The organism is Pseudomonas nitroreducens (genome assembly GCF_014204515.1).
GTDB lineage: Bacteria > Pseudomonadota > Gammaproteobacteria > Pseudomonadales > Pseudomonadaceae > Pseudomonas > Pseudomonas nitritireducens_A.
Map to the genome: position 1 here is coordinate 2,549 of NZ_JACHLI010000044.1, position 45,999 is coordinate 48,547.

Annotated in this window: 23 protein-coding genes and 9 pseudogenes; 14 read left to right on the forward strand and 18 right to left on the reverse strand. The window is 61.2% G+C overall.

Annotated features, from left to right (window positions below; genetic code table 11):
• The first annotated feature begins 47 nt into the window (after nt 1-47).
• The 6 genes and pseudogenes from HNP46_RS32325 to HNP46_RS32350 form a co-directional block, all read left to right on the forward strand.
• Entirely contained in the window at nt 48-11,423 is an 11,376-nt protein-coding gene (locus HNP46_RS32325; protein WP_221455197.1) for an Ig-like domain-containing protein, read from the forward strand.
• 1,431 nt (nt 11,424-12,854) lie between these two features.
• The gene (locus HNP46_RS32330; protein ID WP_260403326.1) at nt 12,855-14,441 is read left to right on the forward strand and encodes a TolC family outer membrane protein; all 1,587 of its coding nucleotides are present in this window, start codon (nt 12,855-12,857) and stop codon (nt 14,439-14,441) included.
• A gap of 2 nt (nt 14,442-14,443) precedes the next feature.
• The gene (locus HNP46_RS32335) at nt 14,444-16,672 is read left to right on the forward strand and encodes a type I secretion system permease/ATPase (RefSeq protein ID WP_184597365.1); all 2,229 of its coding nucleotides are present in this window, start codon (nt 14,444-14,446) and stop codon (nt 16,670-16,672) included.
• Between the two features lie 147 nt (nt 16,673-16,819).
• On the forward strand, nt 16,820-18,040 hold the full coding sequence (locus HNP46_RS32340) for an HlyD family efflux transporter periplasmic adaptor subunit (protein WP_184597367.1): 1,221 nt from the start codon (nt 16,820-16,822) through the stop codon (nt 18,038-18,040).
• Between the two features lie 9 nt (nt 18,041-18,049).
• Nucleotides 18,050-19,297: a tetratricopeptide repeat protein gene (locus tag HNP46_RS32345; RefSeq protein ID WP_184597369.1), complete on the forward strand. Its 1,248-nt coding sequence runs from the start codon at nt 18,050-18,052 to the stop codon at nt 19,295-19,297.
• A gap of 61 nt (nt 19,298-19,358) precedes the next feature.
• A pseudogene (locus HNP46_RS32350) lies at nt 19,359-20,237 on the forward strand (IS5 family transposase); the annotation flags it as partial.
• A gap of 196 nt (nt 20,238-20,433) precedes the next feature.
• Here the strand turns inward: HNP46_RS32350 and HNP46_RS32355 are convergent.
• The 5 genes and pseudogenes from HNP46_RS32355 to HNP46_RS36285 form a co-directional block, all read right to left on the reverse strand.
• A complete protein-coding gene (locus tag HNP46_RS32355) occupies nt 20,434-20,655 on the reverse strand; it encodes a hypothetical protein (protein ID WP_184597371.1) in 222 nt (73 codons plus the stop codon).
• 146 nt (nt 20,656-20,801) lie between these two features.
• Nucleotides 20,802-20,981, reverse strand: coding sequence for a hypothetical protein (locus HNP46_RS32360; protein WP_184597373.1), 180 nt, complete (start codon nt 20,979-20,981; stop codon nt 20,802-20,804).
• A 438-nt stretch (nt 20,982-21,419) separates the two neighbouring features.
• On the reverse strand, nt 21,420-22,010 hold the full coding sequence (locus tag HNP46_RS32365; protein WP_184597375.1) for a helix-turn-helix domain-containing protein: 591 nt from the start codon (nt 22,008-22,010) through the stop codon (nt 21,420-21,422).
• Between the two features lie 353 nt (nt 22,011-22,363).
• Nucleotides 22,364-22,861 (reverse strand): annotated as a pseudogene (locus HNP46_RS32370) (IS66 family transposase); the annotation flags it as partial.
• A 26-nt stretch (nt 22,862-22,887) separates the two neighbouring features.
• Nucleotides 22,888-23,115, reverse strand: coding sequence for an ATP-binding protein (locus HNP46_RS36285; protein WP_409372481.1), 228 nt, complete (start codon nt 23,113-23,115; stop codon nt 22,888-22,890).
• On the opposite strand from HNP46_RS36285, the gene HNP46_RS36340 reads away from it, so the two are divergent.
• The gene (locus tag HNP46_RS36340; protein WP_311771859.1) at nt 23,063-23,377 is read left to right on the forward strand and encodes a hypothetical protein; all 315 of its coding nucleotides are present in this window, start codon (nt 23,063-23,065) and stop codon (nt 23,375-23,377) included. The two genes, HNP46_RS36285 and HNP46_RS36340, sit on opposite strands and share 53 nt — an antisense overlap.
• 404 nt (nt 23,378-23,781) lie before the next feature.
• Here the strand turns inward: HNP46_RS36340 and HNP46_RS36295 are convergent, their stop codons facing one another.
• Complete coding sequence (locus HNP46_RS36295; RefSeq protein ID WP_184597377.1) at nt 23,782-23,910, reverse strand: transposase; 129 nt, start codon at nt 23,908-23,910, stop codon at nt 23,782-23,784.
• Between the two features lie 265 nt (nt 23,911-24,175).
• The gene (locus HNP46_RS32385) at nt 24,176-24,733 is read right to left on the reverse strand and encodes a DnaB-like helicase N-terminal domain-containing protein (protein WP_184597379.1); all 558 of its coding nucleotides are present in this window, start codon (nt 24,731-24,733) and stop codon (nt 24,176-24,178) included.
• Nucleotides 24,734-25,169: 436 nt separating this feature from the next.
• Here HNP46_RS32385 and HNP46_RS35705 point away from each other — a divergent pair, with 436 nt between their 5' ends.
• Nucleotides 25,170-25,385 carry a hypothetical protein gene (locus HNP46_RS35705; RefSeq protein WP_221455198.1) on the forward strand — a complete coding sequence of 72 codons (216 nt, stop codon included), beginning with the start codon at nt 25,170-25,172 and terminating at the stop codon, nt 25,383-25,385.
• A 50-nt stretch (nt 25,386-25,435) separates the two neighbouring features.
• Here HNP46_RS35705 and HNP46_RS32390 read toward each other — a convergent pair whose 3' ends face one another.
• Nucleotides 25,436-25,720 carry a hypothetical protein gene (locus tag HNP46_RS32390; RefSeq protein ID WP_184597381.1) on the reverse strand — a complete coding sequence of 95 codons (285 nt, stop codon included), beginning with the start codon at nt 25,718-25,720 and terminating at the stop codon, nt 25,436-25,438.
• A 225-nt stretch (nt 25,721-25,945) separates the two neighbouring features.
• Between HNP46_RS32390 and HNP46_RS32395 the strand changes: the two genes are divergently transcribed.
• Entirely contained in the window at nt 25,946-26,122 is a 177-nt protein-coding gene (locus tag HNP46_RS32395; protein WP_184597383.1) for a hypothetical protein, read from the forward strand.
• Nucleotides 26,115-27,015, forward strand: a pseudogene (istA, locus tag HNP46_RS32400) (IS21 family transposase); the annotation flags it as partial. The gene HNP46_RS32395 and the pseudogene istA, both read left to right, overlap by 8 nt.
• A 51-nt stretch (nt 27,016-27,066) precedes the next feature.
• Here the strand turns inward: istA and HNP46_RS32405 are convergent.
• From HNP46_RS32405 to HNP46_RS32440, 8 genes and pseudogenes are all read right to left on the reverse strand, one after another.
• Nucleotides 27,067-28,219 (reverse strand): annotated as a pseudogene (locus HNP46_RS32405) (IS3 family transposase).
• Nucleotides 28,216-30,291, reverse strand: a complete 2,076-nt coding sequence (locus HNP46_RS32410) for an SWIM zinc finger family protein (RefSeq protein WP_184597385.1) — start codon at nt 30,289-30,291, stop codon at nt 28,216-28,218. Before HNP46_RS32410 ends, HNP46_RS32405 begins: the two are co-directional and overlap by 4 nt.
• A complete protein-coding gene (locus tag HNP46_RS32415; protein ID WP_184597387.1) occupies nt 30,288-31,412 on the reverse strand; it encodes a VWA domain-containing protein in 1,125 nt (374 codons plus the stop codon). Before HNP46_RS32415 ends, HNP46_RS32410 begins: the two co-directional genes overlap by 4 nt.
• The gene (locus HNP46_RS32420; protein WP_184597389.1) at nt 31,405-33,855 is read right to left on the reverse strand and encodes a DUF5682 family protein; all 2,451 of its coding nucleotides are present in this window, start codon (nt 33,853-33,855) and stop codon (nt 31,405-31,407) included. Before HNP46_RS32420 ends, HNP46_RS32415 begins: the two co-directional genes overlap by 8 nt.
• Nucleotides 33,852-34,949 carry an ATP-binding protein gene (locus tag HNP46_RS32425; RefSeq protein WP_184597391.1) on the reverse strand — a complete coding sequence of 366 codons (1,098 nt, stop codon included), beginning with the start codon at nt 34,947-34,949 and terminating at the stop codon, nt 33,852-33,854. The genes HNP46_RS32420 and HNP46_RS32425 overlap by 4 nt, the downstream gene beginning before the upstream one ends.
• Complete coding sequence (locus HNP46_RS32430; protein ID WP_184597393.1) at nt 34,943-38,644, reverse strand: DUF4132 domain-containing protein; 3,702 nt, start codon at nt 38,642-38,644, stop codon at nt 34,943-34,945. Before HNP46_RS32430 ends, HNP46_RS32425 begins: the two co-directional genes overlap by 7 nt.
• A 272-nt stretch (nt 38,645-38,916) precedes the next feature.
• Nucleotides 38,917-39,897, reverse strand: a complete 981-nt coding sequence (locus HNP46_RS32435; RefSeq protein WP_184597395.1) for an IS5 family transposase — start codon at nt 39,895-39,897, stop codon at nt 38,917-38,919.
• 294 nt (nt 39,898-40,191) lie between these two features.
• The gene (locus HNP46_RS32440) at nt 40,192-41,931 is read right to left on the reverse strand and encodes a M10 family metallopeptidase C-terminal domain-containing protein (protein ID WP_184597397.1); all 1,740 of its coding nucleotides are present in this window, start codon (nt 41,929-41,931) and stop codon (nt 40,192-40,194) included.
• A gap of 158 nt (nt 41,932-42,089) precedes the next feature.
• Between HNP46_RS32440 and HNP46_RS36300 the strand changes: the two are divergent.
• The 3 pseudogenes from HNP46_RS36300 to HNP46_RS36310 form a co-directional block, all read left to right on the forward strand.
• Nucleotides 42,090-42,206: pseudogene (locus HNP46_RS36300) on the forward strand (hypothetical protein); the annotation flags it as partial.
• Between the two features lie 117 nt (nt 42,207-42,323).
• Nucleotides 42,324-42,515 (forward strand): annotated as a pseudogene (locus HNP46_RS36305) (ATP-binding protein); the annotation flags it as partial.
• A 97-nt stretch (nt 42,516-42,612) separates the two neighbouring features.
• A pseudogene (locus tag HNP46_RS36310) lies at nt 42,613-42,693 on the forward strand (hypothetical protein); the annotation flags it as partial.
• 19 nt (nt 42,694-42,712) lie between these two features.
• Here the strand turns inward: HNP46_RS36310 and HNP46_RS32455 are convergent.
• On the reverse strand, nt 42,713-43,099 hold the full coding sequence (locus HNP46_RS32455; protein WP_260403327.1) for a DUF2388 domain-containing protein: 387 nt from the start codon (nt 43,097-43,099) through the stop codon (nt 42,713-42,715).
• Nucleotides 43,100-43,850: 751 nt separating this feature from the next.
• On the opposite strand from HNP46_RS32455, the pseudogene HNP46_RS32460 reads away from it, so the two are divergent.
• A pseudogene (locus HNP46_RS32460) lies at nt 43,851-44,927 on the forward strand (IS5 family transposase).
• 370 nt (nt 44,928-45,297) lie between these two features.
• On the opposite strand, the pseudogene HNP46_RS32465 reads toward HNP46_RS32460, so the two are convergent.
• A pseudogene (locus HNP46_RS32465) lies at nt 45,298-45,661 on the reverse strand (IS5/IS1182 family transposase); the annotation flags it as partial.
• Nucleotides 45,662-45,999: the final 338 nt, after the last annotated feature.

The following is a 45,999-nucleotide window of genomic DNA, read 5'->3' on the forward strand; positions in this document are numbered from 1 at the left end:
CGTCGCAACCGCTGCTGTCCGGCTCGCACAACTTCCAGGCCGCGGCGGTGGATGGCGCTGGCAACGAAAGCGCCAAGACCGATGGCTGGGACTTCACCGTCGACGTTCAGGCACCGACCGTGCCGGTCGATCCGCAGAACTCCGATTCGCTGCAACTGCTCGATGACGTTGGCGCCATCACTGGTCCGATCGCCAAGGGCGGTGTGACCGACGACGCGCGTCCTGAATTCAAGGGCGAACTGGCCGATGTCGGCGATGTGAAGTCGATCAACATCTATGACAACAGCGTACTGATCGGCTCGGCTGCCGTGGACGCCAACGGCAAGTGGTCCTTCACCCCGTCGCAACCGCTGCTGTCCGGCTCGCACAACTTCCAGGCCGCGGCGGTGGATGGCGCTGGCAACGAAAGCGCCAAGACCGATGGCTGGGACTTCAGCCTCAAGCTGAGCGCCCCACAGGCGCCGTCGCTGAACCACGTGAGCGATGACTTCGGTCTGATCACTAGCGGCCACCTGCAACCGGGCGCAGTCACCGACGACAAGACACCAACCGTCTCCGGCACCGCCGAGCCGGGCACCGTGGTGCATCTGTATGTCAACGGAAGCGAAGTCGGCAGCGTTGCTACCGACGCCGAAGGCGGCTGGAGCATCATTGCCAGCGACCTGGGCGTCGACGGCGAGAAAACCATCACCGCCAAGGCAGTCGATGCCGCTGGCCAGTCCAGCCCGGAAACCGGAGGCTTCAGCATCGTCCTTGACACTACCGTGCCGGGCAAGCCAAGCGTGCCGGGTGGCGAAGACAACGTCGGCGCCATTACCGGCCCAATCACTGACGGCGTAACCGACGACACCACCCCGACCTTCAGCGGCAGCAGCGAGCCGGGCGCCATCGTCACCATCAAGGATGGCGACAAGGTGCTGGGCACTGCTACCGTTGGCGAAGACGGTACCTGGACCTTTACCCCGTCCGAACCGCTGGTCGAAGGCGAGCACAGCATCACCATCCAGGTCACAGACCCGGCCGGCAACGTCAGCGAGTCGAGCAATGTCCTGGAACTGGTGGTCAACACCCAGGTGGTCAGCGTCAGCGTGACCAAGGCGCTGGACAACGCCGGCGACAAGACCGGTGACCTGGCCAACAATGCCGCCACTGACGACAGCAAGCCGACCCTGGTGGGCACCGCCACCGCCGGTGCGCTGGTCACCGTCAAGGAAGGCGCCACCGTGCTAGGCAGCGTCATCGCCGACGTTAGCGGCAACTGGACCCTGGAACTGCCGCAGCAGGCCGAGGGCGCGCACAGCTACAGCATCGTCGCCAGCAATGGCGCCAACAGCGCCAACGCTAGCTTCGCGCTGACCGTCGACACCCGCGCGCCGAGCAAGCCGGGCTCAATCACCGCCATCGACGACCAGGGCGACGTCACCGGCGCTATCAGCAGCGGCGTGACCGACGACGCTACCCCGACCTTCGGTGGCAGCGCCGAGCCGGGCAGCGTCATCACCATCAGGGACGGCGAGACCGTTCTGGGTAGCACCTCCGTCGGTGAAGACGGCACTTGGTCGTTTACCCCGTCGGCGCTGGAGGATGGCGAACACGCCATCAGTGTCACCGCCACCGATAAGGCCGGCAACGTCAGCGAACTCAGCGACGTACTGCCGATCAAGGTTGACACCAGCGAGGTTAAGGTCAGCATCACCCAGGTGGTAGACAACGTCGGCAGCATTACCGGCGAGATCGCCAAGGGCGGCGTGACTGACGACCGCACCCCGAGCCTGCACGGCAAGGGCGTGGCCGGTGATACCGTGCGTATCAGCCTGAAGGGCGGCACCGAAATCGGAAGCGCGCTGGTCGACGCCCAGGGTAACTGGACGTTCGAGTTGCCGGCCCAGGTCGACGGCGCGCACACCTACGTCGCTAGCATCGACAACGGCGCCAACAGCGCCAGTGCCGAGTTCAGCCTGGTGATCGACACCGTCGCCCCGTCCAAGCCGGAAGGTATCGGCGCCGTCGACGCCCAGGGCAAGGTCACCGGCAGCATCGAGGCCGGCGGTACCACCGACGACAACCAGCCGACCCTCGGCGGCAAGGCCGAGCCGGGCAGCGTCATCACCATTAAGGACGGCGACACTGTGCTGGGCACCACCACCGTCGACGGCCAGGGCAACTGGAGCTTTACCCCATCGGCACCGCTGGGCGAGGGCGAGCACAGCATCACCGCCGAAGCCACTGACGCCGCGGGCAACACCAGCAAGCCCAGCGACGCGCTGGCGTTCATCGTCGATACCGCCGCGATCACCGTCAGCGTCACCAAGGCCGTCGACAACGTCGGCAGCAAGACCGGCGACCTGAGCGACAAGTCTATCACCGACGACACCCGTCCGACCCTGATCGGCACCGCCAGCGCCGGTGCCGTAGTCAGCATCCTGCTGGGCGCCACCGTGCTCGGCTCGGTGGTTGCCGACGAATCCGGCAAGTGGAGTTTCGAACTGCCGGAGCACACCGACGGCACTTACAGTTACGGCATCGTGGCCAAGGGCGCCAACGGCAACGAGGCCAGTACCGGCTTCGAGCTGACCATCGATACTCAGGCTCCGCCTGCGCCAACCGGCGTGACCGTGGCCGACAAGGTCGGCGAGCACCAGGGGCAACTGCAGCCGGGCGGCGTCACCGACGACAACGCGCCGGTAATTGGCGGCAGCGGCGCCAAGCCGGGTGAAGTCATCACCGTCTATGACAACGGTAGCAAGCTCGGCACTACGATCGTCGACGCCGGCGGCAACTGGCAGTACAAGCCGGAAACCCCGTTGGCCGAAGGCGCGCACCAGATCTGCGCGTCCTCCACCGACGCCGCCGGCAACGAAAGCGCCCAGGGCCCGTCGCTGAGCTTCAGCGTCGACACCACCCCGCCGGGCGTCAGCAGCGACCTGGACCTGTACGATGACGTCGGTCTGAAGACTGGCACCATCGGGCGGGGCAGCCCCACCGACGACGCGCGTCCGCAGTTCAGCGGGCGCCTGGCCGCCGGCGAAGCCAGCTACGTCAACGTCTACGACGGCACCAAGCTGTTGGGTACCGCCACTGTTGACGCGGATGGTAGCTGGAGCTTCCAGTCGCCGCTGCTGGAAGCCGGCAATCATGACTTCCGCGCGGAAGCCGTGGACGCCGCTGGCAACATCGGTGTGAAGACCCCAGACTGGAGCTTCACCGTCGAAGGCGACAGCAACCGGCCCAGCCAGCCCTCGTTCAGCACCGTGCTGGATGACCAGGGCAGCCTCACCGGCCCGCTGCAGAAGGGCGACAGCACCGACGACAAGAGTCTGACCGTGCAGGGCACCGCCGACGCCAACACCGTCGTGCACCTGTATGTAGACGGCAACGAAGTCGGCAGCGCCAGCGTCGGCGCCGATGGCAAGTGGAGCATCGAAACCGGCGACCTGGGTGCCGATGGCGTGAAGAACATCACCGCCAAGGCCGTCAACGACGTGGGCCAGGTAAGCTCCGTTGCCGGTCCGTACGACATCGTCCTCGACACCCTCGCGCCGGCTAAGCCGGGCATGGTAGTGGCCGCCGACGATATCGGCGAGCTCACCGGTGCCATCAACCCCTCCACCGTCACCGACGACAACCTGCCGACATTCACCGGCAGTGGCGCGGAAATTGGCGCCACCGTCACCGTCAAGGATGGCGACACCGTCCTGGGCACCGCCATCGTCGATGCAAGCGGCAACTGGAGCCTCACCCCGTCCGAACCGCTGGGCGAGGGTGAGCACAGCATCAGCGCCAGCGTCACCGACAAGGCCGGCAACACCAGCAAAGCCAGCGACCCGCTGAACTTCACCGTGGACACCAGCACCGTCGTGGTCAGCATCCTGCGCGCCAAGGACGACGTCGGCAGCATCCAGACCGACATCGGTGCCAACGGCGTCACCGACGACGCCACGCCACGCCTGGAGGGTACCGCCACCGCCAACGCCGTGGTGACCATCAAGGAAGGCGCGACCACCATTGGCAGCACAATCGCCAATGCCGCGGGCAACTGGCACTTCGACCTGCCGCAGCAGAGCGAAGGCGCGCACAACTACACTGCCGTGGCCAAGAACCAGGCCGGCACCGAAGGCAGTGCCAGCTTCGCCCTGACCATCGACACCAGCGCACCGGACGCTCCGGCGATCGGCAAGGTGGTCGACGACGTCGGCAGCAAGACCGGCGAACTGGCCAGCGGTGGCTTCACCGATGACCAGAGCCCGACCCTGTACGGTACCAGCGGCGCCGAAGGCGACCTGATCAAAATCTACGACAACGGCGAACTGCTCGGCAGTGTGGTGGCCGGCCCGGGCGGCGCCTGGAACTGGAACCCCACCGGCGACACCGAGAAGCTCGCCGAGGGCCAGCACGAGCTGACCGTCACCGCGACCGACAAGGCCGGTAACGAAAGCGCACATAGCCTGGTCTTCGAGGTCAACGTGGACACCACCGCGCCGGGCGCCATCAGCGACCTGGACCTGTACGACGACGCTGGCGCCTTCACCGGCACCATTGTCTCCAACGGGCCCGAGGCGACCGACGACTCCACCCCAACCTACAGCGGTCACGTCGACCCGGCTTCCGGCCCGCAGTACGTGAACATCTACAGCAACGGTGAGCTTTTCGGCACCGCCACGGTGAATGCCGAAGGCGACTGGGCGTTCACGCCCGAGCCCCTGGCCAATGGCTCGTACAGTTTCTCGGCCGCCGCGGTGGACGCCGCCGGCAACGAGGGCCCGCGCACCGACGACTGGAACTTCACTATCCGCGTCGGTGGTCCAGAGGAACCGGTCATCACCAACGTCACCGACGACTTCGGCCCTGAGCAAGGTTACCTGCAGAAGGAAGACTTCACCGACGACACCACCCTGACCCTGACCGGCAGCGGCCAGGCCGGCGCCACGCTGTACCTGTACGCGCGCCTTAGCGAAGACGGCCCGGGCACCCTGGTGGGCTCGGCGCTGATCGACGCCCAGGGCGAGTGGGAAATCACCACCTCCGACCTGTCCCTGCTGGGCGGCGACGGCATGAAGTACCTCTATGCCCAGGCCCAGGACGGCACCGGCCAGTGGAGCACCACCACCGGTAACTTCCCGATCGAGCTGTACACCGGCGAGCCCGAGGTGCCTGAACTGCTGTCGTTCGTCACCAAGGACTTCACCACCCAGGTGTCCGGCAACCTGACCAGCGACACCACGCCGAGCATTTCCGGCAAGGGCGAGCCGGGCTCCCTGGTGACCATCTCCGACAACGGCAAGGTCATGGGCAGCACGGTCGTCGGCGAAGACGGCACCTGGAGCTACATGCCGGAAAACCCGCTGGCCGATGGCGAGCACGCGTTCACCGCGGTGATCACCGACAAGGTCGGCAACACCACCGAGCCGAGCGAGCCGTGGCTGTTCGTGGTCGATACCCTGCCGCCGAACGTCGGCCTGGATATCAACACCGCCGAGCAACTGGCCGGGCAGACCGAGCCGGGCGCGATCGTCACCGTGGTCGACAAGGCGGGTGCCAGCCACACCGTCACCGCCGACCAGGACGGCCGCTGGAGCATCCAGCCCAACCCGCTGGGCCTGGGCCAGGACGGCAGCATCAGCGTCATCGATGCCGCTGGCAACCAGTCCGAGCCCATCGCCATCCAGGGCGATGTGCTGGCCAGCTACGACCTGACCCGCTACACCGACAAGGTGAACACCACCGAATCGGGCGACCAGGCCAACCCGAGCGTGACCACGCTGAAGGACGGCAAGATCGTCGTCGTCTGGCAGGGCGGCAGCTCGAGCGACTACGAAACCTACATGCAGCTCTTCGAAGCCGACGGCGTGACCCGCATCGGTGGCGAGCAGCAGGTCAACCAGCGCAACTACAGCAACCAGGACAGCCCGCAGGTCATCGCGCTGGCCGACGGCGGCTACCTGGTGGTCTGGGAGTCTTACCAGGCCGGCCCGGACACCAACGCCGACGGCATCATGGCGCGCCGCTACGCGGCCGACGGCAGCCCGGTGGGCGACGAGTTCGCGGTCAACCAGAACACCGCTGGCGGCCAGAAGTCGCCGGTGGTGGTGGCGCACGCCGACGGCGGCTACACCATCAGCTGGATGAGCGACCCGGATGGCAGCAACACCGACCTGATCGTGCAGCGCACCTTCGACGCCCATGACCAGCCGGTTACCGGCGATGTCACCGTGGGCAGCGGCGACCGCTACGGCCTGTACGGCGCACCGGCGATGGACGCGTTCACCGACACGGCGCACAACGGCATGTACGTGACCGTGTGGAACGGCTACAACGGCCCGTCCGACAAGGCCAGCACCGGCATCATCGGCCAGCTGTACAAGGCCGACGGCACCCCGCTGGGCAACAACTTCCAGGTCAACAGCACCACTGGCAATAGCCAGGACTACCCGGACGTGATCACCCTGAAGGACGGTTCCTTCATTGTGGTCTGGGAGGGCAACCCCCCGGGCAGCACCGGCTACGACGTCTACATGGCGCACTACAGCGTGAACCCGTCCACCGGTGCCGTGCAACTGATCGGCATGGGCGACGAGCGCGTCAACACCAGCCTCGCCGGCGACCAGTACAAGCCCACCGCGGTGGCGCTGAACGACGGCGGCTACATGATCCTCTGGGGTTCGGCTGGCGGCGACGGCAGCGGTTCGGCGGTCTTCGCCCAGCGCTACAGCGCCAGCGGCGAGAAGCTCGGCCGCGAGTTCATCGTCAACCCGACCACCGAGGGCAACCAGGGCTGGGCCGGCGAAAGCCCCGACCTGAAGAACCTGCTCGACGCCACCGTGATGGAAGACGGCAACGTCTACGTCACCTGGCAGAGCGACAAGGCCGACAGCGGCGGCTGGGGCATCGAGAGCACCGTCGTCGACATCGACGCCGGCTACTACTCGGAGTTCCGTGTCAACAGCACCACCAGTGGCGACCAGGACAACTCGGCCACCGCGCGCCTGCCCAACGGCGGCTTCGTGGTGGTCTGGGAATCGGCCAACGTCGACGGTTCCAACGATGGCGTCGTGGCGCAACTGTTCGACGCCAAGGGCATGCCGGTGGGCGGCGAGTTCGTGGTCAACAGCACCACCGCCAACTTCCAGGGCAAACCCGCGGTGGAAGTGCTCAAGGACGGCAGCTTCGTGGTCAGCTGGACCAGCTACGCCGGCGGCAACGAGGCCATCATGCAGCAGAAGTACGGCTACACCTACGACCTCGACGGCCACATCAGAGGCGCGGTCCGTGAGGGCAGCGAGTACATGGTCAACGTCAACGACGCAGGCAGCCAGCGCTACTCCAGCATCACCGCGCTGGAAGACGGTGGCTACATGGTGACCTGGAAGTCCTCCGTAGGCGGCGAATGGCACATCTACACCCGCCAGTACAAGGCCGATGGCTCCCCGATGGGTAGCGAGCAGATGGTCAGCGACACCAACATGGCCGACACCGTCGACACCCGCGCAACCGGCATCAGCACCCTGGAAGACGGCCGCGTGGTCTTCGCCTACACCCGCAACAGTGGCGGCGGCGCCGGCTACGATGCCTACTTCCGCATCTACGACCCGGTCACCAAGACCTTCGGCGCGGAAATCGTGGCGAACCAGACCACCGCCAACAACCAGGCGTCGCCGAGCGTGACCCACCTGGCCAACGGCAACTTCGTGGTCACCTGGGACTCCAACGACCACAGCGGCCCGGACGCATACGGCTACGGCACCTGGGGGCGGATCTTCAACGCCGCCGGCCAACCGGTGAGCGGCGAGTTCCTCGCCACCGGCAGCACCCTGGGCGACCAGTCCTTGCCGATAGTTGTGGCCCGCGAGGGTGGCGGCTTCGTGGTCATCTACCAGTCGCAGACCGACGCGGCGCCGGGCGCGGGTACCTATGGTATCTACGCCCAGTACTTCGACGATGCCGGCCACAAGGTGGGTCAGACCCTGCACATCAACCAGTTGGTGACCGGCGATCAGACGCAGATCTCCGCGACCTTCCTGGACAGCGGCAAGCTGTACGTGAGCTGGACCGACGCCGGCGTCAGCGACGGCAGCGGCAGCGCGGTCAAGGGCCGCCTGGTGGACCTGGACGAATCCTTCGGCCTGACCCCGCCGCCGCCCAAGGGCGAAGGCGTCACCGGTATCGACTACGAGCCGGCCAACCCGCCGGAAGTCAGCGTGCTCAGCGTAGGCCTGGACCACAACAGCGCCGACCAGCTCGGTGGCCGCACCGAGCCGGGTGCCATCGTCACCGTGGTCGACGGCAAGGGCGTAAGCCACTCCGTGACCGCCGACGAACACGGCCGCTGGGCGATGTACCCCAACCCGCTGGCGCAAGGCGAACAGGGCACCCTGTCGGCCCGCGATGCCAACGGCCACGAGGCACTGCCGGTGGACATCCAGGGCGCGGCCCTGGCCGACTACCAGCTGGACCGCCACACCGTGGGGGTGAACACCACCGAGTCCGGCCCGCAGGCGAACCCGAGCAGCGCCACGCTGGCCGACGGCAAGATCATCGTCGTCTGGCAGAGCGGTGACACCTCCACCGACAACGCCGATGTGTATATGCAGCTGTTCGCGGCTGACGGCGTGACCAAGATCGGCACCGAGCAACTGATCAACCAGCGCAACGCCAACAACCAGGACAGCCCGCAGGTCATCGCGCTGGCCGACGGCGGCTACCTGGTGGTCTGGGAGTCTTACCAGGCCGGCCCGGACACCAACGCCGACGGCGTCATGGCGCGCCGCTACGGCGCCGATGGCACGCCGCTGACCGACGAGTTCCTGGTCAACGTCAACACCGCTGGCGGCCAGAAGGGCGCATCGGCGGTGGCCCATGCCGATGGCAGCTACACCATCAGTTGGTCGAGCAACCCCGATGGCAGCAACACCGACCTGATCGTGCAGCGCACTTTCGACGCGGACAACAAGCCGTTGACCGGTGACGTGACCGTGGGCAGTGGCAACCGCTACGGTGCATGGGGCGCGCCGGAGATGGCAGCCTTCGGCGACGCGGCGCACAAGGGCATGTACGTGACCGTGTGGAGCGGTTACAGCGGCCCGGGCGACAAGTCGAGCACCGGCGTCATCGGCCAGATCTTCAAGGCCGACGGTACCCCGCTGGGCGTCAACTTCCAGGTCAACAGCACCACCGGCAACAGCCAGGACTACCCGGACGTGATCACCTTGAAGGATGGAACCTTCGTGGTTATTTGGGAGGGCAACCCGCCGGGCAGCACCGGCTTCGACATCTATATGGCGCATTACAGCGTGGACCCGTCCACCGGTGCTGTGCAGCAGATCGGCATGGGCGACGTGCGCGTCAACAGCAACCTCTCGGGCGACCAGTTCAAGCCCACCGCGGTGGCGCTGAACGATGGCGGCTACCTGGTGGTTTGGGGCTCTGAAGGCGGCGACGGCAGCGGTTCGGCGGTCTTCGCCCAGCGCTACAGCGCCAGCGGCGAGAAGCTCGGCCGCGAGTTCCTGGTGAACCCGACTACCGATGGCAACCAGGGCGCGGTCAGCTCCAGCTCCGACCTGACCAACGTGCTCGACGCCACCCTGCTGCAGGATGGCAATGTCTACGTGACCTGGCAGAGCGACAAGGCCGACAGCAACAGCTGGGGCATCCAGGGCACCGTCATCGACATCGATGCCGGCAACTACTCGGAGTTCCGCGTCAACAGCACCACCAGCGGCGCCCAGGACAACTCGGCCACCGCGCGCCTGCCCAACGGCGGCTTCGTGGTGGTCTGGGAGTCGGCCAGCGGCGACGGTTCCAACGACTGTGTGATGGCGCAGCTGTACGACGCCAAGGGCATGCCGGTGGGCGGCGAGTTCGTGGTCAACAGCACCACCGCCAACTTCCAGGGCAAACCCGCGGTGGAAGTGCTCAAGGACGGCAGCTTCGTGGTCAGCTGGACCAGCTACGCCGGCGGCAACGACGCCATCATGCAGCAGAAGTACGGCTACACCTACGACCTGCAGGGCCACATCAATGGTGCGGTCGCCAAGGGCGGCGAGTACATGGTGAACATCAACGATGTTGGCAACCAGCGTTACTCCAACATCACCGCACTGGACGACGGCGGCTACATCATCAGCTGGAGCTCGAACACCACCGGCACGAGCGGCAAGTGGGCCATGTTCATGCGCCAGTACTCGGCCGATGGTACGCCGGTCACCGGTGATGTGCAGGTGGGCGATGCCACCTACTACATCTCGGCAGGCCCGGACGCGGCGTCGCTGGCGACCCTGAAGGATGGCACCGTGGTGATCGCCTACAACCGCGACGCCGGTGGCGCTGCGGGCGTGGAGTCTTACTTCCGTATCTACGATCCGGTCACCAAGTCCTTGGGCGCCGAAGTGCTGGCCAACCAGCTCTCCGCTGGCAAGCAGTCCTCGCCGTCGGTGTCGCCGCTATCCAACGGCAACTTCATCGTCACCTGGGATTCCAACGACAACAGTGGCCTCGACCAGTCCGGCCTTAGTACTTGGGGGCGGATGTTCGACGCTAAGGGCGAGGCCTTGGGCAACGAGTTCCTGGTGTCCGGAAACGCCCTGGGCGATCAGTCCGAGCCGATTGTGGTGCCCCGTGAGGGCGGCGGCTTCGTGGTGGTCTACACCTCGAAGAGCGAAGGCGCGCCGGGCACTGGCACCTACGGTGTCTACGCCCAGTACTTCGACGACGCCGGCCACAAGGTGGGCCCGGAGCTGCACGTCAACCAGTTGGTGACAGGTGATCAGACACAGATCTCCGCCACCTTCCTGGACAGCGGCAAACTGTTCGTGAGCTGGACCGACAGCGGCGTGAGCGATGGCAGCGACACCGCCATCAAGGGCCGCCTGCTGGACCTGGACGAGACCCTCGGCCTAACCCCACCGGTACCGGAAGGTGGCGCGACTCACGTCGACTACCACCCGGTCTCCGACGCAGTAGGTACTGCCGGCAACGACATGCTTGACGCCCGCGGCTACACCAACGCCAGCGGTGGCGGAGGTAACGATGCTATCATCATCGACGGTACCGGCTTCAGCCATATCGACGGTGGCGCCGGTCACGACACCTTGGTGTGGGCTTCGCACAACCCGCTGAACCTAGCGGCCATCGCGGACAAAGTGGAGAACATTGAGGCCGTCCATCTGACCGAGGGCATCAGCCAACTGCTCAGCTTGACCATAGGCGACCTGCTGAACGTCACCGGCAAGGACGCGAACGACGAGCAGACCCTGAAGGTCACCGGCGACGCGGGTCAGAACGGCGTGTTCGACACCGTCGACATCGACCTCAGCGCTTGGTCGAAGACCGCGCAGGTTACAGAGAAGAATGTCACCTATGACGTCTACAAGTCGACCAGCGAGTCCTATGCGCACTTGCTTATCCAGGAGGGCTTGCATGTAGTTTGATAGCTGCTGTGCTGAAACGGTGGAAGCCTGCCAATCTTGATTTGCCTGGCTGGCGCTCCACCGTCTCCGATCCCGACGCACTCGGTCGCTATTCGACAACGGCGCGGACCTTGGTTCGCGCCTTTTTTATGGCTGTCTGAGCGCAGGAGGCCGTCTGCCATGGATGTCGTTGGAGGTAAAAACGAGCATCCGCCAGCGGTTATCCGGCGCCCCAATTGACTGCTCGACTTGAACACCGCACGCAGCCGCACCGTCGTCGGACCCTCAACGATGCTGTCTTGGTCGAACAGATCAAGCCCGCTGTAGCTATGGCTATCGCCGGGCCTGGTGTCTGTTGCGTCGGCAGCATGAGGAAAAAGCCCATCCGCTGGTCAGCGTGAGTGGGGTTAGCGCGTCACGCGTGACCACGATATGAATCTAGAGCGGCGACACAAACAGCCGGGTGTGGTAAGGCGTCACAAAGGTCGCGTGGCCGTGGATACAAGCAACACCTGCAGGTGTTCCGATGGCTTCGAGCCCGCTGCGAGGATGGCGAAAAACTACGCGTGGCCTACGTCCTGGACTGCTGCGACCGCGAGGCTATCAGTTGGGTGGTTAGCCCCAAGCGGCTACAGTGGCAGCGACTTCCACGACGTGATGGTGGAAGCCATCGAGTAACGCTTCGGCGGCGAGTTGCCTGCATCGCCGGTGCAATGGCTAAGCGATAACGGCTTGGCCTATACCGCCGAACAGCCCTGTGCCTTTGCTCGGCAGATAGGGCTGCTGCCCCTGGCAACCCCAGTGTATAGCCCCATAGCAACGGTATGGTGGAAAGCTTCGTGAAGGCCATCAAGCGAGACTACATCCGCCACGTGCCCAGACCTGATCGATAGCACTGCACAACCTAAGCATTGCCTTAGAGCATTACAACGAGGAACACGCATAGCGCACTGAAATACCGCTCACCTCGCGAATTCGGGCGCCTGGGGGAGGCATCAACTTAACGGTGTAACAGTGGCCGGGCAAGTCTAATAACGTCAGAGAGTTGATCAATTCAGGAGTTGGATCTTCGATGTCGCCAGGGGTAAATCGCCGTGTCACATGACACTGCGTTGCCTCCCTCAGTTCTCGTCGCGAAACCGGTTAGGAAGCAGGGTGGCTTCCAGGGCCGCGCATCCGAGTATACGAACTGGGCAGCTGCCGGTACTGCGACTCATTTTCTTTAAGTTCGACAGTTGGCGTGCATGATCGAATCTATGAAATCTCCGCTATGATTCGTAAATGCGATTATTCCTGCAGGCTTCTGAGTGGATTTGTCTCGGTCTATTTGGGTTATTCGTTTATTTAGCGCTCCCAAGGTAACTAAAAATAGCGCGCTCTTTAAGATTTTTCCTAACTATAGATTCTTTGCCGATCTGTAGCATTACGACACAGTTTTCCAGGGTGTCTCAGATGTATTTCCAGAACTTTCAATTGGGTGCATTAGTCTTGTTGGCGATGTCTCCGTTCGCTGTTGCGAACGAAGTGTCGGACACGCCGGCGAAGTCCGCCAAACGGATGATTTGCAATCCCGAATGCCAGTGGCTGGACGCCGGCAGCGCTACACCCATGCACGCGTACGCGCCCTCCGCCATGGCGGAGGGCGCGACCATGGAGAAAAGCGAGGCCGGCGAAGCGAAGCAGGCGCCCCTCAATGCCGCGCCGACAGAGCCACGCTTGGCTTCGACTGAGCTCCGTCCTGTTGCGCCCGCCAAGGTTCCGGCTAGATCGGCGCTGGATATGTCGGTGGACCACCTAGCCCGCGCTTGGGTCGCCGAGGACACCAATGCTGTGCCCGTTGGCGGCAGGCTCGATCTCTGGCAGGCGGTGACTCTGGCTGTGGAAACCTACCCGTCGATCCGCGATGCCGCGGCCCAGGTTGACCAGCAGCGCGAAGGCATCGATGTGGCCAAGGCCGGCTACCTGCCGACCATCCAGACCGGCCTTAACACCGGCAAGCAGGGCGCCTACGGCAACGGCCAAAGCCTGTCGCTGAGCGCCTCGCAGATGATCTACGACTTCGGCAAGGTGTCCAGTTCGGTGAGGAGCGCTGAAGCCGGTGTGCGCGTGCAGCAGTTCCAGTTAATGGCCACCACCGACGAAGTGGCGCGGCAGTCGGCGCTCACCTTGGTCGAGGTGTCGCACTACAGCGACCTGCTGGGGGTCGCCAACGGCCAGATCGACGGTATCAAACGCCTGCGCGAGCTGGCACGCCAGCGCGCTAGCGAAGGCGCAAGCACACAGGCCGACCTGATCCAAGCGCAGTCACGGGTCGAGGCAGCGCAGTCATCACTGATGGCCATCCAGACCCAGTTGCAGCAGCAGCGCATCAAGCTGCGTATCATGATCGGCCGGGACATCCCTGAACCCGGCGTCAGCGTGCCGGAGTCGCGCTTGCTGCAAGCCGTTCAGGGAATCGAGCCGACCCCGGAGTACCCCGTCTCCGTGCGCCTGGCCGAGGTCGAGGTGGAAGCGGCGCAGGCGCAACTGTCGCTAGCCAAATCCAACACCATGCCGACCTTTACTGTCGACGGTGGCGTCAGCAAGTACATGGGCAACGCCGGCGAGATGGCGGGTGATCGCGTGTATACGCTCACCGTGGGCGTCAAGCACGACCTGTTCGCCGGCGGCGCCCCCTCGGCGCGGGTGCGCGGCGCTGGCCAAGCGGTACGTGCGGCGGAAGAGCGTATATACACCAAGAAGCTTGAGGCCAGCGACGAGTGGACCGCCTTGCAGCAGCAGATGAACGGACTGCAGGAGCGCCTGAAGGTGCTCGCCGAGCGCGAGAAGAACATTCATGACACCCAGCAATTGTACCGTGAGCAGTACCTCTCGTTGGGTACCCGCACGCTGCTTGACCTCCTTAATACCGAGCAGGAAATCTTCCAGGCGCGCAGCGACCTGGTGAACGCACGCCACGAACTCTGGGCCGCCCAGGTTAGTTTCATCAACGCCACCGGCCATATGCACGACATCTTCCAAATCAAGGGAGAGATCTAATAATGACCGCGCAAGCGCAGAAGTCTGGAGCTGCCTACGCTCCCTGGTTGGACGCGATGCTGTTCCTGGCCCGGCACTACCGCCTCGACGTTTCCGAAGAGCGGGTGCGGGTCGACTTGGAGTGGATGCCCTCCCGGGACCTTGACCAGCAACTGCAGCGCATGGCTCGCGACATGGGTATGTCGCTGCGCAGTGAGCCGCTGAGCAAGGGCGTGCTGGATCCCTGGCGCTTGCCGGTTCTTGCGCAGTTCTCCGGCGACCAAGTTGGGGTCATCGAGAGCGTTGATGGTCAGGGCCTTGTCGGTGTGCGCCTGAGCGGTGAGCAGGGCGTCCTTCAGGCCCTGCCGGTGAGCGAGGTGTGCGAGCGGGTGCAGCGGGTGTTCTGCCTACGTCCGGAAGTCGCCGTGCCCGACATGCGCGTCGATGACTACATCAAGCCATATGAGCCGAACTGGTTCTGGGGCATTGTGCTCAAGGACTGGCGCCGCTATGGCGACGTGATGCTCGCCTCAATGGTGGCCAACGTGCTGGCGCTGTCCTCGATGATCTTCTCCATGCAGGTCTACGATCGCGTGGTGCCGGCGCAGTCCGAGCCGACCCTGTGGGTGCTTTTCGGCGGCGTGATGTTGGCGGTGGCCATTGAGTTCAGCATGCGCCTGGCGCGCACCAGCCTCAGTGACAAGATCGGCAAGCGCGCCGACCTTCGTATCTCCGACCGGGTCTTCGGTCACGCCCTTCGCCTGCGCAACGAGGCCATGTCGAAGTCCACCGGCTCGTTCATCTCGCAGTTGCGTGAGATGGAGCAAGTGCGTGAACTGATTACCTCAACCACACTTGGCGCCCTGGCTGATCTACCGTTCTTCTTCCTGTTCCTGTTGATGCTCTGGGTGGTCGGCGGCAGCATGGCGCTGGTGCCCATGGCGGTGCTGCCGCTGCTGATCATTCCCGGCCTGCTGGCGCAGAAGCGCCTGGCCAAGCTGTCCAAGGAAGGCATGCGCGAGTCATCGATCCGAAATGCCATCCTGGTGGAGGCGGTACAAGGCATCGAGGACATCAAGCAACTACGCGCCGAGCAGCGCTTTCAGAGCCAATGGAATCACCTCAACGCCGTGTCGGCGGACATCAGCATGCGCCAACGCTTTATCTCAGGCGCGCTCATGACCTGGACCCAGGAAGTGCAGACTCTGGTCTACGCGGTGGTGATCTTGGTCGGCTGTTTCCAAGTGATGGAAGGCAGCATGACCACTGGCGCGCTGATAGGCATGTCAATATTGTCGTCGCGGATGATTTCACCGTTGGCGCAAATATCCGGGATCATGGCGCGCTGGCAGCAGGCCAAGGTCGCCCGCGAGGGCCTTGAAGAACTGATGAAGCGCCCGGTGGAAACCGCCGAGACAGGTCGCATGTTGCACCGCCCAGTGATCCACGGTGACTTCGCCATGGAGAATGTGCGTTTTCGCTACCGTCAGGAAGATGCCCGCCAAGCTATCGAAGTGCCCCAGCTGAAGATCGCCGCGGGCGAGAAGGTCGCCATTCTTGGCCGCAACGGCGCCGGCAAGTCCAGTCTCCTGCAACTGATGGCCGGGATGTACCGGCCGCAGGAAGGCATGCTTATGCTCGACTCGCTGAAGCTGGAGCTGATCGACCCGTATGATGTGCGCCGCGACGTGGCCTTCCTCAGCCAGCAGGCCAGCCTATTCTTCGGCACGCTGCGCGAGAACCTGACCATGGGCCGGCCCAACGCCAGCGACGATGAACTGCTCAACGCCCTGCGCCTGAGCGGCGCTCTGGCCCTGGTACAGGCACAGCCAGAAGGCCTCGACTACCAGATACTCGAAGGTGGTCGCGGGCTTTCCGGCGGCCAGCGCCAGACGCTGCTGCTGGCCCGCACCTTGTTACGCGACCCGCGCGTGCTGCTACTGGATGAGCCCACCGCGTGGCTCGACGAAGTCGCCGAGCAGCAACTGATCAACAACCTGCATCTCTGGCTGCATGACCGCACATTGGTAGTGGCCACCCACCGTCCCGGCGTGCTGCGCTGGGTCGACCGAATCATCGTGGTCGACAACGGCAAGGTGGTGCTTGACGACACCAAACAGGCTGTGCTGAACAAACTCAGCCAGCAGGTGGCGAAACCATCTGCACCGCAGCCGGCGCAGACACCCGATCAGCCCCTCGCCCGTGCCCCCACGACTACGCCGGCGACGATGCCAGCGCCCACGCCGCCATGACGGTGCGCGCATTCGCAGTCGCCGAAAGCTACCGCGCGGTCGATGCAGCCTTCGACGGATGAAGGCCGCATCGCCTAAGTGTTCCGGCCAGCGGGCTAGCGATGGAATACATTAAGGACGCGGGTCGGGCCCGCGTCGGGAGTTATCATGCAGGTCAATTCGATTCAACTGCCTAAGCCCTCCGCGCCGAGCCATCCGGCTGCGTCCTGCGGCGACCTTTTCACCGAACAACAGCGAGCCCCGCGTGTCTCGCGGCTGATCAGGGGTGCTTTCGCCGGCGTGCTGGCGCTGCTGGCCTGGGCCTACATATTCGAGCTGGATGAAGTTTCTACCGGCACTGGCAAGATCATTCCTAGTTCCCGCGAGCAGGTCATCCAGTCGCTGGAGGGCGGTATTATCTCGCAGTTGCGGGTCAAACAGGGCGACTTGGTGGATGCTGGCCAGGTGCTGGCACAGCTGGACCGTACCAAGACCGAGTCCGCAGTAGGAGAGAGCGCCTCACGGGTGCGCTCGGCTCTCGCCATGGCGGCGCGCCTGCGTGCCGAGGTGGACGGCGGCGAGCTGGCGTTTCCGGCACAAGTGCTGGAGGAGCCGGACTTGGTGAAGTCCGAGACCGCGCTGTACAAATCCCGCCGCGAGGGCCTGCAGAAGACCCTAAACGGCATCAGTGAGGCCCTCGGCCTGGTCAACAAGGAACTGCAGATGACCACGCGTCTGGCCTCGGTCGGCGCGGCGAGCAATGTCGAAGTTCTGCGGCTGCAACGACAGGCCAACGAGCTGCAGCTGAAGGCCACCGATACACGCAATCAGTACCTGGTAAAGGCCCGCGAGGACTTGGCGAAGGCTAACAGCGAAGTGGAGGCGCAGCAGTCGGTGACCCGCGGCCGCGCCGATTCACTGTCGCGTCTGACCGTCACCTCACCGATGCGCGGCATCATCAAGGACATTGAGGTCAGCACCGTCGGCGGAGTGATTCCGCCCAACGGTCGTTTTATGGTCATCGTCCCGGTGGAGGACCAACTGCTGGTAGAGGCACGCATCTCGCCGCGCGACGTGGCCTACATCCATCCCGGTCTGCCGGCCCTAGTCAAGATTAGCGCCTATGACTACTCCATCTATGGCGGCCTGAAGGGAGAGGTGGTGAACATCTCGCCGGACACCATCCAGGATGAAGTGCGGCGCGACCAGTATTACTATCGGGTATTCGTGCGCACTGAGACCGACGCACTGAAGAACAAAGACGGAAGGAGCTTCTCGATCTTCCCCGGCATGGTCGCTACCGTAGATATCCACACCGGCAGCAAGACCGTCTGGGACTACCTGACCAAGCCGCTCAATCGCGCGCGCGAAGCGCTGCGCGAACGCTGAGTGACACCGATGAAAGTACGCACGCCCAGCTACCGCGAGCGCCGCGAAGTCGAGAGCGCCGGCAAGCACGCCAGCGAACTGTTCGCCGAGGGTCGCCACGAGGAGGCACTACAGCTTTGCCTACAGACAGCCCGGCGATGGCCGCAGTTGGCACCTGTGTGGGTCGACGCGGCAGTTAACTGCGTGAAGCTGGAGCGCTGGCAGGAGGCGATAGACCACGCTAGCCGCGCCCTGCTCTGCGGCGGCAGTAGCCTGGCCCTGTTCGACGCGCTTTCGCACGCCAACTCCGCGCTGCGCCGGTGGGACGAGGTGCGCCGCCATGGACTGCACGCGCTGAACCTGCGCGAGAGCCAGTTCGGCGGGGAGCCGCCTATCGCTCATGAGTCGCCAGCGCTGCCGCCAGCGCCCTGCGCGGCGACCCGCGAACGGAACCTAATCGCATTTTCGTTGTTCGGCGATAGCTCCAAGTACTGCGAGACCGCCGTGCTCAACGTGATCGAGCAGCCGCACCTATATCCGCACTGGACCTGCCGCTTCTACATTGATGATAGCGTGCCCGAAGCCATCGTCCATCGCTTGCTTGAGCACGGCGGTCAACTGGTGCGCGTCGACAAGGCCCAGCATCGGTGGCCGGGGCCGATGTGGCGCTTTCTCGCATTGGACGACCCTCAGGCGCAGCGCATCCTGTTCCGTGACGCCGACTCGGTGATAAGTAGGCGCGAAGTGGAAGCTGTGGACGAGTGGCTGCGCAGCGACAAGCTGTTCCACGCCATGCGCGACAACGGCACCCACACCGAGTTACTGCTGGCAGGGCTGTGGGGCGTGGTCGGCGGGGCGCTGCCGAAACTGGCCGAACTTGCTCGGCCCTTCTTCGCCGCGCCGCTGGCCTCACGACACTTCGCCGACCAGTACTTCCTGCGCGAATATGTCTGGCCCTACGCCCGACGCAGTCTGCTGCAACACGACTCGATGTTTGGCTTCTTCGGCGCCGCTGGCTTCCCCGGCGGGCCGATGCTGGAAAATTTTCACGTCGGATATGCAGAAGGCTCGCCCAGGTTCAGCCTGCCCTGCGTGTTGGCGGAAGGTAGCCCGGTGCGCTGGACCTTGTACCGCCGCGAAAGGGAGGGCGAGCGCGCGGTCTGCGACTATCGCGCAGTCGTGAGTGGTGGGGAGGTGACGGGCAATATCCCGGCCCGCTATGCGGAATGGATTCGTGATGGGGAGGCTCGCATCGTCCTGAGCCCGCTCAACCATTGAGAACCGCAGGAGCACACTATGTTCGCAAATCGCGGGCATGGCTTGCTCATTCTGACTGTGGGGGCTGATAGCCCTGATCGAGCCGCATTACCCGAAGGGTGAAGGCGACCGTCCGGCCTATCCGTTGATGGCGATGCTGCGCGTGCATCTGATGCAGAACTGGTTCGGCTACAGCGATCCGGCGATGGAGGAGGCGTTGTACGAGACCACCATCCTGCGCCAGTTTGCCGGACTGAGCCTGGAGCGCATTCCCGACGAAACCACCATCCTCAACTTCCGGCGCCTGTTGGAGAAGCACGAGTTGGCGGCTGGGATTCTGGCGGTGATCAATGGCTACTTGGGTGGCCGGGGTCTGTCGCTGCGCCAGGGCACTATCGTCGATGCCACGCTGATCCACGCGCCCAGTTCGACCAAGAACCAGGATGGCAAGCGTGCCCCGGAGATGCATCAAACGAAGAAGGGCAACCAGTATTACTTCGGCGCGAAAGCGCACATTGGTGCCGACGAAGAATCGGGCTTGGTGCGCAGCGTGGTGGTAACCGCCGCCAATGTCGCGGACATCACCCAGGTCGACAAACTGTTGCGCGGCGAGGAAAACGTGGTGTGCGCTGACGCCGGTTATACCGGAGTCGAAAAGCGCCCTGAACATGAAGGCCGCCCAGTCATCTGGCAGGTCGCGGCTCGGCGCAGCACCTACCAGAAACATGGCAAGCGCAGTGCCTTGTACAAAGCGATTCGCAAGATTGAGAAAGCCAAGGCCCAGGTGCGTGCAAAGGTCGAACACCCCTTCCGCGTGATCAAGCGGCAGTTCGGCTACGTGAAGGTGCGCTTCCGTGGATTGGCCAAGAATGCCGCGCAAATGGTGACGCTGTTTGCCCTGTCGAATCTGTGGATGGCCCGCCGACATTTGCTGGCCAGCGCAGGAGAGGTGCGCCTGTAATGCGGAAAATGGCTGCTGTGGGGTGCTCGCAGCAGCGAAAAAGAGAGTGAAGCGCGACGAATCTGAGTGTTATGGATCGAGAGGGCGCTTTCAAAATCGGCAGGCGCTGGAGTTAGCCAGAAACGCATGGCTACTTCAGGCCATCCTTAACAGCCCTAGGACAAGTCAATCAAAAGCTATAAACAGCAGATTCCATCTATTCGTATACGCTCGGCGGGCGGCTTTCGATTTCCTCCACAATCCACATTCCACGTGGGGCGCGAATAATTAGCTGGACAGCTTGGTTTTCAATCGCAACAAACTCAATCTCAATTCCTTGCGTTAGCAGCAAGCGCATAATTCTGTCATCGACTTGGCCGTTGAGAATATTCAAAGAAATAACATCGCCGGTACGGTTTCTGCTTTGGTAGATTTGCATCATTATCCTCCTCTAATAGAAGCCAATACACACATTAGCGACTCTCAATAAGGAATAAGAAAAATCTTATAAATCCGGAGCGACCTCGAGCTTTCGATCAAACTCAGCCGCCGGACATGTAAAGAAGGGCGTCAGAAACAATCTGACTAGTTGCTCATTTTTTTGCTTTTAGCTGCTGCAAGCGCTTCGCAGCAGTCATTCGTCTTACTACGTTCACCCTGTTTTTTGCCAAACTCGGTGCGTGGATCAACTTGGCAGCAATGATGTAAAACTGTCGCAGCGGCAGCCCTCTGGCAGCCGTTAATCACGATCAGAATTCCTGTCATCGCCTCGCTCCTCGCCAGCAGTCGACGGAAGCTAAAGATGGCCTGAAATAGCCTGGTATTTTCAGCTGACGTCAGGATTAGCCAATTTTTGAACGTGGCCGAGCGATCCAAAATAACCAGATCGTCCGAATGCCTTGCGGTGACAATGCTGCCTGTGACGGCTTCTGCGGTCGGCTCCAGCCTGAGTACGTGTCTCGCTAGTCGTATCGAGACCGTGATAAAGCTCAGGTGGGATCTATTGGACTACATTGAGCGGTTTCATAGCCCTCGAATGCGTCATGTGGTCGCCCAGCAAGATTTGAAATTTTCAGCTCTTATCAAACCGCTAGTAGAAATTGAGTAGAATCCGTTACTGCGAAACGCAATATGCCGCCAGGTAATTTCGCGCCACTCAAGGCTCACTCTGAATATATGGCTTTACTTGCAAAAAAGTAGCATTCATTTAAAGTGGTCTGAGAAAACCAGTAATTCAATATTGGACTTGACCCCTAGCTTTCTCATTCCGGAGATCTTCTGGGCGCTGACAGTTTTGATGCTCTTGGATAGTGATCTGGCTATTTCGCAAACTCTAAGTCCGGACATGAACATCGAAACTATTTTTCTCTCTTCAGTGGTAAGCGTAGCCATTTCATCGAAAAACTTTCCTCTCTCTCCATCTCTTTTCCCCATATCCGAGAGCGCCCCCGATATTAATGAAAATTGCTGAGTCATGGCTTCGGTGCCTAAAATCACCCCCCCAACTCCAATCTGAGTTAGAATTTTTATTAGGGTTATGTCTGCCGCTGGAATATGGATTAATAATGTGGAATTAGGGAGCTGTGTTTTTAGCAGAGAGACCATCGCAACGACGAAGGAGGGCTCCTTGAATTTTGAAACGCTCAATAATATTACTTCTAATTCCAGCCCGATTAATATGTTTTCAATACCTAAGAGGTCGTACTCTTGATTGTCATCCAGTGCTGATAGGCACGCGTCATCGGCATAGAGGCTTGCAGTTCCATGTGCTGATCTGAAGTGGATTCTTTTCATATTAAGCTCCCGACTTTTACCCGCTAATATTGCGACGCAAGCTCTCAGTTGCACATGAGAATATTCTTATAATTGTCGCCTACTATAAGACGCGACCGAGCCATCAGCTCTGTTTCTATTTCAGCGCGCAGCGCATCCTCCTCGAGCTCTGTGTTCGAGCCCACTCGGAAACTCTCTGTGGCTTCGAGGCTCAGCAGCTCATCAGGCAAGCCCCCGATAGTGAAGGGAGGCAGGTTACATCGGCGGTAAGCCATGCCGCTGAGTGCGCCAGAGCAAGCGGTCAGCAGCGATCAGCCGTGCCTGTATCAGAGCATCGTTATTGCGCTGTAAGCGTGCGGGGAATACGCCTTGCGTTAGCTCGGCATCCACTGATGCGGCAGCAACTGTTCGATCTCACAGGCCTTCTGCGTCGGTAACCGCGTCAGTACGTCTTCGAGGGGGCGTACTGATCGTGCCCGTTCATGCGCGCCGACTGGATCAGACACATGATTTACCGCTGTGCAGCGATCCAGCGAAGAGCCAGTTTGACCTACTGAGCGTCCACGGCCTGATCTGGTTCTCCACGGCATTGTTGTCGATGGGCGCGGCACCGTGATCCATGTAGCGCGTCAGCGCTACCCAGCGCTTCAAGCTGTATCCAGCGCCTTGGCAGTGGCTGAGCCCTCGGGCACAAGCTCGCGTTGAGTCGCCATCCACTCATGCAGCTTTTCAGCGATGGGCACCGCCGTTTCCTGGCGTAATCGCCAGCGATCTTTATCGCTCATGTCTTTGACCTGCCGTTCGACTTCGTACAAACCGCCGATTGAGTGCAGCTTCTGTTCGGCCAACTGACTTTTATTCGCCACATGCAGGTAGATATCGTCAAGCAGGACGGCGGCTACAGCGACAACCATCTTGGCGGGTTAGCTGGGATGATTGCCGGTAGGCTTAGATCATGGTTGGCCAAGGCTGCGGGCAATTGCAGGTTCTGTCTCGCCGCTTGCAGTTTCTGAACGAGCTCGCTGGTGCGCGTGAATAGCACCCGGTATCCAGCGTCGATCAGGGCATGTCCGATGGCTGATCCGAGGTGGCTTTTCTCATTGCCCGGTGGGCCGAAGATCAGCACATTGGCCCCTTTCTCCAGTCAGGCATCACCGCTGGCCAACGCCATCACGTGTGCCTTGGAGACCAGCACTGGGTTCGAAGGCGGCCAGGGTCTTGGTCGGATCGAGGCGAGACTCTGTTCGGTGTCGTTCGATGCGCCGCTTGGCCCGTTCGGCCAGCTCGTGCTCAAGCAAGGCGCCGAGCAGTCGGGTTGCCTGCCAGCTTTCCTTATCAGCGCGCTGCGAAAATTCTGGCTAGATTCGGCCGATGGTGGGCAGTCGTAGCTCGTTGAGCATTAACGTCAGGCGGGCGGCATCAATTGTGACCGGCGTATTCATGCTGATTCCACCAGGCTTAGCAGGGTGTCATAGCAACTGGGCAGTGGCATCTGAACATGAACGACTGGGTGCTCAGCTGCCAGTGGCGAGAATTCCTCACGCAGTACTTCCAGTTTCGGTAAATCGCCGTCGGTCGGTATGGTTTCTAGGCGCAAGGCCGGAACAGCCTCAATTCATTGAGAGAGGCTACGGATGAGGCGCGCACAACCGTCCGGGTAGCAGGCTGGCCATTTGGCCGTGATGGATTTGTCACCCAGCGCAAGTGCGATCACTGCCGTCTCATTAACTTGCTACCTGGGCATCGTTTGCAGGGGTGCGAAGGCTGGCAGCGATGCTGTATAAATCGGCAATCACTTGCGAATGACGTTGGCGTTGATGCCATGGCTGATGGCGACGCTGGAGACTGAGGCCCCGGGTTGCAGACATTCCTGCACGACCTGGGCCTTGAAAGATTTGGGGTAAGAGCTTCGTTGGCGCATGAAAATCCTGGCAATAAGGGTAATCGTGTCCGCTAAAAAATGCGGACGCAATAATGTCAATTGCTGAGGAGAGTGGCTAGGACGTTGATTTTCAAACGCTTACAAAAGACTTGGCGAGAAAAAATGATAACTGCAAGTAAAGGCACGATGCGATGTCCAAGAACTCCGAAGGACTAATGCATTGTGGGCTCCGCTGTGGATGAGGGAAATACCGCATTGACCGCTGAGCATATGCAATGGCTACCCCGCTGGGATCCGACAAGGATTACTCAGATAATGAGCCCACAGCCCTTTCACCGAACACGTAACAGACGCGCTGGCCCAAAAGCTCTACAGGTATATCCTGTTTCTCTCGGACTAGATCATCGATGGTCACAACCCAGGAATCGCCGTGAGGCCAGCCATGGGCTTTGGCTGCCAGTAGACTACACACTGCTTGCCCTTGATGTTTGCGTCCAAGGCATGCCCTGAGCAATCCAAACCCATGAACCAGATGAGTTAATGCGGTGACTTGGTCACGACATACGCAGGTGTTTTTCGACATTTGCGCGAGGAGGCGAACCCCTCCTGCCTCTTGATAAAGCTCGTCACCGCCAAGGCGTTCAAATAACGCGATCACGTTTACAGGCAAGCCCGAGCTCATTAGCTCTTCAATCGCCAGGTAGATTCGGCAATTGACGTATCCCCCGAAATCTGAGGGATTCAGATCTGGAGCGACATCCCACCAAGGGGCGTTGTCGATCATCAAGTATCCGAGCAGATGTTTCTCCACCAGTGCCGCCGTGACTTCAAATGCCGAGTCTAGACTGTTGTCGGTATCCATGTTCATCTTCCTGAGAAAAATGACTAAACGCCTTGATAACAACTGCGTGAGAGCTCTCCACCTCAATAAGGAACACACTTGAGCTTGTGCCGGAACCAGAAGAATCTTAAACTGATCGGCGCGGCTCCTCCGACTGCCCTCGCAAGCGCGCTGTCCCCTGCTGCGCGCCTTGATCCAAATTTCTCGCTTCACATATGGCATCATCGTCTCAGCCGACCTCTGCATCCAGGACCTTACGGCTTTCAAAATCCATTCAAGGGGGAATGCATTGGGAGCAACGATGCTGCGACGATTTCAACAGAAAGTATTATCTGTCAGCCTTGAGGTTACCTTGCAGCGTAATATGAGCGACTATTAGCTTGGCGAAATTCGGAAGCACATCCAGGAATGCATCAGACTCTTTTCGCAGGAGGGTGATGGCGAAGAGAGTGAGGCAGTGTCTATACCGCTCGCCGCTATCTTCAACTTTCTGTTTGCGAAGAACGCCAGTGCTATCAGCAAACTACCGTTGGAACATCTCTTCCACCACTTCAAAGACTACCGACTTGGGCTTGCACTTGCGTGGGTAAGAATAAAGACGGATGTGAAGGCCGAGCCCGCTACCCTGGCGACCATCTTCACAATCCGTGATCTGGTTTTTCATCGTCAATGAACAACTATCGGCAGTAACCGGATCCATGCCATGCATAGCAAATCTTTGAGCTAAGTACCTCTGGGCAGTGCTCCTGACGAACCTCGCATGCGATGTTGCGTTACCGCCGTTTCGACTACCGCCAGCAGAGCCTCCACACCTGCAGCATAGCTTACCGGCTTGAACTCTGCTGCTGTCCTGAGTCGAGCAAAAACTTCCTTCACGGCTCCCTCCTGCTCGATTGTACCGATCATTGTTCCCAGCAACTCAGCAGTGTCCGACCATCCCTGCCTAAACATCGCCTTGTCTACATGACGTGGTATTTGTTGGAGAACAGTTTTTAGATCGTTAACCATTTTCTAGCCTCCTTGGAACGTTGTACTCTGATGCCTGAATGCTCAGGATGTCGATATCAGATGTTTCTCAATAGGAAAGTTATCGAGTGCGAATTTACAGCGGCACAAATCGCCGCGCGCCCCGTCGTCTCGACTCATAGCCTCTATAAATGGGTAAAGGCTGGGGTTCTACCCCGTTAAAACGAACGCTTTCGATTAAACCCACGCCGAGCTGAAGGAATGTTCATGTCCAAGACCAAGAGATACAGCCCCAAGTTCAAACGGGAATCCATCGAATTATCTCGTCGCTTGCAGATTCCACGGTCATCTGGCCACTCATTCCACGAGCATTCGGCCACCGATTCCACGGTGATGCGACCACCCGATCAGGCAGGCAGCCACGTCGCATTTATCCATGCGTGAGATTCGTGAGCTACTGCGCCTCAAATTCGAGATCGGCCTATCATCTCGCCAGATTGCTTCCAGTGTGCAGGTTGGTCGTGCCACCGTCGGCGAATACCTCAGCCGCTTAGCCGCCAGCGCGCTCAACTGGCCGTGTGCGCTGTCCGATGTCGAGCTGGTACGCCGGCTGTTTCCCTCGGCCCCAGTGCTGCCCAGCGAGCAGCGGCCAAAGCCAGACTCGGCCTAGGTGCATGCCGAGTTGCGCAGGCCTGGCGTGATCCTGATGTTGCTCTGGCAGGAGGATCGTCTGAGCCAGCGGCAAGGCTCCCACTGCAGTTGGTTCTGCGAGCACTACCGGGAGTGGGCTGGCAAGCTCGATCTGGTGATGCCCCAGGAGCATCGTGCCGGAGAGAAGTTATTTGCCGACTACGCTAGCCAGACGGTGCCGGTGATTGACCGCCACAGCGGCGAGATCCGATAGGCGCAGGTGTTTGTCGTGGTGCTCGGGACTTCCAGCTACACCTTCGCCGAGACCACCTGGTCACAGCAGTTGCCGGACGGATTAGGCCCCCATGCGCGCTGCCTCGCTTTTCTAGGTGGGTTGCCGACGATCGTGGTGCCGGACAACCTGCGCAGCGCGGAGAGCAAGAGCCGTCGCTACGAGCCGGACATCAACTCCAGCTATCGTGACGTGGCTGAGCACTACGGTGCGGCGGTGGTGTCGGCGCTGGCCCGAAAACCACGTGACAGGGCCAAGGCCGAGGTCGGCGTGCAGTTGGTCGAACGCTGGGGCGCTCGCAGCGCTGCGCGACCGTCGGTTTTTCTCCTTGGGCGAACTCAACAGTGCCATTGCGGTGCTGCTGGAGCGACTCAGTCGACAGCCATTTCGCAAGCTGCCAGGCTCCCGGCAATCCTGACCCTGCCTCGTTTCCGCGTACATCAAGTCATGCAGCCAAGCGTGCATTCTACCATGCGACAGGCGCAAGGAATCCGTTAGCTGAGTGCAAGCGCTGCCGGTTGTACCAGCCCTCGATCCAATTGACGATGTCCAGCCTGGCCTGCGCCCGTGTTTCGTAGCGTACCTAGTAGATGCGTTCGAACTTCAGGGTCTTAAAGAAACTCTCCATCGGCGCGTTGTCCCAGGCGTTGGCCTTCCTGCTCATGGACATTGTGATACCCAGGTCAGCCGCCAATGCCTGGTGCCGGCCGCTGGCATACTGCGACCCACGGTCGGTATGCACCATCAGGCCCTTGCCCGCTTGCGTTGCTACCAGGCCGATTGCAGCGCGGCGCACACCAAGGTCGCATCGATGGCGTCGGACATCGACCAGCCTGCGATCCGCCTGCCCGCCAAGTCCATCACCGCCGCCAAGTACAACCAGCCCTCGCGGGTGGGCACGTACGTGATGTCGGCCACCCAGGCCTGATCGCGCTGCCAGCCATCGAAGCGCCGATCCAGCAGGTTCGGGGCCACCGGCAGGCGGTGCGCCGAGTGAGTGGTCACCACGAACGGCCTTCTGTATACCGGCCTCAAACCTTGGCGCCGCAGGCTCTTGCGAACCCGCTCGGCGCTGACAATCTGACCCTGCTGGCGTAGCCTCTGGACGATTCGAGGACGACCATAGCTGCGGCGACTGGTCTGGTGGATGGCAGCAACCTTGGCATCCAGTGCCTGATTAGCTTACGCCCTGGGGCTGAGCGGACGAACACGCCACTGACAATAGCCACTTCGTGAGACGCCCAACACGCGACACAACTAGCTGACGGAGTACTGATCGCGATGCTTGTCGATCCAGGCGTACTTCATCGCGACACCTTGGCGAAGTACGCCGTCGCTTTTCGTAGGATTTCTACATCCAGCTTCGCTTCGGCCAATTCCCTACGCAGGCGGCTGTTCTCGGCCTCCAACTCGCTGACGGGGCGCCGTGCAGGCGCCTCACTCGCTGTGCTACCAGCAACCGCCGAGGCAACGCTCCGCCTGGACCAATTCCCCACCGTGGCCACCGGCACGCCAAGGCGCCGTGCCGCTTCGTGACCACCCACCGAGGCTGCTAGCCTGACCGCCTCAGCCTTGAATTCCTCTGTGTACCGCCTCTTGGGCAACCTGCCTTCTTTCATCTCGATTCTCCGTACCTGTGAAGTTTCCAACTTCTTGCTGTACGTGAAATCGAGGCAGGGTCAAGTGCCAGAAGGCGGTTCATGAGATGGCTGGTCGTCAGCAGTGCGTTGGGCGTGATTTCCCTGGCTTCGGCCAATCTTCGCAGATGCTCTGCGAGCAGTTCGACACCGGCGCTTTCCGCCAAACTGCGTTGATGGAGCAGGGTGTCGCGTTGGTACTCGGAGAGTTGCCGGCGGCCGCAACTGGCCAGGCTTTCCAGGACATCCAGCGCCGGTTCGACCAGGCGCATGGCGAGGCTGGGCGGCTCGATGAAGGCGGCGGCGTCCGCCTTGCGCTCGAACAGTCGCTGGATGCGCTCGAGAAAGCGTCGGTTGAGGCTCAGCCCGCCGCGCATCGTGGCTTCGAAGTCCAGCGACAGGCAGCGCAGTTCGCCCTTGTCGCGAATCAGCAAGGCCAGTGGCTCCAGGCGCCGGCGCCGGCCATCGAGCCAGGGGTGCACCAGTACGGCACGGATGTCGTCGCGGGCCTTCTGCACGCGTTCCAGGTTGTCCAGGCGCTGGCGCCTCTCCAGCGTGCAGGGCAATTGCAGTTCCAGGCGATTGTTCTGGGCGTCCAGCAAGGTCCAGCGCAGCACTTGCCGGGTTTCGTCCAGCAGCGCTTCCTCGCAATGGCTCGGCCGCAGCAGCAGGGCGGTGGGAAGGTCGGCACCGAGGGTGGCGCTGGCTTCGAACAGTGCGGCCAGTTGCTGCCAGTCAGCGATTCCCAGGCCGTCGATACGCGGGTCGTCGGCTGGCCAGCGCGGCAGGGGGTGCCCATGGCCTTCGCCGTTCGCTGCCAGGCGGCCGTCATCGGCCTGACGAGGCGCTTCCAGGCGCAGCGGTGATTGGCATAGCCGTTCGGGGGTGGATTTCCACAAGGATTGCTGGGCCCAGACGCTATCACGCTGGAAGCTGGTATCGTTTCCGTCCGGCCGAGCCAGGCTGACTTCGCGTACCTCGCTCTCCTGGCTGTCCCAGAATGCCAGGGTCAGCCCGCGGGCGCCGCCGGGTGTCGTCCACCAGTGCGCGCCCAGCGGCAGCAGGTCGAGGCTGGCGCCGGGCTGGTAGGTGCGCCGCAAGCGGCCGCGCAGGGCCGGCAGGCGGGTTTCGTCGGCGCACCGCAGGGCCAGGCACAACGCCTGCACCAGGGCCATCTGCATCAGGCTTTCGCGTTCGCTGCTGTGGTCGTCGCGCCTGGCCAGGCATTCGACCTGTCCACCCAGGGTGCGCAGGTGGCCAGCCAGGCGTGGTAAGCCTTCGGTGCGTGCCGAGAGGTTGAGCATGCGCAGTTGCACCGCGCTGGCCGAGCTGACGTGGGACAGCCCCTGGCGTAGCAGTTCGCCCAGCAGTTGCTCAATGGCATCGAGCAGGTGGGCTTCGGTCTGGGACAGGCGCAGCGGATCGGTAGCTGGCGTTTCGCTCGTATCCGTCCATGTCCAGGCGCGTTCCTGATTCTGGAATAGCAGCGCCAGGGTTGCAAGGTGCAGCCCTTTGCGCTCGTTCTCGCGGCTTTCCGAGAGCATGCCGGCGAAACCGCCACCGGCCAGGTAGAGGACCTCGCAGGAGATCGCCGGCAGTGCCAGGACTAGGCGCCGGCCCTCGCTCCGGTAATCCGCCCGGCCCAATTCTTCACACCATTGTCGCGCCTTGCGGCTGGCCACTTTGCCGGCCTGCTTCTGCAGTTGCTGCGGGTCGAGGGCGAGCGCTTCGTTCAGGGCGAGATTGACGTCTTCATGCTCCGCCTGTGCCGCGGGTGCTTCGTCCTCTTGTTGGCGTAGCCAAAGCACCGCCGCAAGGATGTGCTTGCAACAGCCGGTGGCCGGGCAGGTACAGCGCGCGGCGTCGATGCCGGTCTGGTCCAGGCTTACCTGCTGGCCGTCGGTTTCGATCAGGCCACCCTGTTCGCTCTGTTTCAGCCAGGCCAGTTTGCCGGCTTCCACATCCTTGCCGGCGCGGCGCAGAAGGCCAGCGTTGGCCAATACTTCCAGCGCATTGTCGTCGTAACTGAGGTAGCGCTGTCGCCAACTGCTCATTGCATCACCTCCGCCAGCCACTGGGCGAAGTGTTCCGGCGTCAGTGCGGCGATCTGCATGCCCCGGGCGGCCAGGCGCTTGCCCATGCTCGGGTCGTACACGGGCTGGGCGCGGTCGTCGAGGGCGGCGAGACCCAGCAGCTTCACCCGCGCCTGATGGAGGCGCGTCACGCTGCCCAGCAGCGGGCCGACGGCAGCGCCTTCCTCGAAATCGCTGATCAGGGTCAGAACGGTGCGTTGCGGGTTTTCCACCAGTTGCTCGCAATAGCGCAGAGCCTTGCCGATGTCGGTGCCGCCACCCAGTTGCACGGTGAGCAGCACTTCCACTGGGTTGTCTGCCAGGTGGCTGAGGTCCACCACCTGGGTATCGAACAGCACCAGGCGCACCCGTACGCTGGGCAGGCTGGCGAGGATGCTGGCACAGATGGCGCTGTACATCACCGAGTCGAGCATCGAGCCGCTCTGGTCGACGCAGAGAATGATGTCCCACGGCAATTGCCGGCGTACTCGCGCGTTGAAGCGCGGTGACTCGATCAGCAGGCGCTGGCGGTGCGGGTCGTAGTGCTTGAGGTTGGCGGCGATGGTGGCGCGCCAGTCGAAGTTCTGCGCGCTTTTGATCATCGAGCGGCGGAAACGGTTGCGCCGTCCGTGCAGGGCATTGGTGAAGGTGTTACGCAGGCGCTGGAGGATTTCCTCGACCACCTGGGCGATAAGCCGGCGCACCGCGTCACGGGTGTCGGCGCCCAGCCGGCCGCGCACACTGAGCAGCGCCTTGGCCAGCGCCGGGGTCGGTTCGAGGGTAGACAGGCTGCGCGGGTCGGTCAGCAGTTCGCTGATTTCATAGCGCTCGATGGCCTGCACCTGCAGGCGCTCGAAGGTGGACTGGGGGAACAGCTTGCGCGCCTGTTCCAGCCAGTTCAGCGCTTTCAGCTGGCTGGGGTCTAGCGATCCGCCGCGACCGCCCTGGCGGTGACCGCGGCGCTGGTATTCGCGGTTGTAGAGGTAGTCGAGGGTTCTGTCGATCTGTGCGTCGCCTTCGCCGAACTCGGCCTGGTGCAAGGCGCGATCGGCGTAGCGGCCGAGGATCAGGCGCCAGCGGCGGGCATTTTCCAACTCAGTCATGGCGTGCCTCCTGGGCCCAGTCCAGCAGGACATCGCGCTCCAGTGAGCGATTGAGCGCCAATTGCAGTTCGGCGCCGGCCAGCAGGTCGGCGCTGTCGAGTTCGTAGTGGGTATGCTCCAGCACGCCGGCGCCCAGGCCGTTGAGAGCCGCCAGGCTGTCGGCCAGGCGCCCGGTTTCCTGGGGCTTCAGGCGAGTGAAGGTGAGGCGCAGGTCGGGCAGGTGGCGGACGAAGGTTGTCTCGTCCCAGCCGGCGACCAGCGCATTGAGCGCCGGCGCCAGGCTTTCCGCGCGCAGGATCAGCTCCGGGGCGGCCTGGAGCAGGCCGCCGAGGAAACGCACCGCCTGCTCGCTGTCGGCGCCGGGACCGAAGCGCTGTTGCAGCGCCAGGGTCAACTGCGCATCGTCGCAGCGCCCATCGAGATAGCGCAGCGCCTGGAGCGCACCGGCCAGCCCCGGTGGCGCCAAGGGCAGTAGGCGTTCGAGGGCGACGGGCAAGAGTTCTTCTGGCAGTTCCAGTCCGGCCTGGCTGGTCCCCAGACTGAGGAGCTCGCGCAGGCCAAGTAGGGCGTTGATGGCGGCGCCTTCCTGTTCGGTCGGGCAGTGTTCGAGGCCCGGCAGGAGGAACATCGCGCTGGGCAGGATGCGCTGCAGCAGCGCCGGCAGTTCCGCGTGGCCGTCCAAGCCCAGCAGTTCACGGCCGCGCCAGAGGTGCAGCAGGCGTTGGCCGCAGGTCACCACCGAGGTCAGCTCCGGGTCCTCCTCCAGGTGTTCGGCGAGGCGCTCGTACAGACGTGGCAACTGGTCGCTCAAACCGATGGCGCCGGCGCGGGCCAGGAGCTGTACGGCGCGGCCAGCACTGCGGCCCTGTCCGTGCTCCTGCAGGGCGCGCTCCTCGTCGAGCAGGCTGCGCAAGGCTACCTCGCGCAACGTGCTGCCACGTTCGGCGCATTCGATCAGGCGTGCCTCGACCACAGGCGACCAGGCGTACTCCCACTCTTCGAACAGCAGGTCGAGGCCACTGCCATTGATGAAGTCCGGCCCGCCCTGGTGCTTGGCGAAGCGGCTGTCGAGGTAGCTCATCAGGTGCAGGAAGCGGCTGCGCTCGCGGTGCCGGGGCTTGCGGTACAGGTCTAGACGGGCACGCCGGGGCAGGCTGTCGCTGAGGTCCAGGCGATGCTGCAAGGCCAGGCATCGTGCTTCCTCCACCAGCGGCGGGGCGAGGGTGGAAGAAGGGATGTCGCCCAGCCGGTTGCCGCCCAGATGTTTTTTCACCGCATCGAGGAACGGCCCCTGGCCATTGCCCAGTTCGCCCTTGACGAAGCAGGAGTGAATGGCGTCGAGCAGGTCGTAGCGGCCGGGCCCCGGATGACCGCGCAAGCGGGCCAGGCCGGCCGCCTGTTCGGCGGCATTGCTGACGCTGGCGAAGGTCAGCGCATCGGCCAGTTGCTGTGCGCGGGTTTGCGCGGCGATGGCGCTGAGCAGGTCGGTAGCGATGTGTTGCCGCGTCAGCGGGCCGGCTTGCTCGTCGAGCAGTGCGTCCCAGATGCGTTGATGATAGGCCGGTGAAGGCATGCCGGAGGCATAGCCGTTGAGCGCGTCGAGGCGATCGAAACTGTAGCGGATCAACCAGGCATGGCCGGCCTGCGTGTCCGGGGCGGGCTGATGGGGCGTCGCGGCGTCGGCCAGGGCCTCCACCAGCGGCAAGGTGTGGAAACCACCGGTCACCACCAGCAGCGGCCCGTCGCAGCGCGCGCGCCAGGCCTGGATGCAGGCGAGCATGTGTGCCTCGCGGGCGAGCGAGCCTTCGGCGGCGAGCACCTCGTCCTCGTAGTCCAGGCGCGCCATGGCACACCAGGCGAAGGTGTCATCGAACAGCCTGCGCCAATCAGCCAGGTCCGCGCGGGAGCGCAGTTCGAACAGGTGCTCCCAGAGTTCGTCGTGGTCGCGGCAGTGCGCCTGCTGCGCGAGCGCCGCCAGGTAGTCGCTGTGCGCCAAGTAACGCTCGGTCATCAGGCTGTGGCTGTGTTCCTGATCCGTCTCGACCTCGGCCTGGCACGACCAGGGCAGGTCGATGAAGGCCAGATGGGCGCCGAGCCGATGCCCTTCGCGCAGGGCCTGCCATTCCGGTGAGTAGTCGCAGAACGGGAAGAATGCCGATTGCGGGCCGGAATCGGCCTGCGCCGTGCGGCGCTGCGCGAGGATTGCCAGTGGCGGCCGGCTGCGTGGGTCGAGCAGGTCGGGAATCAGCGCGTCGAAGTCCGCCGGCCCTTCGATCAGCACCGCCGCCGGCCGTAGTTCCTCAAGGAGCGAACGCAGGGCGAAGGCGCAGGCCGGGCTGTGGTGGCGCAGCGGGGCGAAATGCAGCCCTTGCTCCGCCAACACCTCGCGTTGTTGGCGAGCCGCGTGCAGGCGCGTGGGCAGGTTCGCCAGGCCCTCGGTCATTCCCAGATGCCCTTGCTGGCCTCGAAAAAGCGCTTCCATGACTCGTCGCGGCGGGCGCGTTCGCGGATCACGCTGTCCAGGTAGTGGCGCATGCGCTTACGGTCGTCGACGTTGTCCTTGAACACCACGCCGAGCAGTTGCCGTGCCAGTTCTGCCGGGCTCAGCCGGCCATCGCCAAAGTAGCGCGCTTCCAGCGTTGCCGCGTAGGCCACGCTGACCGCCTCGGCGGTGGACATCACCGCTTCCGGCGCCTTGATCGTGGTGCCTTCGCGGGTGCTGCCGGCGCGCAGTTCCTGGAATACCGTGACCAGCAGGCCGATCACGTCGCGCGGAACCTCGACCTTGCCGGCATCCGCTGCCAGCTCGCGTTGCAACTGGCGCATCACCAGTTCGATCTCGAAATCGCGGTCGCTGATGGGCCGTACGGTTTCGAAGTTGAAGCGGCGCTTCAGCGCGGCGGACATTTCATGCACGCCGCGGTCGCGCAGGTTGGCGGTGGCGATCAGGTTGAAGCCCGGCTTCGCCTGCAGCCGGCCGGCGTCACCGAGCTCGGGGATCATCATCTGCTTTTCCGAGAGCAAGGAGATCAGCACATCCTGGATCTCCGGCGGGCAGCGAGTGATTTCCTCGAAGCGCACCAGCTTGCCCTGGCTCATCCCCTGGTACAGCGGCGAGCCCACCAACGCGCGCTGGGTCGGGCCTTCGGCGAGCAGCAGGGCGTAGTTCCAGGAGTACTTGATATGGTCCTCGGTGGTGCCGGCGGTGCCTTGCACAGTGAGCTGCGAATCGCCGCTGATGGCGGCGGCGAGCAGCTCCGAAAGCATCGACTTGGCGGTGCCCGGTTCACCGACCAGCATCAGGCCCTGGCGGCCGAGCAGGGTGACGATGGCGCGGTCGACCAGCGCGTCGTCGCCGTAGAACTTGCGGCTGACATCCAGTGCTTCATCGCCGAGGATGAAGCGCCGCACCGCACGCGGCGAGCGCATCCAGCCGGGCGGCAGATCGGCGCCTGCCTGTTGGTCGGATTGCTCCAGGCGCTGCAGTTCCTCTGCATATTGCGCCTCGGCGGCCTGGCGGAGAACGGGGCTTACCATGGTGTTTTCTTCTCCCACTGCGCATCGAAGCCGCTGCAAGCGTCGGCGACGGCGCGGTAGTCGGCGTAGGTTTCGGCGAGCAGTACCGGCGAAATGTCGGCCAGCTTCAGGTTACCGTCCGACCAGCGACGGCCTAGCTTCTCGTAGGAAAGGTGGGTGAGTGCGGCTGGCACATTTTCTTCCGGCAGGCAGTTGCCGGTGAAACCGATGCAGACCCGCAATTTAAGACTGGCGAAGTCCTTGAAGTAATGGTCGAAGAAGCCACCGTCCTCGGCTGGCGCGCGCTGGTAGCCGAGCTTGGTCAGCACGCCGCGCAGGGTAAAGGTGTCGCTCATCCAGCCCTTGTGGTCCTCGATCTCGTGGCTTTCCCGAGTCGCATCGGTGGCAGGGAGCTCCGGCAGTTCTCGTGACATCTGCGGGAACAGCGGCTTGATCTTGTAGTCCTTGAAATGCCCGCTCCAGCCTTTGGCAGTTTCGCCATCCACCAGTGCGGCATGGGTCAGGCGGATATGGCGTCCCTCGGCCAGTTCGATTTCGTCGTCGTCCAGATCGATCAGGCTGCCGTCCTCGGTGGGGCGGAACAGCCGCAGCCCGCCCTCGGCGTCGACTTCCGCCCAGACCAGACGCTGCAGCAGGTGGTTCATCAGCGGGTGGGCGAACAGGTATTCGCGCCATTCCGCCACCGGCCACAGGCGTTCGGCACACATGGCCTCGTAGAGACGCTGGCTCTGCAGGTCGATGACCTGCTTGATCTCCTTCTTGCTGGTGGACAGCTGGCTCTTGGCTTCCTTGATCAGCGCCGGGTCGTCGCTCTTGCGCGGCTCGGGCAGAGCTTTGACCACCTTGCTCTCGGGGTTGCGCAGTTCCAGTTTCAGCGCCGCGTCCAGGCGTGCGGTGAACAGTCGCTCGCCGTAATGCAGGTTGAGTACGCCCTGCTCGTCGAAGCCGGCGCTGGGGATGGTGCGGTCCGCCAGTTCGTCGGCGCTCCAGGCATTGCGTTCGGCGATCTGTTCGATCAGCTCGCGCGCCTTCGCCTGCACGGAGGCGGTGCGGTGGCGGCGGGCGACGGAAAGCAGCAACTGGATCACCAGCGGATCGTCGCTGTTGGCAGCGGCCATCAGCATGGCCTCGATCTGCGCGCGACGCTGGTAGTGATCGCGCATGTAGCTCTGCAGCAGGCTGACCAGTTCATGGCCGGGGAGGGCCCAGGCGAGGGCGAGGATGCCCTTGTCGGCAATGGCGCTGCCCAGGTAGATACCCAGGTGTTCACGCTTGAGGCTTTCGAATATCTGCTCCGGCGTGGCGTTGGCGTATTCGGCCCCGTACTGCGCCCAGCTCTTGTACTGCTGGATGCGCTGGGTGTGGTTGGCCTGGGCGTAGGCGATGGCCTCTTCCAGGGATGGCGAGCGGGTGTCCTGGGCGATGAAACCGAGCAGCAGGCTCTTGCTCAGCGCGGCGCGGCTAGCCGGGGTCAGCAGTTGCAGGTAGCGGCTGAGCAAGGCGTTGCCAGCGGGCTCCTTGAGCTTGCAGGCGAGAATCACCCACCAGCGCGGGATGGCTGGGTCCGCCGGGCTGCCGTCGAGCCACTGGGCGGCGGGCAGGTGGTCGAGATCGAGCCAGGACAGGCTGGCGGGCGGCTTGGCCTGCAGTCCTTTCTGCGCCTCCTTGAGCAACACGGCAGGCGTGAGATAGCCGGAAATGTCCTGGCCCAGCGCCTCCAGGGCCGCCAGCAGCGAGGCGCGCACGGTTTCACGTTTTTCCTTGACCAGGGCCGTATTCAGCGCCTGCACGGCGGCGGGATTGCCCAGCCGCTTCAGCCAATCGGCAGCCATGCCGCGGATTTCCTGCTTGCTGGAGGTCAGCGCCTCTTCGGCCCGCTGGCCGATGTCCGCCAAGGTTTCCAGCAGACGCTGGGCCTCGCTGCGGTTGGTCTTGCTGGTACCCAGGGCTAGTTCCAGCAGTATCGGGATGAAGCGCGCCGGCAGTACCGGGAAGCGTTGCAGGATGTTCAGCCCCCAGGATTCGTTGAAGCCGTAGTAGCGATTGGAACTTTCCGAGGGGCGCAGGCCGAAGGCTTCTTCAAGGAATTCCGGATGGCTGGCGAAGAATGGCCACACGTTCTCTGGCGGCATCTGCTCCAGGGGCGAATTCCAGCCACAGCAGACTTCTGCGACTTCGCGCGCAGCGCGCTGGTGGCCAGCGCGCTGCATGGCATCTTCCAGGGTGCGCAGGTCGAGGCGGGCGAGGGCGTCGCCCTTGAAGCAGGAGCTCAGTTGGTACCAGTTGAAGTTGAAGGCGCGGATCAGGTGCAGCAGATTCATCTCTGGCAGGTTGGCCAGGTGCCGCTTGTAGCCGATCACCTCGTTTACCGCTGAATTCAGTTTGCCGGTCTTTTCGCCGTTGAGGCATTGCAGGGCTTTTTGCAGGTCGGTGTCTGTCACCGATTGCATTTCCTTGTACTGTTTCTGCCGCCAATCCCATTTGCGTTTTTCTTCCCGGTTGCTGCGGATTTCCTCCTCTGCCGCCAGGCGCTTTTCCTCCAGCAATTCCTGGAGGCTCTTTCGGAGCAATTGCAGAACGGGGTCGCCCAGTTGTACGTCCGGGTAACATTCGAACTCGCCGGCCTCCGGCAGCGCTTGTTGCTCGGCAGTGGCTTGGCTGTCCAGGCGTGCCAGGGCATTGGCCAGGGCCTGCTGGACAGGTTTGGCACCTTCCACTGTTTGCCGTGCCTGGAGAATGGCGCGGGCTTCGTCGCCGCTACGGGCCAGCATCTCGGCGGCCTGGATGCGTTCGCCGTTGGAACCGTGCTCGAGCAACTGGCTCAACTGCTCAAGCTTGACGACCAGGGGCAGGGCTTCGACCCGTGGCATGGCTTCGGCGCGTACGCCCTTCGCCGCATTTACCGCCATGCGTACCAGCACATCGACGTAGGTGGTGGCCAGTGTCGAGTTACGGCTGAGCAGTCGCACCAGGTTGATGCAACCGCTGGCCGACAGGCGCTCGGGCAGGCCGCGCACCAGCGGCGGTTGCTCCAGCAGGCGTTCGGCCAGGCCTGGCAGTTTCAGCAGTTGGTCTTCCTGATCCTGCCAGTGGTAGGCGTTCAGATCGCGGCGATCGAGTAGCAGCAGCGGCGCATCCTCGGTGGGCAGCTCATCGACCGCAAGCAGGCGCTCCAGCAGGTCGAGATTCCAGTGCTGGCGCATGTCCTTGCTGTACTTCTCACCGACCCGTTTCACCGTGGTGACCAGCGCATCGATCACCAGATAGAGGTACCAATCCGGCACCTTGGCGATCCGCACCAGATTGCCGCCTTGGCAGGCGGCTTCCAGCACCTTGCCGAAGCGCCCCAGGGCCGGCACGTCGACATCGGCGCCGACGGCATACAGGCGCACGCGGGCGTTGGCTGCTGCGTTGATGCGTTTCTTGTGCTTCTGCAGGTCGTTGCGCACGTTGCTGGAGGGGTGCCACCAGCCGAGGGTGGCGGGCTGGTCGAGCAGTACAATGGCCTCTTCCGCATTAACGCGGCGCAGATCAAGCAGAACGGATTCGACGGTGCCTTCGAGCACGTAGCTGACCGCCCGTTGGGTGAGTCCCTCTTGCAGAATGTCGAGGACTTCCAGACATTCAGTTACATGCTTGGCGAAGGGCGTGGGCGAGCTGCCAAACCCCAATTTTTCCAGCAGTTTCTGTAACATGACGATCCATACTAGGAAGGGAGAAAGGCTGAATAGTAAATCAGTTGTCGCGGAGGAAGGCTGGTGAGTCATGTCAGAAATTACCCATATTTTAGGTGCCGTATTTCCGACAGCTGGACTACTAGGGAAGGTCTGAAGTAGCCCTGTATTTCCGGTCGACTTCAGCCTCTGCCGATTTTGAAAGCGGCAAACCGATCAAAAAACGATCAGATTGCCGGCTTATTTCGATGTTTCTGGGCGCCGCAATAACCTCGCCGCGGCCATTTCCCATATTACAGGCGCACCTCTCCTGCATTCGTTAGCAAGTGTCGGCGGGCCATCCACAGATTTGACAGCGCGAACAGCGTTACCAGTTGCGCGGTGTTTTTGGCCAGACCACTGAAGTGCGTCTTCACATACCCGAACTGGCGCTTGATCACCCGGAACGGGTGCTCGACCCTGGCGCGCATCTGGGCCTTGGCCTTCTCAATTTTTCGCTTGGCCTTGTACAGCACGCTGCGTTTATCGAGTTTCTTGTAGGCGCTGCGTCGGGCTGCAACCTGCCAGATTACTGGGCGACCCTCATGCTCGGGGCGCTTCTCGACGCCGGTGTAACCCGCGTCGGCACCGACCATATTTTCATCGCCGTGCAGCAATTTATCGACTTGAGTGACATCCGCCATATTGGCCGCCGTGCCCACCACGCTGTGCACCAAACCCGACTCGTCATCGACGCCGATGTGGGCCTTCATGCCGAAGTAATACTGGTTGCCCTTCTTGGTTTGGTACATCTCCGGGTCGCGCTTGCCGTCCTTGTTCTTGGTCGAGCTCGGCGCATTGATCAGCGAGGCATCGACGATGGTGCCTTGGCGCAACGACAAGCCTCGGTCACCCAGGTAGCCATTGATGACGGCCAGGATGCCGGCAGCCAGTTCGTGTTTCTCCAGCAGCCGGCGGAAATTGAGGATGGTAGTTTCGTCGGGAATACGCTCCAGACTCAACCCGGAAAACTGGCGCAGGATAGTGGTCTCGTACAGCGCTTCTTCCATCGCCGGGGCGCTGTAGCCGAACCAGTTCTGCAGCAGGTGAACCCGCAGCATGGCCATCAGCGGATAGGCTGGCCGACCGCTTTCACCCTTGGGGTAATGCAGATCGATCAAGGCAATCAGGCCCTTCCACGGCACTACCCGATCCATCTCGATCAGGAACAACTCTTTGCGGGTCTGCTTGCGCCTGCCGGCGTACTCGGCGTCGGCGAAGGTCATCTGCTTCATCGGAAAACTCGGCGAGTGGAGTCCGGGTAGGGTATTTTGCCAAAATTAGGAAGTCTTCTTCGGAGTTTCCTTAGTCATAAACACAACCGTATGCCTATCCCTTACGTTAAGGATGATACGGTGTCCGGCTTTTCAGGGGGCTGATCCATTGCCCATCATCAGGCCGATCAGGATAAACACTCGCAGCCGCTTGCTGAGAGCCGCCCCCGTTTATCGCTCGTTGTTGTATTGTTGCTGCTTGCTGGACTGGTGTTGTTGGACGGTTGGGGATCACACCAGCCGCCCAACAGTTACTTAGACCCAGTAAGTATTAATCACTGACTCAAGAGCATCAAAGTAGTGCTGTGGCAGAGTTGCTTGTCCATATTCGGGGGGGGCAAAGCTAGACATTGCGCCTATGAGTTGGTCGACATGGGCGGTATTCAGGGTCTTTCCCCAGCCGTCTTTTACCAAGTCAAGAGCATTCTCTCGTTCGTAGAAAAAATTTTGCACGGTCACGCTATCTTGAGTGCCGATAATACTGATCTTCAGGTCGCACTTATTCAGGCCAGTAGAGAACCAGAGTTGGTCATATTTCACAGCCCCTTCGAAGAGCAGGGTATCGATATCCCCTGCAACAATATTTCCCAGAGTGATAGTGTCTCTTCCGTCGCCCCAGGTGAAAGCAAAAACATCATCCCCTGCTCCGCCTGTGATCAGGTCGTTGCCCCTGCCGCCACGGATTAAATCATTGCCACCCAAACCTGTGAGCCAAGTGCCCAGAGAATTTCCATTCATGATATTATTAAGATCGTTTCCACCCATTATGGATGAGCAACCTTCAACTAGTTGGAAGTACTCAATGTTCGAGTATATAATATTATTTTTTGTGTTGACATTGAAGAAAATGGTATCGAGACCCGCTACAGCTGATCCAGCCCTTTCGAAAACCCAGTCTCCAATGTTGTCAACATAGTATTCATCATTTCCGTTGCCGCCAGCAAGACCGTCCGCGCCGACGCCACCGTCGAGCAGATCATTGCCATCTCCGCCTTGGATACTATCGTTGCCAGCGCCGCCGTATAGCGAATCGTCTCCTTTCTCGCCCTGGATGGTGTTATTTAATTCGTTACCGTAGATAGTGTCTTTGCCTTGCGTGCCAATAGCGTTTTCGATGTTGGCACCGTAAGCAATTCCAATAGCGTCTTTCCCTGTGTAGGTGGATTCATTAATATTAGGATAAAAGGGGGCAAAACCAATGCTGCTGCGTCTGCCATTATTTAAGTCGAGCGCCGATCCTAGATTAAAATTACTAAGATCAATGGTGTCATTTCCCCCACCATCCCAAATGGTTTTATAGAAGGGCTTTCCATCGAAATTATATTTTGTATCGCCACTGTTGAAGTCTGTATTGGTGCCATAGAGATACTGAGCGGCGGCAATGTCATAAATCCCGAGGTCTACGACTTCTGCCCGCAAGCATATGGGTGGTTTATTTGGGGTTGGAGATTTAATGTAATAATTGCGCGCTAATTCATGATTGTACGACATGACCGTGTCGAGCTCGTCATAATTTTTGTAGATCGGATCCTTCACCCATTGGTCATTGATTTTTTTATTGGTGTGGCTAAGCCCTAGAATGTGCCCGATCTCGTGAGCGACAGTTTCATATTGATATTCATCGGCATCAGTGTATACTGAAAGCCCGATTGTTGCATATGGGTCGCCTGGGTTCGCAACTGCGATCCCCCCGTGACCTGGATTTATCTCGTTGTAAAATAATAAATCCGCCACTATTGGGGTGTGGTGCATTTGTTGAAATTTTACATTGGCTACGTCGGAGTAATCTTGAAGTGCTGATGTGATCGTGTCAAAATGGTGTTTTTGGGTGATCCCATAGAATGATTTATACTCTCCTGTGTATGGAGCTGAGATAGTTGACCAAGTTATTGTCTTGTTTTCAGGTAGCTCCCACTTCCAGGCATATAAACTGTTATTTAATATGAAATCAATTTCATCATTTCCAGAATAGTTGTATTTCGTTAAGTTCGACATTTTATCTATTCCATTAAGTTGTCTGTTGGGCTTTTATTAGCTAAAATTCATTTAGCTGGCAAGAGCATTGACAAGCCGCAGAGGGCTTGCCATAAGAAATTTCTTGAAAGTGGCTTTGATAAGACTGAATCGCCCCGAGTTTGAACCCTGGCAGTTCACTGCTCGCGATAGACAGCATTCGTAACGCTGCTGGCCGGATCATCAGTGGCCGCGATTTCAGCCTGACCGCACTGACCGGCGATGCGATCAACGAGCGCAGCATTACCTTATTGGATCTGATCAACAACAACGACCGTAACGAAAGCGCACATCGACGGGTGATTGGAGGAGAAGCCGATGCGGCTCTCAACGCCGAAATTGCTGGTCGCTGATGAGTTGGGGGGCTCTGGCCGCTCGAACCGGTCGCTGCACACCTGTTCTTCCAGTTGGTTTCTCGGCGCTACGAGCGGGCCAGCGTCTTAGTCACCAGCAATCGACCGGTCGGCAGGTATTCGGTGATGCGGTCGCCGCTACCGCGATCCTCGACCGCCTGCTGCATCATAGCTAGGTGGCCACGATCCGGGGCGACAGTTATCGATCCCTGACCCTGTCTGACTTATTGGATGCGACGGGCTTCGGTTGACATAGAAGCGTCAATGCCGCGCTGGAGAGCTTCTTCCGCTCGCTGGAGGCTGAGCGGGTGTGCCTGACGCGCTATGCCTGCTTCCACAAGGCGAAACCGACCTGTTCGACTACATCCGCTTTTACAATCACCGTCGCCTCCGCTCGATGCTGGGCTATCTCAGTCCGATGGAGTTCGAGTGGCGCCACCCGACCACGCCAGTATTGCCTGTACCAACTCCGGATTGGTGTGGGAGGCCCAGGTGTCCTCCTGGTGTAGCGCGTGCAGCGCTGACTCCAGATACACCCCGTATATCGCTCCGTCGGATGCGATGAAGGCCGCCGCGTCGTCCTGCGCCGCTCGCAGCTTGTCCTGTAGGTCGCCGCTCATCTTCTGGCTGAAGAGCGTGGTGGAGATGAAAGGCCCGGTGGTGGTCATCGCCGACCAGAAGGTCGTCGCCATGATGGGCTCGTCCTTGAAATCGGGAATGACCTTGATGAAGGCTGCCGCCGAGGTACTCGCCAGCATCAACGCCAGCGTAATGGCGCAGTACTTGGGAAGGAGCATCCTAAGGGATCTCGCCTGTGGGAAATGTTTCAGGAAAGCTGCGGTACCGAGGGGGCTTTCGTCAAGGCGACAAAGAGCCGCCTTGCGTAAGCCGATTCTTCCGATAAATTCGTCGCTGTTTACATTCAGGGTAACTTCCCGCCGATGACTCCTGTCACCAGCAACAGGCTGGCGCCGGCGGGCAGCGTTTGCAAGGTGATGTCCGTAGGGGAGATTCATATTGGCGTCAACTATCAGACATCTCTATCAGAGATAGCTATAGGGAATGGAGGAATCGAGCATGCCCAATGATGCGCCCACAATTATTCGCAGGAATCCACCGCGCACTTCGAGCGACTGCTTAACTTCCTTCGGAGAATTGAGGGGGGGCGGGACATCAAAAAAAGTCACCGCGCTAGATCGGCCTCTTGCCGAAGCAGCTCGTCTCCACGACCTGCCGATTCACACGGCTCATAGCGGCCAGATCCGGATCTAGCTGATCCCGCCATCTGCTTCATCGGGAAACTCGGACTACGGGATCGGCGTATTTCACCAGATTCGCGAAGTCTTTTTCAGGGTTTCCCTAGGGAAATCCTGAAAAAGCCCTTCTTTTGCAAAATTGCTGCTCTGCAACCCGCATGGTTACTGAGGCGGCATATTTGAGAGCAGGCTTTTTCAGATAGTCCCTAGAGGGTGTAGATAAAATAAAGTAAACCCTTTGCCTCTCTTCTACACAGCATTGAGCCATGTCTAAACTGGACGCCCGCCCGCAATTGCTGCGGAGCATTACCCGCTGCTGACCAAGCTTGCTCATGCGCAGCTCTATTCCAGTCAGGCCGAATTGGCGCAAGCATTCCATGCTGAAACGGGCATCAGCGCTCATCCCGACACGTTCGCAAAGGCGTTGAAGCTGGCTGGGATTGTTCGTGTAAAGGAACGGGCCAAAGGTAGTTTCCAACCTCCCGAGCCTCGTAAGTCTTATGGCTACACCGAAGCACATCGGCGTCAGTTGCCGGAGCAACGGTACCCCAGTTGCCTGACAGACGCAGAGTGGTCGCTGGTCGCTGATTTGTTTGAAGTATCGGGCGGTCGTGGCGTGCCACCCCTGCACTCCAGGCGCACGCTTCTGGAGGCTTGCTGCTATGTCGTGCACACGGGATGCTCCTGGCGAATGCTGCCTCGTGAGTTTCCGCATTGGGACAATGTCTATAAAACCTTCCGACGCTGGAGCGCTCAGGGCAAGTTTGAGCAAATGCATGATCGGCTTCGTGCCCAATGGCGAGAGCGTGTGGATCGTGATGAAAAGCCGTCAGCCGCTGTTCTGAATTCTCAATCAACGCGTAGCTCGCCCCAGGGCGGTGAAAGTGGTTACGACGCAGGCAAGACGGTGAAAGGGCGCAAGCGCAGTCTCATCGCTGTTGCCTTAGGCTTGCTGTTGGCGGTGAGCATCAGCGCAGCCAGCGTGCAGGATCGAGATGCGGCAGACGACGCGGTGACATCCTCAATGGGCAAGTACCCATCATTGAATACCCTGTTCGTCGACAGTGCCTATGCCGGAAAGTGGGCCCAGCGCACGCAGCACACTCATTCGCTTGAAGTTCAAGTCATTTGAGGGCCAAAAAATCGAAGTACCGGGGAATGGCATTCAGAACAAGGTGATTTGTTCACGACAGCGCCGGTTACAAGCGGCTTTGTGGTTATGCCCAAGCGTTGGGTAGTGGAGCGGACTCGCGCCTGGAATGAGCGGGCTAGGCGGTTGATCATGCACCACGACCGGTTGTTCGATGTGAGTGCAGCATGGGTGTGGCTGGCCGAGGTTCGCGTGCTTGCTCGTCGGCTTACTACTTGATTTTGTCTACACCCTCCTAGAGACTTGGAGGTGTCTACGAAGCTAGAGGCCATTCAGTAACTCTTAACTACCTGTCCACCAGTTCAGGGGCAGACCAAACCTTTGCCTCTAACGATATTCAGAATTTTCCTATTAACTGAAAGCGCTACCTATCACAATATACAGCTCTTCGCTGGCGCCAATTTGGTGCCAGCGAAAGGCACAAGGAAGTGCCGCCTACCACCAGACTCTTGCAGCCAACGCAGAGTCCCAGTCTGCGTTGTTCTCGCGTGGCGAGATCAGCGGCTATAGTTGGTTGCAGCACATGTGTGCTCAGAATATTGTGGCGCCGCTTAGCAAATTTGCATCCCCTAAGAGGATGTAGACAAAATCATGTAGTGAGCCGGCGCGCGAGTGCGCGCGCCTCGACCAGCAGTCGTTTGTGGTGCGTGATCAGTCGCTGAACCCTCTCATCTCCAGGCATGAGTCCGCTCCACCACCCAGCGCTTGAGCATCACCACGAAGCCGGTCAGGGTAGGCGGGGCGCCACAGTGAGCAGATCGCCTTGTTCTGAAGCTCCATTGCCCTGTTCTTCTATTGTTTGGCCCTCGGATCACTTGAGCGTCGACCGCGTGCGTTTGATGCATGCGTTGAGCCTTTTTTCCTGCATATGCACTGTCGACGAAGAGCGTATTCAATGACGGGTATTTTTCCTTCGAGTAAGCCACCGCGTCATCCGCCGCGTCGCGATCCTGCTGGATCAGCCCCCTGAAAAGCCGGACACCGTGTCATCCTTAACGTAAGGGATAGACATGGTAAGCGTCCGGGGATCCCGTCTGGTTCGGTCTCGCCCAATTAAGAGATTGTGTCCATTTAATTATGATCTGACCCCGAGAAGTTGGACATCAACATTGGGAGTGTCATGGAAAAGTACACAGAGCAGGCAAAGCTCTCGGCCGTCAGAGATTATTGCTTGGGGAGCGCAGGTCACAAAGAGGTTGAATCGCACCGGATTTCGTGGAGGCCGTTTCGTTTAAGTCAGGCCGCCATGGCCTGGCTTGCTTGTTGCCGGTGGAAGTTTGCCTCAGCCTCC

Excerpts from the sequence above, each read along its gene's own strand:
- HNP46_RS32330 (WP_260403326.1), top strand. The coding sequence starts at position 12,855 with ATGTATTTCCAGAACTTTCAATTGGGTGCATTAGTCTTGTTGGCGATG.
- HNP46_RS32335 (WP_184597365.1), top strand. The coding sequence starts at position 14,444 with ATGACCGCGCAAGCGCAGAAGTCTGGAGCTGCCTACGCTCCCTGGTTG.
- HNP46_RS32340 (WP_184597367.1), top strand. The coding sequence starts at position 16,820 with ATGCAGGTCAATTCGATTCAACTGCCTAAGCCCTCCGCGCCGAGCCAT.
- HNP46_RS32345 (WP_184597369.1), top strand. The coding sequence starts at position 18,050 with ATGAAAGTACGCACGCCCAGCTACCGCGAGCGCCGCGAAGTCGAGAGC.
- HNP46_RS32355 (WP_184597371.1), bottom strand. The coding sequence starts at position 20,655 with ATGCAAATCTACCAAAGCAGAAACCGTACCGGCGATGTTATTTCTTTG.
- HNP46_RS32360 (WP_184597373.1), bottom strand. The coding sequence starts at position 20,981 with ATGACAGGAATTCTGATCGTGATTAACGGCTGCCAGAGGGCTGCCGCT.
- HNP46_RS32365 (WP_184597375.1), bottom strand. The coding sequence starts at position 22,010 with ATGAAAAGAATCCACTTCAGATCAGCACATGGAACTGCAAGCCTCTAT.
- HNP46_RS36340 (WP_311771859.1), top strand. The coding sequence starts at position 23,063 with ATGGCTGATCCGAGGTGGCTTTTCTCATTGCCCGGTGGGCCGAAGATC.
- HNP46_RS36295 (WP_184597377.1), bottom strand. The coding sequence starts at position 23,910 with ATGCGCCAACGAAGCTCTTACCCCAAATCTTTCAAGGCCCAGGTCGTG.
- HNP46_RS32385 (WP_184597379.1), bottom strand. The coding sequence starts at position 24,733 with ATGGATACCGACAACAGTCTAGACTCGGCATTTGAAGTCACGGCGGCA.
- HNP46_RS32390 (WP_184597381.1), bottom strand. The coding sequence starts at position 25,720 with ATGGTTAACGATCTAAAAACTGTTCTCCAACAAATACCACGTCATGTA.
- HNP46_RS32395 (WP_184597383.1), top strand. The coding sequence starts at position 25,946 with ATGTCCAAGACCAAGAGATACAGCCCCAAGTTCAAACGGGAATCCATC.
- HNP46_RS32410 (WP_184597385.1), bottom strand. The coding sequence starts at position 30,291 with ATGAGCAGTTGGCGACAGCGCTACCTCAGTTACGACGACAATGCGCTG.
- HNP46_RS32415 (WP_184597387.1), bottom strand. The coding sequence starts at position 31,412 with ATGACTGAGTTGGAAAATGCCCGCCGCTGGCGCCTGATCCTCGGCCGC.
- HNP46_RS32420 (WP_184597389.1), bottom strand. The coding sequence starts at position 33,855 with ATGACCGAGGGCCTGGCGAACCTGCCCACGCGCCTGCACGCGGCTCGC.
- HNP46_RS32425 (WP_184597391.1), bottom strand. The coding sequence starts at position 34,949 with ATGGTAAGCCCCGTTCTCCGCCAGGCCGCCGAGGCGCAATATGCAGAG.
- HNP46_RS32430 (WP_184597393.1), bottom strand. The coding sequence starts at position 38,644 with ATGTTACAGAAACTGCTGGAAAAATTGGGGTTTGGCAGCTCGCCCACG.
- HNP46_RS32435 (WP_184597395.1), bottom strand. The coding sequence starts at position 39,897 with ATGAAGCAGATGACCTTCGCCGACGCCGAGTACGCCGGCAGGCGCAAG.
- HNP46_RS32440 (WP_184597397.1), bottom strand. The coding sequence starts at position 41,931 with ATGTCGAACTTAACGAAATACAACTATTCTGGAAATGATGAAATTGAT.
- HNP46_RS32455 (WP_260403327.1), bottom strand. The coding sequence starts at position 43,099 with ATGCTCCTTCCCAAGTACTGCGCCATTACGCTGGCGTTGATGCTGGCG.